A 56,002-nucleotide genomic window follows, 5' to 3' on the forward strand; every position below is an offset into this window, starting at 1 on the left:
CAAGGACGGCCCAGACCCGCAGCGACGAGCGGCGTGTCCTGGACATCGTGACCGAGGGATCGCCCGGCACGACGCTCGACCTCGGCCTCCTGGTCCAGACCCCGGTCTGGAAGCCCACCTGGCGCCTGCTCCTGGATGGTCCGGCCGCGCGCATCCAGGGCTGGGCCGTGGTCGACAACCGCACCGGCCATGATTGGCAGGGCGTGCAGCTCACCCTCGTGGACGGTGATGCCGACACCCTGCGCCAGGAGCTTGCCCGTACCTGGTTCGTGGAGCGCCCGACCGTGCCGGTGCTGCCAGACGGCGGTGTGGGGCCGATGGCACGTGAGTTCGGTGCGGAGCGCGGCGCAAAGGTCGCTGCGCTGGCAGCGCCGGAACTTATGAACGACGAGGGTCGGGCGCTGTCGTCCGAGGCGGCGCCCGTCATGGAAGCCACCGGCACCGAATCGGACCTCGCGACCACCTTCACCATCGACGGCAGGCTGGACGTGGCGGATGACGGCAGCCTGATGGTGCCGCTGCTCTACCGGCCGGTTCCGGCCGAGAGGATCGCCTTCGTGCCGGGGAGCGGTACCGGGGGTGCGCCGCAAAGCGCCATCCGCCTGACCAACGATACCGGCCAGACCTTGCCCAGCGGCATCGTGACGGTGATGGACACGACGGGCGGACCGGCCCCGACCCATGTCGGCGATGCGGTGCTGCCCACGATCCCGCAAGGGTCCCAGCGTCGGCTGGCGTTCGGGGCGGACCGCAAGATCAGCTACGCGATCGACCAGGACGATACCCGCGAGGTGCGCACGCTGGCGCTGGCAGACGGCGTCCTGACCCTTACCGTCGCGGAGCGGCAGGCCCGCCGCTGGGCCTTCAGGAGCGATGACGACCAGCCCCGCCAGCTGGAGGTGGAGGCCTGGGTGCCGGCCGGCGCACAACCGGTCGCACCCGCCGACCCGCGGCGCGACGGCAGCCTCTGGTACGTGACGGGCGAGCTTCCCGCGCGCGGCGAGACCTCGCTCGAGCTCGTGACCGAGCTGCCGATCGAGGAACGCTTCGTGCTGTCGCCCGACGAGACCCTCGACACGATCCTGGCAGCGCGCGGGCTCACCATTCCCGATTCCTGGAGAGCCAGGCTTGCCGAGATCGGTGCCCTGGCCGCACGCCGTGCCGATGCGGAACGCCGGCTCGCCCAGCTCGCGGAGGAGCGGGCGGGCATCGTGGCGGAGCAGGAGCGGGTCCGGGCCAATCTCGAATCGGTGAGCGAGGCCGGACCGTTGCGGGAACGCTGGCTGACCGAGCTCGGCAGCCAGGAGGATCGCCTGGCGGCGATCGAGCAGGAGCGGCGCCAGGTGGTGGTGCAGCGCGACGAGGCTGCCGCCGCCTTGCGCGCGGTGGTGACGGAGCTGCGTCGATGAGTACCTCTAGCAAGGCCGAGAAGCCCGACCGCATGGCGCTCGCGCGCGATGCGCTGGCCGACAGCGACGTGTTCGGCTCGCTGTACGACGAGGACATCGAGAAGCTGGTGCCGCTGGGCCGGCTGGTCCACGTGCCGGCCGGGCGCATGATCTTCCAGAAGGGCGACCGGGCCGACTGCCTGATGATCGTCGTGTCCGGCCGAATCCGGATCGGCACGGTCGGGCTGGACGGCCGCGAGGTCATGCTCAACCTGGTCGAGAACGGGGAAGTATTCGGCGAGATCGGCGTGCTCGACGGCAAGCACCGTTCGGCCGATGCCGCCGCCTTGAGCGACTGCGAGCTGTTCGTGCTGGACCGCGCCCGGGTGATGGAGTTCCTGGAGGGCCATCCGCACACGGCGATCCGACTGATCGGCATCCTGTGCGAGCGCCTGCGCCACTCGACCGAGCTGATCGAGGACACGATGCTGCTGGGCATGGAGCAGCGCGTGGCGAAGACCTTGCTCCGGATCGGCCGGCGCTACGGGATCGAACGCAACGGCGTCGTCCGCATCGAGAACGGCCTCAGCCAGCGCGACCTTGGCTCGTTCGCCGGCCTTGCCCGCGAAAACGTCAACCGCCAGATGCGCTCGTTCAAGGAGCGTGGCCTGATCGAGGTCGACCACGGCGTGATCATCCTCAAGAACGTGCGGGCCCTGCAGGCGATCGCCGCCCCCACGGGTGACCGGGTCGGCTGACCCGGCCGGTCGGAACCCGGTCCCTCATAGGCGGTTCCCGGTCCATGAGTGCGGCAAGGCACAGATATGCCCGGCCGCGATCTTCATGTGGATGGGAGTACAGACATGCGGGCGCTGCGATGGCATGCGCGGAACGACATCCGCTGCGATACCGTTCCCGATCCCAAGATCGAGCATCCCCGCGATGCTGTCATCAAGGTCACGACCTGCGCCATCTGCGGCTCTGACCTCCATCTGTTCGACGGCTTCATGCCCGGCATGGAATCCGGCGACATCATGGGCCACGAGTTCATGGGTGAGGTCATCGACGTCGGCTCGGAGGCCAAGAGCGCGCTGAAGGTCGGCGACCGGATCGTCGTGCCGTTCACGATCATCTGCGGCGAGTGCGACCAGTGCAAGCGCGGCAACTTCTCGGTCTGCGAGCGCTCCAACCGCAACAAGAACATCGCGGACAAGCTGTTCGGTCATACGACCGCCGGTCTGTTCGGCTACACGCACCTCACCGGCGGCTACCCGGGCGGTCAGGCCGAGTACGTCCGCGTGCCCTTTGCCGACAAGACGCACGTGAAGGTGCCGAGCAGCCTGACCGACGAACAGGTCCTGTTCCTGGGCGACATCTTCCCGACCGGCTGGCAGGCGGCGGTCGCGTGCGACATTGAGCCGACCGACACGGTGGCCATCTGGGGTGCCGGTCCAGTCGGCCAGTTCGCCATCCGCAGCGCCGTCCTTCTCGGCGCGAAACAAGTCGTAGCGATCGACAACGTGCCCGAGCGCCTGGACATGGCGAAGGCGGGTGGTGCGATCACCATCAACTTCGACAATGAGAGCGTGGTCGAGCGGCTGAACGAGCTGACCCAGGGCAAGGGCCCGGAGAAGTGCATCGACGCCGTCGGCATGGAGGCGCATGCCACCGCCACGATCGATTCGATGTACGACCGCGCCAAGCAGGCGGTGATGCTGGAAAGCGACCGACCGCACGTGTTGCGCGAGATGATGTATGTGTGCCGCCCGGCCGGCATCCTGTCGATCCCGGGCGTTTATGGCGGGCTGATCGACAAGGTCCCGTTCGGCATGGTCATGAACAAGGGCCTGACCATCCGCACCGGCCAGACGCACGTGAACCGCTGGACCGACGACCTCCTGCGCCGCATCGAGGAGGGTCAGATCGACCCGAGCTTCGTGATCACCCACACGGTCGGCCTCGAGCAGGGCCCTGAGATGTACAAGACGTTCCGCGAGAAGCAGGACGGCTGCATCAAGGTCGTGCTCAAGCCCTGAGGAGCATCGCCATGACCAACCACTATGTCTCGTCGTCATCGACGCATGCGCTGGCCCAGGGACTGGGATGGTTCAGCATCGGCCTGGGGCTGGCTCAACTATTGGCCCCGCGCCGGCTGGCCACGTCCCTTGGGATGGATGAGCATAGCGGCCTGATCCAGGCCTATGGCGCGCGCGAGATCGCGACCGGCATCGGGATCCTCACCCAGAGCGACCCGACGCCCTGGATCTGGGGCCGGGTCGGCGGCGACGTGCTCGACCTCGCCACCCTGGCCGCAGCCGTTCCGAACAATCCGAGGAAGGGCAACGCCCTGATGGCGATGATGGCGGTCGCCGGCGTCGCCGCCCTCGACGTCATCTGCGCCCAGGAACTTGCCGCCCATCGGCAGGACCAGCAGCGCCGCCGGACTTACCGGGACTACAGCAACCGGAGCGGGATGCCGCGGCCCATCGCCGAGATGCGCGGTGCCGCCCGCGACTTCGAGGTGCCCAAGGACATGCGGATCCCCGAGCTGCTGCGTCCCTGGACGAGCGGCAACCCGGTCCCGAACGACAACAGGGCCGCGTCATCGTCGGAGACGACGACCAGCACCGGCGTCACCGTGGGGCAGCCGTCACCGTCCGGCCTGAAGCCGCAGCTTTCCAGCGCCCAGACGGTGAAGACCGCCCATCAGACGGTGACGTAGGGCCGCCAGTAGTCGGCCGACTGCTTCAGCGCCTCGATCACCGTGCTGTCGGTCGGCTCGCGCTCGCGGAACGAGAACTCGAAGACCAGCTCGTTGTCCTTGCCGCCGCCACGCCGGATCGCTTCTAAGAGCGGCTCCGGCGTGATGCGGCCCTTGGCATTGTTCTCAGGGGTGAATGGCCGGTGGCCGCCCTTGTCCATCGAGCTCTGCTTGATGTGGATCACCGGGCTGTCGGCCGCCAGCGCCTCGGCGATGGCATAGGGCTCGTAGTCGCGCGGATCCTTCGACGTGATGTCGCCATGGTCGATGTCCGCGCAGATCTTGAAGGGCAGCGGCATGTCCTTCTCGACCAGGGCCTGGATGCGCCTGGTTTCCGGTAGAGTGTGACCGAACTCGCGCCGGATCGACATGTGCTCCCACATCAGGAACGAGAGCCCGCGGTCCTTGGCGACGTGGGCAAGGTCGCGCCAGTCGCCGATGACGCGCTCCAGAACCGCCGCACGCCGGCTCTCGTCGGCGTCGTCGGCATAGGTCATGATCGCAAGCAGCGTGCCGGTGCCTCGCGCGCCCAGGTCCGCTGAGATCTCGATCCACGTCTTCAGCCAGTTCTTCCACCATGCCCGCACATCCGGGTCGGGATGGCCGATATGGTTGACGCGGGTATAGGCCCCGGAGAAGGTGGTAGTGATCGTGGCGCCGTTCTTCTCGAGCGCCTGGACGTAGCGGCGGACGAAGCTCGCCTGCAGGGCGGCCGGCCAGGCCGGGTCCAGGAACTCGGGCGTGAGCTGGATGCGGCTCATGCCGATCTCCTGCGCGATCGTCCCGACCAGCGCTTCGGGCTCGACGATCCGGTTGATGGCGAAGTTCGTGTTCAGTCCCAGCGTGTAGCCCATCCTGCCTCTCCCGCCGCGACCGGACATGGCGTCCGGCGTCGATCTCGCCGCCTCGATGGACCAATGACGTTCGTGCGGCAAGCGCGGCTGGCTGTTGCCAAACGAGTCCCGCGATCCAAGCTTGACAGTACGCGTTTGCGAATACCTCATGTGCGAAAGCGAGCATTAGCTCGCCACATGAGAAAACGTTACAGGGTTGGGCTTTCGGCGAGATGGCCAGTAGTTTGACCGCAACCAGCCGCGCCTCCGGCAGGCGTTCCTGGCTGCCAAGATGGCTCACCGCCGAATCCGCATTCGGGTGGCTCATTCCTGTCGTGGCACTCCTGCTGGTGTTCGGCGTCTATCCGTTGCTCTACAGCGTCTGGCTGAGCTTGCAGGAGCGGTCGCGGGCAACCCGGCAGTTCGAGTTCGTCGGCTTGAAGCAATGGGCGCAGGCGCTGGCTGATTCGAGGACCTGGGATTCCTTCCAGGTCACCCTCACCTACACGCTGGGCTGCCTGGCCATTCAGGTCGTGCTCGGCATGGCGATCGCGCTGCTGCTCGACACCGACCGGCGCGGCTACGGCCTGCTGCGCTCCCTGATGACCCTGCCGCTCGTGGTGCCCCCGGCGGTCACGGGCTTGATGTTCCTCCTCATGGAGGACGCGCAGTTCGGGGTGCTGTCCTATTATCTGAAGCTGTTCGGCATCATCGACCCGAGCAACCCGCTGCTGGCCAACAGCAGCACGGCGTTACTCGGCGTCATGATCGCCGACATCTGGCAGTGGACGCCCTTCATGGTGCTGATCTTCATGGCTGGGCTGCGCGCCTTGCCGAAGGAGCCCTACGAGGCAGCGGCCATCGATGGCGCCTCGGCGATCCAGGCCTTCCGGATGATCACCTTGCCCCTTCTGGGCCGCGTGATCGCGGTGGCCGTCCTGATCCGCTCGATCGACCTGTTCCGCATCTACGACTACATCTACGTGATGACCAGCGGCGGCCCCGGCACGGACACCGAAACCCTTTCCTTCTATGCCGGCCGACTGTTTACCCTGGCGAACTTTCCTTATGCGGCGACGCTGGCCCTGCTGGTCCTCATCTCGCTGAACGTGATCGCCTCGATCTTCATCAAGATCTTCAAGGTGCGGTTCTGATGCGACCCAACCCTGCCCTCGGCATCCTGCGCGACGTGTGCGCCTGGGTGATCGTGCTGCTGTTCGTGTTCCCGATCTTCTGGTGGATCCTGGCCTCGTTCAAACCCTACACGGCCATCTTCAACACCACGCCGGTCTATTGGGGATTCGAGCCGACCCTGGACAACTATCGGGTGACGCTGGGCGGGGTGAACCGTCTGGCTCTGGTGACCGACGAGGGTGCGGCGGGAACGGTCGCCGGCGGTGGCAGCTCGTACTATTCGATCCCCTCCATCATCGACAGCGTGATCGTCGCGGTGGGCTCCACCGCGATCGCGATCGTGCTCGCGACCCTGTGCGCCTACGGCCTGTCCCGCTTCAAGTTTCGCGGCCAGCAGTCGTTCGTGTTCTGGATCCTGTCCCAGCGCATGATGCCGCCGATCGCGATCGCTATCCCGATCTTCTTCATGTTCCGCGACATGGGCCTGCGCGACACCCATGTCGGCCTGATCCTGGCGCACACCCTGATCAACCTGCCGATCGCGGTCCTGTTGATGAAGAGCTTCCTGGACGACGTGCCGGTCGATCTCGACCAGCAGGCCATGATCGACGGGGCCACACGCTGGCAGACCTTCTGGCTTGTCGTGATGCCGCTGGTCAAAGGCGGGCTCGCAGCCACCGCCGTGCTGTGCTTCATCTTCTCCTGGACCGAGTTCCTGCTGAGCCTGCAGCTCACCAACCAGATCCGCACGATCCCGGTGAAGATCTCGACCTTCGTCACATCGACCGGCACCGAATGGGGCTTCATCACCGCCCTTGGCAGCGCAGCCCTGGTGCCAAGTTTCATCTTCATCATCCTGGTGCAAAAGCACCTGGTGCGCGGGCTAACGCTCGGCTCGCTGAAGGACTGACGAGCGATTGCTGCATCGGGAAGCCATTCGACGAATTTCATGGGAGGCAGAAAGATGAGTTTCAGAGAGCACGACCGGAAGACGTTCATCGCCGACACGTGCGGCGACTTCGCCGCGCGGCGGATCAGCAAGCGCGATTTCATCCGCAAGCTGGGCATTGCCGGCGTCGGCCTGTCCGGCTTCGGCGCCGCGATGCTGGGCGGCGGCCGGCCCTTCCGTGGCCTCGACTTCGGCAACCCGGCCTTCGCGCAGGCGGGCCCCGACGAGGCGATGATGCAGTGGCTGTCCGAGGTCGGTAAGGCCTATTCGGGCACCACCATCCGCTACACGTCCGAGGCGACGCCGCCCACGATCGTGGCGAACCAGCTGGCCAAGGAAGAGTTCACCAAGGCCACCGGCATCAACGTCGAGATCGAGATCGTGCCGCTGGAGCAGGTGCTGCAGAAGGCGACCCTGGACATCCAGGGCCAGCTCGGCACCTACGACCTGTATTATCTCGACCAGTCCTGGATGGCGACGTTCTCCGAGGACATGGAAAACCCACGCGAATATTACGACGCGCATCCCGACGTCGCGATGCCGATGTTCGACTGGGACGACTTCAGCAAGCCGCTCCTCGACGGCATCTCGATGTTCGACGGCAAGCTGGTCTCGATCCCTTTCGACATCCCGATCTTCATCCTGATGTATCGTCGTGACCTCTACGAGAAGCACGGCCTGAAGGTCCCGACCGACCTCAACGAGTACATGGCCAACGTGAAGGCCATCCAGGCGGCCGAGCAGAGCAACGGCATCTACGGCACGACCGGCCAGCTCCGCTCCGGCCACTACAGCCTGGAATGCGACTGGACCGCGTGGCTCTGGGGCAATGGCGGCTCGATCTACGACAAGAACGGGATGTTCTCGGGCGGCGACGAGCAGGGCATCAAGGGCCTGGAGTACCTGGCGGAGATCGCCAAGAACTGCCCGCCGGGTGCCTTGACCTGGACCTGGGACGGCGAAGGCCAGTCGGTGGCGCAGGGTCTGGCCGGCCAGGTCATCACCTGGGGCGAGTACTTCCCGAGCTTCGACGGCGCCAACAGCAAGGTCGTCGGCCTGATGGAGGCGGCACCTCCGCCCAAGGCCATCTCGCTGCGCTCGCCCGCCGATGCGGGCTTCAACGAGATCCCGAACGTCGGCCACCAGGGCGGCTCCGGCCTCGGCCTGTCGAAGTACTCGCAGAACCAAGAAGCGGCCTTCATCTTCATGCAGTGGGCCTGTTCCAAGGACGTGGTCGGCCGTGGTGCGGTCCTGGGCGGCGGCGCCTCGCCGGTTCGCCTCTCGGCCTTCACCGACCCGCGCACCCTTGCCGCAGCGAAGGTGGGTCCGGGCACGACCCGGCACTTCCCGGCGGTCGAGACCACCATCAACACGATGATGGGCTCCGAGCCGGACTTCCCGGCCTGGGCGGAACTGTCGAACAACACGATCCCGGTCGAGCTCGGCAAGTTCCTGAACGGCCAGTTCAAGAGCCCGCAGGAATGCATGGCGGCGATCAAGCCGGTGGCCGACGAGATGGCGGCGCCGTTCCGCAAGACCTGATCTCCAGCATCAGGTCCGTTCCTCATGGTGGCGGGGCAGCGATGCCCCGCCGCTTCGTCTGAAGCAGGGGATCCCTTCGCGACCATGACCGACCCCCTCGTCCTCGGCATCGACAGCAGCACCACCGCGACCAAGGCGATCGCCTGGGACCAGCACGGACAGGTCGTGGTCGAGGGACGCGCGCGCGTGCCGATGTCCACGCCAAGGCCGGGCTATTTCGAGCAGGGCCCCCAGGACTGGTGGGCGTCCGCGGTGACGGCCATCTGCCAGGTGACGGCAGCGGTCGATCCCGATCGTATCCAGGCCCTCTCGATCGCCAACCAGCGCGAGACCTTCGCGGTCCTGGACGCCGACGGCAACGCCGTCCGCCCCGGCATCCTGTGGCTGGACGAACGCTCGGGCGACGATGTCCGCATCCTGGCCGAGCGGCACGGGATCGCGCGGATCCGGCAGATCACCGGCAAGACACCGGACCCCACGCCGGCGATCTACGGCCTGTCCTGGCTGCAGCGCAACGAGCCGGAAACGCTTCGTCGCACGGCGCATGTCGTCGAGGTTCATGGCTATCTCGTCTTCCGCCTGACCGGCCAGGCCGCCACTTCGCGGGCCAGCGCCGACCCGCTCGGCGTCTACGACATGGAGGCGGACCGCTACGCGGACGAGTTGCTGGCGCCGCTGGGCCTGGGACCGGACCGATTCTTCACCGCGAACCGTCCCGGGACCGTGATCGGCGAGGTCTCTGCCGAGACGGCCGAGGCCACGGGCCTGCGGGCGGGCACGAAGGTCGTGGCCGGCGGCGGCGACGGTCAGGCCGGCGGCCTTGGTTGCGGCGTCATCGAGACCGGGCGCGCCTACTGCAATCTCGGCACGGCCACCGTCTCCGGCGTGTGGGCCAGCCGCTACATGGTCGACCCCGGCTGGCGGACGATGAGCTCGGTCTCCGGCGAGGGCTTCATCAACGAGCTCTGCCTGCGCACCGGCACCTACCTCACCGACTGGTTCGTCAACAACCTGTTCGGTCTTGATGGTGTCGCCGACCCGCAGGCTTACGCCCGCCTGGAAGCCGAGGCTGCCGCCTTGCCGGTAGGCTCGGACGGGCTGCTGCTCACGCCATGGTGGCTCGGCAGCATGACGCCCTACTGGGACAACGACGCGCGCGGCACCATGATCGGCCTCTCCGCCGAGCATGGCCGCGGCCATTTCTACCGCGCCAAGATGGAAGGCATCGCGCTGGAGCAGGCACTCGGCATCGGAAAGATCGAGGCGGCCCTGGGCACGTCCGTCACCGAGATCGTGGCGATCGGCGGCGGCTCCCGTTCCGACCTCTGGTGCCAGATCCTGGCCGATTCGATCGGGCGGCCGGTGCTTCGCTCCTCGACCGTCGAGGCGTCCAGCCTGGGCGCCGGCATCTGCGCGGCCATGGGTGCCGGCTGGTTCGGCGACATGAAGTCGGCCGTGGGTTCGATGGCCGGCCGGATCGAGCGCAGGATCGAGCCCGACGCTGCGCGCCATGCGCGCTATGGCGAGTTGCTTGCGCTGTTCGAACGCCTGTATCCGCAACTGCGTGCGATCTACGCCGATCTGGCGGCCTTCAAGCAAAAAGGATCCCGACGTTGACCACCGGAGCCGATCCGCTCATCCAGGAGTTCGTGGCAGGCCGCTACGTCGACCGGACCACCGGCCGGCACATCCCGTGCAGCATCCAGAAGGTCGTGACGGTCGAGAGCACGGCCGGCATGGAGGCGGAGCTTCTCGCCGGCCTGAACCTTGGCGAGCGCCTGGGCATCGTCGCCGACGAGAACACCTGGGACGTGCTCGGCAAGCGGGTCCAGGCGGCGATCCCGAACGCCGAGCCGATCCTGCTGGAACATCCCAAGGCCGACGAGAAGAACGCGGCGATCCTGAAGGAGAAGTCCCGCCACGTGGACGGTCTGGTGGCGGTGGGCTCCGGCACCATCAACGACCTCTGCAAGTATGTGACCTTTGCCGATGGCCGCGGCTGCGCCGTGTTCGGCACGGCCCCGTCGATGAACGGCTACGTCACCTCGACCGCATCGATCACGCGCGAGGGCTACAAGCTCAGCCTCAAGAGCCATGCGCCGCGCGGCGTGTTCTATGACCTGTCGGTGCTGGCGGCCGCTCCTGTGCGAATGATCCGTGCTGGCTTCGGCGATGCGGTGTGCCGCAGTTCGGCCCAGGTCGACTGGCTCCTGTCCCACCGGCTGCTGGGCACGACCTACGAGCAGGGCCCGTTCGACATCCAGGCTCCCTACGAGCCGGTCCTGCTGGAGCGCGCCGAGGGCCTGGTGAAGGGCGACCTCGCGGCGATGCGGGCCCTTACCGACATGCTGACGCTGGGTGGCTTCGGGGTGCTGTTTACCCATACCAGCCATTCCGGCTCGATGGCCGAGCACTCGATCAGCCACTACATCGACATGTTCGCGAACCCTCACCCGCGCACGCTGCATGGCGAGCAGGTCGGCGTGGCCACGCTCACCGCCACCCGGATGCAGGCGAAGATCCTGGCGATGGAGACCCTGCCCCCGCTCCAGGTCCGCCGGATCGACGACGCGGCGATCCGGGAGCGGCATGGTGCCTCCGGCGACGAGATGGTGAAGGTGGCGCACGCCAAGGCGTTCGATGCCGAGCGGACCCGGGCCATGAACGAGCGGCTGGCCGCCGAGTGGCCGGCCCTGCGCGCGGAACTGCTGGGGATCATGGTGCCCCTGGACAAGCTGCTGATGGCCTATGTCGATTCGGGCACGCCCACCACGGCCGCGGGCCTGGGCATCGATCCTTGCTTCTACCGGCAGGCCGTGCTCAACGCCCGCGACGTCCGGGACCGCTGGTCGATCCTGGACCTGGCAGGCGATCTCGGCCTTCTTGCCGAGTTCGCCGAGAACGAGGGGTAGCATGGCGACGGTCCTGATCCTGGGTGCTGGCGTGATGGGCAGCGCGTTCAGCCTGCCCCTGGCGGATGCCGGTCACGACGTCCGCCTGGTCGGCACGCCACTCGATGCAGCGACCATCGATTCGCTGAAGCAGAGCGGGATCCACCCCCGCCTGAACGCACCGCTGCCGACAGGCGTGCGCGCCTTCCACCATCACGAACTGGCCAGCGCCCTTTCGGACGAGGTCGAGCTGGTCGTGATCGGGGTCAGCACGGCCGGCGTGCACTGGGCGATCGACCTCCTGAAGCCTGCCATGCCCGGCCCGCGTCCGATCATGATGCTGACCAAGGGTCTCGATGCCGACGGCCAGAACATCCGGCCGCTGACCGATCCGGTCGGCGAGGCCCTGAAGTCGCCCACCGGCGGCGTGGGCGGCCCCTGCATCGCGGGCGAGCTGGCCGTCCGGCGCGACACCTCGGTCGTGTTCGCCCATCCCGAGGAAGCCACCCTGCGCCGCCTCCTCGACCTCGTGAACGTGCCCTACTACCACGCCCGCGGCTCGCGCGACGTGGTCGGCACGGAAGTCTGCGCGGCGCTCAAGAACTTCTATGCGCTGGGCATCGGGGCGGCGACCGGCATGCTCGACCAGCACGGCCAGGCCGAGAACGGTGCCTTGATGCACAACATCGCGGCCGGCCTGTTCGCCCAGGCTCTCCTCGAGCTCAAGCAGATCAATGCCCTGGTAGGCGGCAGCGACGCCTCCGTGCACGGCCTGGCCGGCACCGGCGACCTCTATGTCACGGTCCAGGGCGGCCGGAACAGCCGGATGGGCCGCCTGCTCGGTGCCGGCTGGCTCTACAGCAAGGCCAAGGCCGAGAAGATGAAGGACGACACGGTGGAGGGTGCCGAGCTGGCGCTCTCGGCCGGGCCGACCCTGGAGCGCATGATGGACGATGGTGCGCTTGCGAAGCAGCAAATGCCCCTCACATCTGCTATCATCGACGCGATTCGCCGGGATCACGAGTTTGCCGTCGACTGGCAGCGATTCCATTACGGGCATTGAGGAGAGCATCATGAGCAAGGTCGTGATCGGCGCGGACAATCTGGGCCTGCCGCTGAAGGACGTCCTGGTCGAGCACCTGAAGTCCAAGGGCCATGAGGTCGTAGACATCGGCACCAACACCAGCGATCCGGTCGACTATCCCGGTGTCGGCCGCCGCTTGGCAGAAAAGGTCGCCGCCGGCGAGTTCGAGCGCGGCATCCTGGTCTGCGGCACCGGTGCGGGCATGGCGATCGTCGCCAACAAGGTGCCGGGCGTGCGCGCGGTCTGCGTGACCGATCCCTACACGGCCGAGCGGGCGATCGCGTCCAACAACGCCCAGGTCATCACCATGGGCGCCCAGATCACCGGCCCCTCGGTCGCGAAGATGCTGGCCGACATCTATCTCGCCAACGAGTTCCAGGCCGAGCGCTCGGGCAAGAAGGTCGCGCAGATCAACGAGATCGATGCGGAAATGCGCAAGGCCGGCTGATCCGGCACCGCACCCTATGTCGTGGACGGGCGCCTTCGGGCGCCCGTCTGCTTTTCCGGCAAGGAGTCATCTGCAGCACTGTGCGGGGGCTCGGCAGGCGCGATCAGTTTCGCATGGGCTGATCGAGCAGCGATCAGGCCGCCGCACGGATCCCATCCAGGCTCAACGTTCATCACTCGCCGATCTGCGCCCCGTCACCGTCTGCCCCGGATTCTGCGTTGTCCTCGGCGGCATCGACATCGTCCGCCGATATCCGCACAGATTCGAACATCCAGATCATCATTCGCACGTCATCCATGTGAGAATCGCGTGCGATTCCTGCAGGTCCCGGCACTTTCCGTCTCGCCGCTCCCCGCTTTTGCTGTCACGTTCGGCGGCGTCGACGCTGGCGAACGACATCGCCTGCCCTGCCGGTCCCATGATCGGCAGTGGCAACGTCGACCACGTGCTTGCAAGCCTGTCGGTGTGGGACCTCTGTCGGGTATGATGCGGTGGGTCCTGCACTGGTCTTCGGGTGATGGCTCGGGCTCGTGCGGATGAACCTCATGCGGAGGTGCGTGTGCCCTACAAGATCGATCCGGCGGTCGACCGCCAGTACATCGAGGAAATGCGGAAGAATCCGATCGGCGCGCACAGCCCCGGCCTGCAGCGGGTGCTGAACAGCCTGCGCACCGACAAGAGCGGCCGCCAGGTCATCCTGGTGGTGTTGAAGCCGTTCGAGAAATGGGTCCTGGGCGAGATGCCGCCCGACCGCCGCGACCCCATCAGGATCGAGGACGGCCCGGTCTTCACCAGCCGCGAGGAAGCGGAGTGGGAGATCTTCCGCCGGCGCTGGCACGAGCGCACCGGCGAGAACATCAACCTGCCCTTCCGGGACTAGGAGCAGCTCCGATCGCGTTTGCACGAACGAACCCGGGCAACGCGATTTTGCATGAACGAACCCAAGCCGCCTTCGGCCCATCAAGAGACAGCGCATGCTCAAGATCGTCGGGTATCCGGACCGCTACAGCGTCGCCCCTGGAGAGACCATCTCGTTCAAGATCTCGGTCGAGGAAGGCGACAGCTTCGACGCCAGGATCGTCCAGGTCATCAACGGCGACAGCAACCCCGACGGTCCCGGCCTGCAGCTGCCGCATGTGCCAACCCATGTCGACGGCACCTATCCCGGCCGGACCCAGCGTATCGACCCCGGCTCCTTCATGAGGGTCCCGGGCATGCCGGCTCTTGCCGGACGCGCCTTCACCTTCTTCGCCACGATCTGGCCGACGCTTACGAACCGTGGCGACCAGACGCTGGCGGCGCAGTGGGACGAAGACGGGCAGTCCGGCTTTCGGATCGAGCTGGTCGACGGCGGCAAGCTCGCCTTCATCGCTGGCGATGGCAGCGGGACGGCAATGGTCTCGACCGGCAAGCCGATGCTGGTCCGGCAGTGGTACCAGGTGGCGGCAAGCTTCGACCCGGCCAGCCGCAAGGTGACGCTCGTCCAAAAGCCGCTGCGCGCCTATCCGATGATCGACGATGCGGACCAGGTCGAGGCCACCATCGACGTGGCACCGACGGCGCTGGACGCACCCTTCCTGCTGGCCGCGTCGCCGGAGCCGGACGGCACCATCGGTCGCCACTATGACGGCAAGATCGACAGCCCCGCCCTGGTCGCGGGCGTCCACGGCCTGTCCCGCTACGAGCCCTTGCTGCGCTCGGGCGTGCCGTTCGTGAACGAGATCGACCTGATCGCGCGCTGGGACTTCTCCAAGGAGATCCACTCGGTCCGCACGGTCGATGTCGGCCCCTCGCGCCTGCACGGCGAGCTGGTCCACCTGCCGACCCGCGGCATGAAGGGCTGGAACTGGACCGGCGAGCAACATGACTGGACCCGCAAGCCCGAGCATTACGGCGCCATCCATTTCCACCGCGACGACATCTACGATGCCGGCTGGGAGACCTCGGTCGCCTTCACCCTGCCCGGCGATTTCAAGAGCGGCGCCTACGCCCTCCATGTCCGCTGCGGCGACAGCAACGAGGAGGCGACCCGCGAGGACTATCTGGCCTTCTTCGTGCGCCCGCCGCGCGGACCGAACCGGGGCGAGCGGCCGAAGGTGGCGTTCCTGGCACCGACCTGTGCCTATATCGCCTACGCCAACCACGGCGAGCACATCACCGCACGCGGTGCCGAAGCCCTGATGAACCGGCTCCTGCCGTTCGGCCACTCCGACATGTACATGTATTACCATCCGGAGCTGGGCGGCTCGCTCTACGACAGCCATGCCGATGGCTCGGGCGTCTGCTATTCGAGCCGCCACCGCCCGGTGCTGAACTTCACGAGCCGCTACCACTCCTGGCTGGGTGGCCACGGCTCGGCCCTCTACCAGTACAACGCCGACACCCACCTGTTCTGCTGGCTCCATCAGAAGGGCGTCGAGTACGACATCATCACCGACGAGGACCTGCACCACGACGGCTACGAGCTCATCAAGGACTACCGGGTCATCCTGACCGGGACCCATCCCGAGTACCATTCCACGCCGGCCTGGGACGCCATGAAGGCGTGGGTCGATCGCGGCGGCCGGCTCATGTACATGGGTGGCAATGGCTGGTACTGGCGCGTCGGCTTCCACGACGAGCTGGACGGCGCCATCGAGCTGCGCCGCGCCGAGGACGGCATCCGGCCATGGATCGCCGAGCCCGGCGAGTACTTCCAGTCCTTCAACGGCGAGTATGGCGGCCTGTGGCGCCGGATCGGCCGGGCACCCAACGTCATGGCCGGCATCGGCTTCGTGGCGCAGGGCTTCGACATCAGCTCCTACTATCGCCGCGCCCCCGACGCGGACAATCCGCGCGCGGCCTTCATCTTCAAGGACGTGCCGGACGAGATCATCGGCGATTTCGGCCTGATCGGCGGCGGGGCGGCGGGCATCGAGCTCGACTGCATCAACACCGACCTGGGCTCGCCGCCGAACATGCTGCGCCTGGCATCCTCGGAAGGCCACAGCTCGATGATGATGCTGGTCAACGAGGAGTTCGGCGTGGTGCCGCCGGCGCTGGGTGGCGACCAGAACGATCAGGTCCGTGCCGACATGGCGTTCGGCGAGACGGCCGCGGGCGGGGCGATCTTCGCCACCGGCTCGATCGCCTGGTGCGGCGCACTGTTGCCGAACAATTCCGACAACAACGTGTCGAGAATCACCTGGAACGTGCTGGAGCGCTTCATGGACCCGAAGCCCTTCACCGCCGGTTCCTGATCAGGCACCCAGGCAGGAGATCGACGATGGACGCGCTGTCCCGGTTCCGCTTCGACGGCAAGGCCGCGGCCGTCACGGGTGCCGCCCGTGGCATCGGCTTTGCCGTGGCCGAACTCCTGGCCGGTGCGGGCGCGGAGGTCGCCTTGATCGACCTGAACGCGGAGCTCGGGCCGGCATCGGCGCAGAAGATCGGCAGCAGCGGCCGCCGCGCCGAGTTCTACGCCGCCGACCTGCGCGATCCAGCGCTGTGCCAGGACGTGGTCGGCAGGATCGCCGGCGACTTCGGCCGGATCGACGTCCTGGTCAACTGCGTCGGCATCAACCCGAACACGGACGTGCTGGAGATCCCGCCGGAGGAATGGCGCGAGGTCCAGGACGTCAACGTCAACGCCATGTTCTTCACCAACCAGGCCTTCGCCCGGCACATGGTGAAGCATGGCGGCGGCAGCATCGTGGCCATCGGCTCGAACTCCGGCTTCACCGTCGACAAGCCGCAGCCCCAGGCCCACTACAACACGAGCAAGGCGGCAGTTCACCAGATGGTGAAGTCGCTGGCGATTGAACTGGCGCCGTTCAAGGTCCGCGTGAACGCCGTGGCACCCGGCTACACGCTCACCGAGATGACCAGGCTCGGCCTGAGCAAGCGCGAATGGGTCGAGGTCTGGGAGGAGATGACGCCCATGAAGCGGTTCGCCGAGCCGGACGAGATCGCGCATGCCGTCCTGTTCCTGGCAAGCGATGCCGCCAGCTACTGCACCGGCACGATCCTGCTGGTGGATGGCGGCTATACCTGCTGGTGAGGTGGCGGGCCTTCCCGCTCAGGCCGACGGCTTGCCGTGCGGCTCCAGCAGCTCGAACACCCGCAGGCTCTCGTTCCTGCCCTTGACCTGGACCTCGCCCAGCTCGCGGAAGTTCAGCCCGGCCTTGCAGCGTAGATAGACTGCCTCGCTCGCCAGGATGCTGGTCCCGAACTGCTTGTTGAGGCCTTCCAGGCGCGAGGCCACGTTCACCGTGTCGCCCATGCCCGTGTACTGCAGCCGCTCAGCCGAACCGACGCTGCCGACCACCGCATGGCCGGTATGCAGGCCTAGCCGGGTGATGAAGACAGGCTTGTCGGCCGCGACTTGGGCGGCATTGAACCGGTCGATCTTCGCCACGAGCGTCAAGGCGCAGGCACAAGCATGGTCGACATGGTCCGGGTCCGGCGTCGGGGCGTTCCAGGAGGCGTAGATGGAATCGCCGAGGAATTGGATGATGGCGCCGCCATGGGCGTAGACGCCTTCGCTCAACAGATCGAAATAGGCCGAGAGCATCTCGACGACCGCTTCCGGCTCCGTTCCCTCGCAGATCGTGGTGAAGTCGCGGATGTCGGTGAACAGCACCGTGATGTCCTGGCGTCGGGCCGACCGCGCATCGGCGCCGCCAGTCTTCACGATCGCCCGCACGATCTCCTTTGGCACATAGAGCGCGAAGGTGCGGATCGCAGCGCTCGCGGCGGTCAGCGCATGGGACAGCGCCGTGATCTCCGCCACGTTCGAGACCTGCACGGGCTCCGGCCGGAAATCCAGGTCCTCCAGCCGGCGTGCCGCTTCCGTGAGCCCGGCCAAGGAGCGGCCCAGCCGCCAGGCGACCAGCAACGCCACCAGGATGCCGCCGACGATCACGATCGCCGACAGCATCAGGCCACGCTGCGCCAGCCGCTCGCTGGGCCCGGTGAAATCCTGCAACGGCGCCGCCAGGCCGATCTTGTAGCCGGCCAGCACGCCATCCTCCGGCAGTGCCCTCGTCTGCATCAGCCAGTCGGCACCGTCGTCGTCCATGATGACCACGTCGTCGCGGTTCTGACTGGGTGCGAGGGCCTGCAGGCGGCTGAGCGCCCGATCCGCCGCGAGGGCTGTGCGGGCGGATGCATCGCCCTCCAGCGCCCGGATCAACAGGCGCATAGCGGCCGGATCGGAGTGCGCGAAGAGCTGTCCTTCCCTGTCGAACAGATAGGAGCGGCCGTTTACGGAGATCTTTTCGCTGGCGAGGAAGCCGCTGAACGTCTTGAGCAGGATGTCTACGGCGACCACTGTCGACAGATCGTCCACATGGCGCCGCGCGATGGTCACGCCATGCTCCCGGGTGACCGCCATCTGGTAGGGACGGGTCAGGATCGGACCGGGCACGGCAAGGGCGGCCTGGTACCAGGGACGGGTTCTGGGATCGTAGTCGGTGGGTTCCGGCGCACCCGTCCCGATCTTCTGCCCGGCCGCGTCCAGGAACGTCCAGCTGCGCATCCGCTGGGCCGTGGGGCCAACCTGCACCGAGCCGAAGGCATAGACGGCCTGCGAGGGCGCACCCGTCGCAGTGCGCCAGGGATCGTCGGGCGGCCCCAGCGGGACGGCTTGGAGGAACTGTCCGTTGCCGCGTCCCAGGTAGATCCCGTCGATCTCGGGGGACTGGTCGATCGCCTCCTTGGCAAAGGCGATACGATGGACGGTGGGGTCGTCCTGTGGTGCCGCGACGCTGGCCATGATCGTGAAGAGCGTGGGCGCGTCCATCACCTTGTCGAAGCGATCCACGATCCGCTCGCCCACCACCCGCAGGGAGTCGCGTGCCATGGCATGGGCCGCGGCGCGGCCCTGGAGATAGGTGAACAGGACCAGGGAAAGCGCCACGACCAGCAGGAGGCCCACCACCATCACGCCGAGATAGGTACTCAGCGAGTGGGAGCGGGTTCGATGCGGCCGCCGGCTCACGGAGGGTCCAGCGCCCCCGGCGCGGCGCCATCGCCCATCCTCAGACGCGCCGCTCGGTGAGGAACAGCTTGACCGCCAGTCCCACGAAGAACAGGCCCGACAAGGCATCCAGCGCCACGGTCGCCCAGCGTGCCCGTGCCAGGCGGTCGACCATCCAGCCGGTCAGGGCAGCGACACCCATCAGCCAGACGATGCCGATCAGGTTCAGGGTCATGCCCAGGGTGAAGGTCTGGACGGCGATGCTTCCCCGTTCCGGCGAGACGAACTGGGGCAGGAACGCCACGAAGAACATGATGACCTTCGGGTTGGCGAGGTTCGTCAGCATGGCGCGGCTGAACACGGTCCATGCCTGCGGCCGCGTCCTCCGCACCGGCCGTACCGCCTCGCCAGCGTCCTCATGCCATTGGCGCCATGCCGCCTTCAGCGCCTGCAGGCCGATCCAGGCGAGGTAGAGCGCTCCTGCCCAGCGCAGCACTTCGAAGGCAGCCGGCGACGTGGCGATCAGGGCGGACACGCCCACCGCCGCCAGCAGGCTGTGGCCGACATTCCCGACCAGGATCCCCAGGCAGGCGACCAGACCGCTGCGAAGGCCGCCGCTCAGGCTGTTGGCAGCCACGAACATGGTGTCCGGACCGGGCGTCACCGCGAGCAGGACCGCAGCGCCCAGGAAGATCAGGAAGAGCTGCGGCTCCGGCAACATCGCGACCTCAGATCGACTGGCAGGCGATCGCCTCGATCTCGCAGAACAGCTGGGGGCTGGCGAGGCCGTGAACGATCAGGAGTGTCGCGGCGCAGACATGACCATCCAGCCGCCGGTCGCGGACCTGGCGCCAGAGCTTGACGTCGCGCTGATCGATCAGGAACACCGTCGTCTTGACCAGGTCCCGGTGCGTCATGCCGCCATGAGCCAGTACGGCGAACAGATTGTCCCACATCTGCTCCATCTGCTCGCCAAGCGTTTCCGGCACGCTGCCGTCCGGGCGCACGCCGATCTGGCCGGAAATGTGGAGCCAGCGCGCCGGGCCGGTGACGATCGCGGCATGGCTGTAGGCCGAGGCGGGACGATGCACGTCCGGCGGGTCGAAGACCTCGATCATCCATGGACCTCCCTGATCGGTGGCTGGAAGGGGTGCCTGAGCTCCCCGCGCCAGCGTGTCGCCGCTGGTCCGCAGCGTAGCGCGCTCGAATGTGACTTAGGAAGCCGGCAGGCGACGGCCGGCCCGCGTTCCTGTCGGAAGGAGGTAGACGATGGCCCGGTACTTCGGATGCTCCTGCATGCCCGCGCGCACGCCGCCCAGGGACCGGGCGATCCGGTGGCTGGGGAGGTTCTGCTCCGCCACCAGATAATGGAAGCCCTCGGGCCGGCGGACATCGGCGACCCAGTCCCTGATCGCGGCCACGGCCTCCCGGCCATAGCCCTGCCGCTGCGCCGGCTCCTTGATCCAGATCCCCAGTTCAGGCAGCGGCGTGGCGATCCGATGCGCGCCGGCCATGCCGATGAACTCGCCGGTCTCGCGCCGCCGGAGCGCCATGTGCAGGTCGGTGCCGACGGTCATGGCCGGCAGCCAGGATGCGAGGGTGGCCTTGAGGGCCTCAAGCGAGCTTGCCGGCTCGAAGCTCAGATACCGCGTCAGCGCCGGCGTGACGGCCGCGAAGATCTCCTCCGCGTCGGAGAGCATGGCCGGGCGCAAGGTCAGCCGTTCGGACTGCAGTAGGGGCCCGGGGCCGCTCACACAGGTTGCGCCAGCAACTGGCGGAGGATGTCGGGTGGCACGGCGCCGCTCGTGACGGCAGCACCGATGCGCTTCAACAGCACGAAGGTGAGCCTGCCGTCCGCGACCTTCTTGTCGCGCGCCATCGCGGCCAGCATTGCGTCCGGCTCGAAGCCTTCGTTGGTCACTTCCGCCGGCGAGGTCTTCAGCCCCAGCGACCGGAGATGCGATCGCACGCGCTCGGTCGCTCCTTCCGCCAGATGGCCTGCGCGGGTCGAGAGCTCGGTCGCCTGCACCATGCCGATGGCGACGGCCTCGCCATGCAGCAGGCGGCTGCCATAGCCGGACAGGTTCTCGTAGGCATGGGCGAAGGTGTGGCCGAAATTGAGCAGGGCGCGCCCGCCCTTGGTCTCGAACTCGTCGTCGCCGACGATCTCGGCCTTGATCGCGCAGGAGCGCTCGATGGCATGGGTCCGCACATCCTGGTCGCCGTCGATCAGGCGCCGCCCGTTCTGTTCCAGCCAGTCGAAGAACGCCGCGTCATGGATGAGCCCGTACTTCGCCACCTCGGCGTAGCCAGCCTGCAGTTCGCGAAGCGGCAGGGTGTCGAGCGTCGTGGGATCGATCAGGACGATCCTCGGCTGATGAAAGGCGCCCACCAGGTTCTTGCCCGAGCGGGCATTGATGCCGGTCTTGCCGCCCACGCTGCTGTCGACCTGGGCCAGGAGCGTGGTCGGCACCTGGACGAAGGGCAGCCCGCGCAGGAGGATGGAGGCGGCAAAGCCGGCAAGGTCGCCGATCACGCCCCCGCCCAGCGCCACGATCGCCGTCTTGCGGTCGATCCCCTGCCCCAGCACCTGCTCGCAGACCCGCTCCAGGGTCGGCCATCCCTTGCTGCCTTCGCCGGACGGAACGGTCACCGTGCGGACCGCCAGATCCGCCTCGTCCAGTGCCCGCTCCAGCCGGTCCAGATGCGAGTTCGCCCTCATCGCGTCGTCGGCCACCACCACGACCCGGCGCGACGGCAGGAGCGGTGCCAGCTCCTGGCCGGCCCGGTCGAGCAGGCCAGCACCGATCTTCACCTCATAGGCGCGCGCACCCAACGGCACATGCACGGTTCGAATCGACGTCATACCAGGATCCCATGCTGCCTCAGCCGTTGCACCAGATCGTGCGCCAGGACGTCGAGCGGCTGGTCGCCCGTGTCCACCGTCAGGTCGGCCGTGGCGTAGACCGGATGCCGCCGCTCCATGAGGTCCGCGAGGATGGCCCTCGGATCGCCGGCGTCGAGGAGCGGGCGCGAGCCCTTCTTGCGGCTGGTCCGCGCCACCAGCGTGTCGAGATCCGCGCGCAGCCAGACTGAGAAGCCGCGCGCGGCCACCCGCTCGCGCGTGGCCGGATCCATGAAGGCCCCGCCGCCAAGGGCCAGGAAATGCGGCTGGCCGATCAGCAGCCGGGCGATGACCCTTCGTTCGACGGCGCGGAACTCCGGCTCGCCGTGGCTGGCGAAGATGTCGGGGATCGACATGCCGGCAGCTTCGACGATGGCGTCGTCGGCATCCGTGAACGGGGCACCCACGAGCGTGGCCAGGCGGCGGCCGACCGCCGACTTCCCGGCACCCATCAGGCCGACCAGCACCACGTGCCGGGTCAACGCGAGCTTCTCCCGTGCCTCGGGTGGAGGATTCTGCACGGCTCTCCGGCTCGCTTCGTCGGTCGGCATTTCGGGTCGGCGTTGAACGGACATGGCGTCGTCGATATAAGCCAGCTGGCGTCATGTCCGGCAAGCCCGGCTCGGCGGGACATGGCGGATCGGCAGCAGAGAGGCAATGGCGGCAGTGGGACGGGTGCTGGTTGTGATCCTCCTGGCGGCGCTGGTAGGTGGTGCAGCCTACCTGATGCTGTGGGACATTCCGGCACCGCGCAAACCGGTGGAAGTGACCGTTCCGGACGATCGGCTGCCTAAGTGACGGCAACGCGGGCGACCTTGCTGGCAGGGATTGGCGTCCTGCTCCTCGTGCCATCGGCGTTCGGGCAGCCGAAGCCGCTCTTTCCCGAACAGGCTCCTGCCTCACCGCAGCCCTCCATCTCGCCCGGCTTCCAACCGGAGATCACGGTCAGGCAGCTGGATGCGCCCGGAGCGGTCGGCACCGGTCGGAGCCAAGACCAGGCCGAAAGCGATGACTGGGGCTCGACACCCGCCACTGTGATCGAGCAGTTGCTGGCTGCCCTGCCCGACGATCCGGCCGACCCGAACGTCCGGCGCCTGCAGGTCGAACTGCTCCGGACACCCACGCCAGCCGGACAGGAATCGGAGCGTCTGCTGGCGATCCGTCTGCGTCGGCTGGTCGACCTGGGCGAGGCGGAGGCGGCGCAGGCCCTGCTTGCCGAGGCCGGACCCTATGCCGCGCGGTCGCCTGGCCTGGCGCCGGAAGTGGCCAGGCTCGACCTGGCCTCGGGCCAGGACGTGGACGGCTGTGCGGCGGCCAGCGCCTCGCCTTCGGCGGGCCTGGACGAGATCAACCTGTTCTGTGCGATCATGGCAGGTGACGAGGATGCGGCCCTCGTGCTGCAGAACGCGCTGCGTGCAACCGATTCGCTGCGCGACCAGCCGTTCGGCGCGCTGGTGGGCGCGGCGCTGCGCTATGGCGATGCCGATGCGATCGACTGGAGTGCGGAGGTCCAGCCGGTCGACCTGGCCCTGGCCGATCATTTATCTATCAAGGTTCCCGCGGATGCCGTCGCCACGGCAAGCCTGCCGGCGGTGGCGCGCCTGAGCGTGGACCCGGACGTGGCGCCGGCGGTGCGCGCTGCCGCCCGCGTGCGGCTCGACGACGCGCGGGGACGGTTCACGACGGTGGGGCCGGAGGCGACCCGGCTTCGTGCAATCGCGGCCCCTGAGGAGCGAGCGCGTGCCCTGGTCCAGCTTTGGCGCGATCTGCCTGATGCAGGCAAGCGGCTGGCCGACCTTCCCCAGCTCGGCCCGATCGCTGCCACCATCACGCCGCGTGCGGCCTTGTCCGAAGAGGCAGCGGTTCTGGCGGCGATCCTGCTTGCCATGGGCGAAGAGGGCGCGGCGCTTCTCTGGTTCGACATGCTCGAGGTGCAGCGGCGCGACGACCGCCGCCAGGCGGACCGGCTCGCGGTCCTGATGATCCTGGCCGGCCTGATCGACCCGACGCGGATGCCGCCCGCACCGGACGGCCTGTTCGCCGCTGACGACGCGGTTTGGCTGACGGCCGGCCTGGCGGGCCAGAACCTGCCGCTGTCGGCTCCATGGCGCACCGTTCTGCGTCCCTTCCCGCCGCCGGAACCGGCAGCGCCAGCCGCGATGCTGGCGCGGGCACTGGTCGGACTGAGCAGCGGCGACCCGCCCAGCTTTGCTCGCGGGCTTGCGGGACTGCTCGCCATCGACCGAGCCATCGAGGCCCGCGCGGTTGCCCGCAGCAGCGTGATCGCCCGCCTCCATGGCTGAGCCGCGCTCCTCGATGGCTCCTTTCCTGGAGATGATGGCGGTCGAGCGTGCCGCCTCGCGCCATACGCTGGCTGCGTATCGCAACGACCTGTCCGCCTGGTTCGCCTTTCTCAAGCAGCAAGGCACGTCGGAGTTGTCAGCGACGGAACAGGACGTGCGTGCCTTCGTGCAGGCGACGGCAGACGCCGGGCTGAAGGCGACCACGCAGGCGCGGCGGCTGGCGGCGATCCGCCAATTCCACCGGTTTCTCCACCTGGAAGGCCACCGCCCGGATGATCCGACCCTCTCGGTGGAGGGACCGCGTCGGGAGCGGGCGCTGCCGCGGGTGCTGACGGAAGAGGAGATGGAGGGGCTGCTGGCGGCGGCGCGGGCCAAGGAGGGGGCGGACGGCCTGCGGCTCACCTGCCTGCTCGAACTGGCCTATGCGTCGGGCCTGCGGGTGTCGGAACTGGTTGGTCTCACCTTGAGCGCATTCACGCCGGATCGCTCCGCCCTGCTGGTCCGCGGCAAGGGCAGCAAGGAGCGGATGGTGCCGGTCGGCCGTTTCGCCAGGGAAGCAGTGATGCGCTGGCTCGAGGTGCGGCCGGCGGATCGCAAGAACCGGCTGTTTCCATCGAACGGCGCCAGCGGCCATCTCACGCGGCAGCACGTGCTCTATCTGCTCAAGCGGCTGGCGCCTGAGGCGGGTCTCGATCCCGAGCGGATCTCACCCCATGTGCTAAGGCACGCTTTCGCCACGCACCTGCTCGCCCACGGGGCCGACCTGCGCGCGGTGCAGACCATGCTGGGGCACGCCGACATTGCGACGACGCAGATCTATACGCATGTTCGCCCCGAGCGTCTGGCCACGGTGGTGGCCGAACACCATCCTCTGGCCAGGATGACGACGAAAATGGCGGAAACGAGACCGGATGGCCCTGGGGCCGCGGTCGCCGCCGAGGAGGATCAGGCATGAGTTTCACGATCGTCGAGCAGTGCACGCCAAGGCTCAACCGTTCCGAGTTGGCTGTCCCCGGCAGTTCGCCGCAAATGTTCGAGAAGGCGGCAGCATCGGCGGTCGACGTGGTGTTCCTGGATCTGGAGGACGCTGTCGCGCCCGACCAGAAGGAGCAGGCGCGCAAGAACGTCATCCAGGCGATCAACGAGATCGACTGGGGCACCAAGACGCTGTCGGTCCGGATCAACGGGCTGGACACGCATTTCATGTACCGCGACGTCGTCGATGTGCTGGAGCAGACCGGCGAGCGGCTCGACCTGATCATGATCCCGAAGGTCGGTACGGCCGCGGACATCTATGCGGTCGACATGCTGGTCACCCAGGTCGAGGCCGCAAAGAAGCGCCAGAAGAAGATCGGCTTCGAGCTGATCGTGGAAACCGCGCTGGGCATGGCCAACGTCAACGAGATCGCCAGGGCATCGAAGCGCAACGAGAGCCTGCATTTCGGCGTGGCGGATTATGCCGCCTCGACCAGGGCGCGGACCACGGTGATCGGCGGGCCCAACCCCGACTACGGCGTGCTGACCGATCCGGACGTCGACAACTCGCGCTCCTATCACTGGGGCGACATGTGGCACTACGCCATCGCCCGCATGGTGGTGGCGGCACGTGCGAACGGCCTGCGGCCGGTCGACGGTCCGTTCGGCAACTTCCAGGACCCGGAAGGCTACCAGGCCCAGGCGCGCCGCGCGGCGGTGCTCGGTTGCGAAGGCAAGTGGGCAATCCATCCTTCGCAGGTGGCCCTGGCCAACGACGTGTTCACGCCGCCTGCAAAGGAAGTCGAGCGTGCGCGCCGGATCCTCGTCGCCATGGAAGAGGCCTCGAAGGCCGGCAAGGGTGCCGTCAGCCTCGACGGCCGCCTGATCGACATCGCCTCGATCCGCCAGGCCGAAGCCCTGGTCACGAGCGCCGATCGGATCGCAGCGGCGGGCTGACCTGCGGCCCGCTCATGGTCGACACGGAATGACCCGGCGAGAGCCGGGTCATTTGCTTTTGGGACCGCCCTTACACGGCTGCCATTCCTGCCGGCGGCCTCCCGTCGTGCCTGCTGCCGACTCCATTCAGACGACCCGATCAGCCGCGTGGCTACTCCGAATCCAGCCGGTTGCCAGGATATCGACATCATCCCCACGGGCCGGCCCGGCGACCCCATGGGCCGGGCTGCGCAGGTCGCGACGCCGCGGCCGGCGCCGCCGATTGCGGGTTCAGCGCGAGCAGCCGCCGGATCCGTTCCTCCGTCGGCGGATGGGTACGGAACATGCCGGCCAGCGCGCCGCCATGCAGCGGGTTCATGATGAAGAGATGTGCCGTCGCCGGATTGCGCTCGGCCGTGCCGACATAGGTACCGGTCGCGATCTGCTCGATCCGGTGCAGCGCTGAGGCCAAAGCCCGCGGATTGCCCGCGATCGCGGCCCCTTCCCGGTCGGCCTCGAACTCGCGCGCCCGGCTGATCGCCATCTGCACCAGCATGGCGGCCAGCGGCGCCACGATCAGGGCGAGCAGCAGGCCGATCCCGCCCAGCGGGTTGTCGCGGTCCCGGTGGCCGCCGAAGAACATGCCGAACTGGGCCAGGAAGCCGATCGCACCCGCGATGGTCGCGGCAACGGCCATGGTCAGCGTATCGCGATGCTTGATGTGGGCCAGTTCGTGCGCGATCACGCCAGCCAGCTCGTCGTGGGACATCGACCGGATCAGGCCCCGCGTCACGGCGACGGCCGCGTGCTGCGGGTCGCGACCGGTTGCGAACGCGTTCGGCTGGTCGCTCTCGATCAGGTAGATGCTCGGCACCGGCAGGTCCGCCCGCCGCGCCAGATCCGCGACCAGCCGGTACAGGTCCGGGGCCGCCGCCGGCGTCACGGGCCTTGCCTGGTGCATGCGCAGCACCATGTCGGCCGAACCCCACCAGGCGAACAGGTTGGTGCCGGCCGCGATGACCAGGGCGATGACGGCGCCGCTGCCGCCGCCGATAGCGTAGCCCACCAACAGGAACAGGGCGGTCATGACAGCCAGCAGCAAGGCGGTCCGGAAGGTCGCCATTCCACACTCCTCGACGTCCCCCCCAGGAGGTAGGCGCGGTCCGAACCGGCGCAAGGGAGCAGATCCATCCGGGATCGGGCCTTGCTTTGGCATGCTGTGCGGCACACGCCCTTGTCGGCACGGCCTGACGCATGGCAACTCGGAGTTTCGGGGATGGCCGCCAAAGCCGCCAGGCGTGCCCGGTCCCGACCAAGAATGGCTGCAGGGAAACGGCGATGGACGAACGCAAGAGCGACTGGGGACCCGCTCCCCCGACCGAGGGCGGCATGAGCGTGACGGCCGAAGAGGCGCTGGACCTGCATGCGCGTGGCCGCCCCGGCAAGATCGAGATCACCCCGACCAAACCGCTCACGACCGCGCGGGACCTGAGTCTGGCCTATTCACCGGGCGTCGCGGTCCCTTGCCTCGCGATCCAGAAGGACCCGGCAGAGGCCTACCGCTACACGGCGAAGGGCAACCTCGTGGCGGTCGTATCGAATGGTACGGCCGTGCTGGGCCTGGGCGACCTGGGTGCGCTCGCCGGCAAGCCCGTGATGGAAGGCAAGGCGGTCCTGTTCAAGCGCTTTGCGGACATCGACAGCATCGACCTGGAAGTGGACACGCGGGACGTCGACGAGTTCGTCAACTGCGTCCGCCTCCTGGTGCCGACCTTCGGCGGGGTGAACCTGGAGGACATCCGGGCACCTGAATGCTTCATCATCGAGGAGCGGCTGCGCGAGCTCTGCGACATCCCGGTCTTCCACGACGACCAGCACGGCACCGCGATCATCGCCGCGGCGGGGCTGATCAACGCCCTGGACATCACCGGCCGCCAGATCGCCGACATCAAGCTGGTGGTCAACGGTGCGGGGTCGGCAGGCATCGCCTGCGTCGACCTCCTGCGATCGATGGGGCTGCCGGCGGCCAACGTCACCCTGTGCGACACCAAGGGTGTCATCTATCGCGGCCGCACCGAGGGCATGAACCAGTGGAAATCGGCCCATGCGGTCGATACCGAGGCTCGCTCGCTGGCCGACGCCATGCGGGGCGCCGACGTGGTGTTCGGCCTGTCCGCCAAGGGGGCGTTCACCGCGGACATGATCCGCTCGATGGCCAAGGACCCGATCATCTTCGCCATGGCCAATCCCGACCCGGAGATCACGCCCGAGGACGCGCGCTCGGTGCGCGGCGACGTCATCGTGGCGACCGGCCGCTCCGACTATCCGAACCAGGTCAACAACGTGCTGGGCTTCCCCTACATCTTCCGGGGTGCCCTGGATGTCCGCGCGTCGACCATCAACGAGGCCATGAAGATCGCGGCGGCCCATGCGATCGCCGCCCTGGCGCGCGAGGACGTGCCGGACGAGGTGCATGCCGCCTATCGCGGCCGCAAGCTGCGCTACGGCCGGGAGTACCTGATCCCCACGCCGTTCGATCCGCGCCTGATCCACACCGTCCCGCCTGCGGTCGCGAAGGCGGCGATCGAGAGCGGCGTGGCACGCAAGCCCGTGGTCGACATGCCGCGCTACCGCCAGGAACTGCGCTCGCGGCTCGATCCGACCGCGTCGCGGCTGCAGCTGGTGTTCGACAGGGTCCAGGCCCAGCCAAAGCGGATGGTGTTCGCGGAAGGCGAGGAAACCAAGACCATCCGTGCCGCCATGGCTTGGCGCGACACCGGCCTCGGCACACCGATCCTGATCGGCCGCGAGGACCGGGTACGCGCCACCATGGCGCAGATCGGCCTGTCCAACCTGGACGGCATCGAGATCCACAATGCCCGCTTGTCGGACAGCAACCGCAAGTACACGGACTTCCTGTACGGGCGGAACCAGCGGGGCGGCCTGCTCTACCGCGACTGCGCGCGGCTGGTGAACCAGGACCGCAACGTGTTCGGCGCCTGCATGGTGGCGAGCGGCGACGCGGACGCGATGGTGACCGGCCTCACCCGCAACTACAACGACGTGCTGGCCGACGTCATGCGGGTGATCGACCCCAAGCCGTCGCAGCGCGTCTTCGGCATGACCATGATGGTGGCCCGCGGGCGGACCGTGTTCATCGCCGATACCACGGTGCACGAACTCCCCGACACCCGTGTGCTGACCGACATCACCATCCAGACCGCGCGGGTCGTCCGTCAGCTCGGGTTCACGCCGCGCGTGGCGCTTCTCTCCTTCTCCAACTTCGGCAATCCGCCCGTCTCCAAGGCGCAGCGGGTGCGCGACACCGTGGTCGAGCTGGACCGGCGCCAGGTCGACTTCGAGTATGACGGCGAGATGGCGGCGGACGTGGCGCTCGATCCCGAGTTGATGGCGATCTACCCATTCTGCCGGCTGACCGGGCCTGCGAACGTCCTGATCATGCCGGCCCTCCACTCCGCCAACATCGCGTCCAAGCTCCTCCAGCAGCTGGGTGGCGGCACGGTGATCGGGCCCCTCCTGCAGGGCCTGAGGAAGCCGATCCAGATCCTGCCAATGAACGCGACGGTGTCGGACATGCTGAACATGGCGGCCCTGGCCGCGCATGATGCGATCACCGCGGAGGAACCGGAGGCGTCGGTGGTGGCTGCCTGACCGGGCCCGCCCCGCCCAGGCGAACGTTGGCTGCGGTGTTAGGAGAACGTTAGGCAATTGCTGGCATGGTCGCTCCCATGAGGAATGGGAGCGGCCGATGACGTCTTGGATGCAGTGGAAGGGGCGGTGGTGCCCGTGGCTGCTGCCCCTGCTCCTTGCAGCCTGCGCCGGGCCTGCCCTTTTGGACCCGCCGCAGGCCGGCAACGCGTCCGACCCGGATGCAGGCAGGCAATTCGGGGCCATCTTCCAGCGCCATCCCGGCACGGCGACCGGCGGAGGCTCGCTGCCGACCGCCGAGGCCGCCGTCCTTCGAGTCATGGCGATCCCGTCGCACGGACGGGAAGCCTGGATCGACCCCTCGACCGCCGCGATCATGCAAGCACTCCTGGTCCAGCCCGATGCGACGCCTGGCCGGCCGGTGGCCGACGTGCGCCGCGCGCTCGATCTGACGGAGCGGATCTTGGACCAGTCCTTCGGCTTGGTCGGCCGCGACAGGTCCTGGTACGGCAGCGTTGGCCTCATCATGGCCAGCCTGCGGCGCGAGCTGGTAGGGATCGACCGCCGCTTAAGCTCGCTGCAGGACCGGAACCTGCCGGCAGAACAGCGGGCAACGCTGTCCAGGGAACTGCATGTGGTCGTTGCCGGTCTCTTGCTGGGGCGCGACCTGGACGGCGACGGGCGGGTCGATCCACGCCGGGACGTCGCCGGTTTGCTGCAGTTGCGCGACACGCTAGGCTACGCGACGGTGACTGACGGCGAGGATTGGAACTGCCGGGCCCTGCCGCCGTCTCTGGAGAGTGTCCTGGCCGATTATCGCCAGGAGATGCTGTGGTGTGATACACCGGCAACGGCGGAGGCGACGCCGCAGTCGTGACCGTAGGTCCGTCCGCAGCTCGATCCTGGTGAACCGTTGCCGGAAGCTTGGAGAACGACGATCCGCCTGGTGATTGGCAGTCGCAACTCGTCCCCTTGGTCGCTCGCGACCTGGCTGGCGATGCGGGTGTTCGACGTGCCGTTCGAAGACGTGCTGGTACCGCTGGACCGCCCGGAGACGGAAGGTCTGCTGCAGCGCTTCTCGCCTTCCGGGCGGCTGCCCGTGCTGGTCGACGGGAAGGTCACGATCTGGGAATCGCTGGCGATCCTGGAATATCTGGCGGAGCACCATCCGCAGATGTGGCCGGACGATCCCGCGGCGCGGGCACTGGCGCGTTCGGTCGCCACCGAGATCCATGGCGGGTTCACGGCGCTGGGCACCTTCTTGCCGATGGACATGATCGCGCGGTTCGCGCCGCCTGGCCGGCTGCTGCGCGCCGTCGCCATGGACGTAAAGCGGATCCGGCGCATCTGGACCGAGTTGCGCGGCACCTACGGGAAAACGGGCGGCGGGCCGTTCCTGTTCGGCAGGTTCACGATCGCGGACGCCATGTGTGCCCCGCTCGTCAGCCGCTTTGTGACCTATGCGCTGCCCCAGGATCCGCTCGTCGCGGCCTATGTCGAGGCGGTGATGGGACTGCCCGCCATGCGCGAATGGGTGGCAGAGGCCGGCTCAGAAGTCGCCGCCTTCGCCCGCGTGCCGACTCCCCCGTTCCACCGCACGGCGGCCGAGGCGCCGGTCCTGATCGAGGAGGATGCGCCGCCAGCACCCCGCGCCGCCGGTCTCCTGGGCCTGGACCGTCCTCAGCTCGAGGAAGTGCCGCAGCTTGCACCGGGCCCTGCTCCCGTCGCGGCCGCGAAGACCATGCCGGCACCTGCAACGGCCCTGGAAGCGAGCCCGGCCGGGAAGGCCGAAGCGCCCCAGGCCGCCGCCGCGACGGCGGCACCCCCGGCCATTCCGCCCGCGGCCCGGCCACAGCTCGACAAGGTCGACCGGCCTGCCATCGCTTATCTCGACGAGCCTCCCCGGCCGGCTGCGCGCGAGAACGCGACGGTCGAACGCACGGGACCAGCCTTGCCGCCTTCCGCCGCGGCCAGGGTTCCATCCGTCACCAGCGTGCCGCCGATCGGCTATCTGGACGAGCCGGCCACGCCACGTCGGGCACCGTCGCCAGGTGCGGTGCCGACTGGGCAGGACGAGGAGCGGCCTCAGCCGGAGCGAGCGGCACCTGCGCCCATCCCTGCCGTGACCGGCGCGCGCCCCGCCAGAACGTCCTCGCCCGAGCCGGGCCGGTCTCTTCCCGCGCCGGCGACCGGGCATCCACTGACCGTCCCGCCACGCGAGCCGCGTTTGTCCGCCCCGGCCCAGGTCCCGCCACCGCGCGCCGTGCCACCGGTCCGGCCTCCGGCGCAGCGCCCGTCGGTCGGGTCGCCACCTGCCACGCCGCCGCCGGCAACGACGCCGGCGCGACCCATGGCCAGCTCCGACCTGCCCCCGATGGTCAGACTCCGCCGGCCGGGGACCGCCGGGATGGACGATCCGGGCCTGCTGTCGAACCGGTTCGCGCGCGCCATCGCTGGCAACCGGCCGAGCGAATCCGGCGTGCCGGAAAGCCCGCCGGTCCGCCGTCCGAGCGCCGGAACCAGGCCGCCTGCGGCACAGAAGGACCCAGCAACGCCCGCCGACCCCGCTGCAGATCCAGGGTCCGTCGGGCCGGCCAGGCCTGCTCCCGTCCCGGAACCGCCAGCCGGACCGAGGACGATCCGTCCCTCCTCGATCAAGCCGATCGGGTTTTCGGGTCAGCGCCGGCGCTGACCGCAGCTCGCTGCCGGTCCGCAGGACCAGCCAGGCGCCGCGGCAGGAAAGCGTCCCGTCCTTCAGAAACCCCTCGCGCCCGGCCTTCGGGACCGGTCGACTTGCCAAGCCAGGCAGCGACCTCGCAGCGGGTGCCCCTAGGCCGACGATGGCGGTGGAGCCACGGGAGCGGCCTTGATCGACCCTGTCGGTGCACAGGCAGACAACTGATCCTGCCCTCCGGGCCAGAACATGCTCCCGTCCTCAACGTCCACCTGATCGGGGTCATGGTGGCTTGCACAGGCCCGTGCCGGCAAACGGGGCCTACGTCACGCCGCCACGCAAGCGCCAAGACGCTTGCTGGCCAAGCCAGGCCCGCAGCTGGCTGCGGGCGTCCGGCGGATGCCATTTGTGGCCGAACCCGCGCTCGTCTCGCTGCCCCTTCCGTTCCCTGACCCGCCGGTCCCGGCCAGGGATCCGTGCGGTACCGCCCTCGAACGACCACCGTCATTCGTTCGCGGACAGCACCCTGCAACAGGAAGCAGGCCTAGCGATCATGGCAGGAAGCGACCCAGGCGCTTTCGGCAGACGGCACTCCCGGAGCCGCGAGCGCCGCGCTCCTGGTCCAGCGGCTTCTCTCGCCCGCGTAGCGCGGGCGGTGGGAGCGGACAAGGGCGGGGGTTCGAGCCATGCCGTTCCCGACATGGGTGAAAGAGCGGCCAATCCATGTTCGCCACCAGGTGCCCGCGATACAAGGCGGATGGCTTCCCCTTGGCCTGCGCCGCCGCGCCACGCCGCCGCGGCCGCGCCGGGGCGACGTCTCCTGCCCCTCGCGGGCTTGATCGGTCCGGCGCCGATACCGACATCAGCCGGGTTCGTCCGTCCGTTGCTGGCCGGCCAGCCGGAGCAGGCTCTTCCCCGGCATGGCTCGTGGCACTAGGTTGCGCCCGGTCACGAGCCCGACGTCCGTTCCTTTCCATGGAAGCCGCATGTCCCCGACCCTGCCCGAAGAGGCGACTTCGACCAGCAGCGACGAGCCGGTCCGCACCGACATGATCGTCATCGGTGCGGGCCCGACCGGCCTGTTCACCGTGTTCGAGGCCGGCCTTTTAGGCCTGCGCTGCCATCTGGTCGACAACCTGGACAAGCCGGGCGGGCAGTGCGCGGAGCTCTACCCGGACAAGCCGATCTACGACATTCCGGCCCTGCCCCGCTGCACCGGCCAGGAGCTGACCGACAATCTGTTGGAGCAGGCGCGTCCCTTTGCGCCGGAGTTCCATCTGAACCAGCAGGCCGAGCGCCTGACGCGGCTGGACGACGGCCACTGGCAGCTGGTCACCTCGATCGGCACCGTGCTGGAAGCGCCGGTCATCGTGGTGGCGGCGGGTGCCGGCAGCTTCGTGCCGCGCCGCCTGCCGCTGCCGGAGGCCGAGGGCTTCGAGGGCACCAGCCTCCATTACGCCGTCCGCAAGATGGAGCATTTCCGCGACCGCCGCCTGCTGGTGGCCGGCGGCGGCGACTCCGCGCTGGACTGGCTCTTGAACCTCCAGCCGATCGCCCGCTCGGCAGCACTCGTGCATCGCCGTGACGAATTCCGCGCCGCCCCCGATTCGGTCGAGAAGATGCGGGCGCTGGTTGCGGCCGGGCAGGTCGGCCTGCATTTCGGGCAGATCGCCAAGCTGCACGGCAGCGACGGGCGCCTGGAAGCCGTGACGCTCGGCAAGACGGGCGGCGGCGAGGAAACCGTCGAGTGCGACACGGTGCTGGCCTTCTTCGGGCTGAAGATGGAGTTGGGGCCGCTGGCCAGCTGGGGACTCAACCTCGAGCGCAACCTGATCAAGGTCGACACCGAGGCGTTCGAGACCTCGCAGCCCGGCATCTTCGCGATCGGCGACATCTGCACCTATCCCGGCAAGCTGAAGCTGATCCTGTCGGGCTTCCATGAGGCGGCCCTGATGTGCCAGAAGGCGCACAAGTACTGCCGGCCGGAGCAGAAGCTCGTGTTCCGCTACACGACATCTTCGACGGAACTGCACAAACGCCTGGGCGTGGCCGACTGACGTCGCCGTTTGTCGCCCATCGACCACCACCGAACATGGATCGCCGCGCATGGCCGAATTGATCGTCATCGACCGCGAAGGAGTCGAGCACAGCATCACCGCGACCACCGGCTGGTCGGTGATGGAGATCGTGCGCGAAGCCGACCTCCCGATCGAAGCGGCCTGCGGCGGCTGCTGCGCCTGTGCCACCTGCCATGTCTACGTGTCCGGCGACTGGCTTTCCCGCCTGCCCGAAGTCGGCAAGGACGAGAGCAACATGCTGGACGAGGCGTTCCAGGTCCAGGACAACTCCCGGCTGTCCTGCCAGATCAAGTTCACCGAGGAACTGGACGGCCTGACCGTCACCCTCGCCCCGGAATTCTGAGCTAGACCGCGTTCGGGGCCGGCCCGCACAGCCAGTCGGCCACGACCTCGATCTGGTCCCGCTCGCCCAAGGATGGGGCGTGCCCGCAGTCGAGCAGGGTGACCAGCTCGGCCCGCGGTCCGCGATGGGTCATCTCCTGGGCGACTGACGTGGGCAGGAGCGCGCTTTCCGCACCGCGCAGCAGGAGGGTCGGGCAGGCGATCGCGTCGTAGCGCGGCCACAGGTCGATATCGGCCGCTTCCGTCTGCGTGAACGGCAGCTTGATTGCCGGGTCGTAATGCATCCGCCAGTCATGGCCGACCTTGCGTGCCGACCAGCGGGCAAGGTCCCGCCACCAGCCATCGTCCAGATGCCGCCCGAACCCGGCATGGATCGTGCGCAGATGCCGCTCGACCGCCTCCAGGTCGGGAAAGCGCAGGTCCAGCCCCAGATAGGCGCCGATCGGCGCCAACGCCTCCTTCGGCACGAACGCGCCGATGTCGTTCAGCACCAGCCGGCGGATCGGGCCGTCGACGCTGCCGGCGATCTCCATCCCGATCAGCCCGCCCATCGAGGTGCCGAGCCAGTCCACCGAGGACAGGCCCAGCATGCCGAGCCAAGTACGCAGGCAGTCCGCATAGACCGGCACCACGTAGTGCGCCGGATTGGAGAGCCAGGAGCTGCCGCCACGGCCAGGTACGTCGACTGCCAGCACCCTTGCACCGCGCAGGGCCAGTTCCGTCGCGATCCGGTCGAAGTCGTGGGCGTTGCGGGTGAGGCCATGGACACAGACGATCACCTGACCGGCGGCATGGTCGCTATGCTCCAGCCAGTGCAGCTCGATCGTGCCGTCGTCCGGCGTCTGCAAGGTGCATCGTTCGCTTCGCATGAAGCGCAGCATCGGGCGGCCGCCCGTGCCGGTCAACGGATCACGGAGCCGCCGCCTGTTCCAGTGAATCGGTTGCATGCGGCGGTTGATGATCTGGCCGTGATCGGCCACTTGAAGTGGACGTGCTGCTGGAGATCCGCTTGTCCATCGACCTGCCGCCCAGTCCGCGCCATGCGCTGCGCCAATTCTACACCACCGGTCCCGCCCCCTGCCCCTATCTGGAAGGCCGGACGGAGCGGCGGATCTACACGCTCCTGCGCCGCCACCCGCAGGAACAGGAGATCTTCGACCGGCTCAGCGAAAGCGGGTTCCGGCGCAGCCAGAACCTGATGTACCGGCCGGCCTGCCCCGGCTGCAACGCCTGCGTCCCCGTCCGCATCCCCGTCGACCGGTTCGTGCCGACCCGCAACGAGCGCAAGGTCCTCAAGCACAACGCCGACCTCACGATGCAGCCGGCTGCCGCGGTTGCGACCACCGAGCACTGGGAGCTGTTCCGCCGCTATCTCGGCGCGCGGCACGGCGATGGCGGCATGGCGGCCATGACCCGTGCCGATTTCGAGGCTATGGTGAGCGACTGGACGGTGGCCTCCCTGCTGATGGAGGGCCGCGACCCGTCGGGTCGCCTGCTGGCCGTCAGCCTCACCGATCGCCTCGCCTCGGGCTATTCCGGCGTCTACAAGTTCTTCGAGCCGACCGAGACCAGGCGCAGTCTCGGCACCTGGACGATCCTCCAGCTTGTGGAACAGGCGCGCCTGGATGGTCTGGCTTATGTCTATCTCGGCTACTGGATCGCCGGCAGCGAGAAGATGGACTACAAGGTCAGGTTCCGGCCGATCGAGCAGCTGACGGCCGAAGGCTGGGCGGACCTGCCCGAGCCATCGGCCGGCGGCACCGGACCGACCGACTGACCATGACAGGGAGCGCAGCATGACGGACCGGTTCAAGGCGATCGTCCTGGACCAGGCGGACGGCAAGACGACGGCACGCCTGGCCGAACTTGCCGAGAGCGACCTCATGCCGGGCAACGTCACCGTGGATGTCGCCTGGTCGACCCTGAACTACAAGGACGCGCTGGCGACCACCGGCAGCGCGCCGATCGTGCGCAGCTTTCCGTTCGTGCCGGGCATCGACTTTGCCGGCACCGTCCGCTCCTCCGGGGATGAGCGCTACCGGCCAGGCGACGAGGTCGTGCTGACCGGCTGGGGCGTCGGCGAACGCCATTTCGGCGGGCTTGCCCAGCGCGCACGCGTGTCGGCGGACTGGCTGGTGCCGATGCCGGATGGACTGACGTCGCGGACGGCCATGACGATCGGCACCGCAGGCTTCACGGCAGCGCTCTGCGTGCTGGAACTGGAGCGGCAGGGGGTGACGCCACATTCCGGCGAGGTGGTGGTCACCGGTGCCGCTGGGGGCGTCGGCAGCGTCGCCGTGGCGATGCTGGCCGCGGCCGGGTTCCGCGTCGTGGCCTCAACGGGCAAGACGACCGAGGCCGACTGGCTGCACGGCCTGGGCGCTGCCGACGTGATCGACCGGCGCCTGTTCCTCACGCCTGGCAAGGGACCGCTCGACAAGGCGCGCTTTGCCGGTGCCGTCGATACGGTAGGTGGCGCTACCCTGGCGGGGCTGTTGCGGACGATGTCGGCCGGAAGCACGGTGACGGCGGTCGGCAATGCCGGCGGGGCCGAGCTGTCGACCACGGTGTTCCCGTTCATCCTCCGGGGCGTGCGGCTGTGCGGGGTGGACTCGGTGCAGGTGCCGTTCGAGCCGCGCCAACAGGCTTGGCGGCGCCTGGCCAGGGACCTCGGCCCCGACAGCCTGGCCGCGATCACCAGCACGATCGGGCTGGCCGACGTCCCGGCCGCGGCGGCGGGCTTCCTGCAGGGCGCCGTGAAAGGCCGGATCGTGGTGGACACGCAGGGCTAGCGGACCGGCCCGCCAGCCCGCCCCGGCCATTCCACATGCACGAGCGGGCTTCCGCAGACCGGCCGCCCGTGCTACGTGCCGCCGCCGCGGACCAACGTCTTGACGGTGGCCCATGCCGCTTTGGCGGACAGCCGTCCGAGCCGTGGCCTTCAACGATCAATAACCGCGATCGATCCCGACCTTGCCGAACATCATGGTCCTGAACGGGCCGAACCTGAACATGCTGGGCTTGCGCCAGCCGGACATCTATGGCCGGACGACGCTCGCCGACGTTCATGCGATGGTGGAGAACGAGGCGCTGGCCCTGGGCTGCAGCGTGGACTTCCGGCAGAGCAACCATGAAGGCGTGCTCATCGACTGGATCCATGAGGCGCGCACGCGGGCCGATGCGATCGTGATCAATCCCGGTGGGCTGACCCACACCTCGGTGGCACTCATGGATGCGCTGTCGGCGGCGGAAAAGCCGGTCGTGGAGATCCACCTCTCCAACGTCCACCGCCGTGAGCCGTTTCGGCACCACTCCTACGTGTCGCTCGTTGCTACCGGCGTGATCTGCGGTTTCGGTGCCCATGGCTATGTCCTGGCGCTGCGTGCGGCTCACGACCTTTTGTCCCGTTCCCCTGCCGTTGCTCGAGATCAATGATGGCCAAGCTCGACGTCGAAACGAACTTCATCGAGAAGCTGGCGGAACTCCTCCAGCGTACCGGCCTGACCGAGATCGAGATCAACCAGGGCACCACGCGGATCCGCGTGGCCCGGCAGATCCAGATGGCGCCCATGGACGTCACGGCGCCCGTCTACCTGCAGGCACCCCAGGTCCCGCCGGCGGGACCCGCCGCCGCGGAGCCGGCGCCCGGGCCGGATGCCTCCCATCCCGGCATCGTCAAGTCGCCGATGGTCGGCACCGTCTATCTGGCGCCGGAGCCAGGCATGCCGCCCTATGCGGGAGTCGGCTCGGAGGTGAAGGAAGGGCAGACGCTGCTGATCATCGAGGCGATGAAGGTCATGAACGCGATCCGGGCGCCCAAGGCCGGGCGGGTCTTGCGGGTGTTCGTCGAGAACGCGGCACCCGTGGAATTCGGTGAACCACTCCTCGTCCTGGAGTGACCGGATTGTTCAAGAAGATCCTGATCGCCAACCGAGGCGAGATCGCCGTCCGGGTGCTCCGCGCCTGCCGCGAGATGGGCATCCAGACCGTGGCGGTGCATTCCACCGCCGATGCCTCGGCCATGCATGTGCGCTTTGCCGACGAGAGCGTGTGCATCGGGCCGCCCCAGGTCGCCGACAGCTACTTGAACAAGCTGTCCATCCTGGCCGCGGCCGAGATCACCGGGGCCGAGGCGATCCATCCCGGCTACGGCTTCCTCTCCGAGAACGCCGATTTCTGCCAGATGGTGGAGGAGCACGGCTTCGCCTTCATCGGTCCCACGCCCGAGCATATCCGGCTGATGGGCGACAAGATCGTCGCGAAGGACACGGCCAGGCGCCTGGGAATCCCCTGCGTGCCCGGCACCGATGGCCCGGTCGGCTCGGAAGAAGAGGCCTTCGCGGCGGCCGAAGAGATCGGCTGGCCCGTACTGATCAAGGCGGTGTCCGGCGGCGGCGGGCGCGGCATGACCGTCGTGCGCGACCGCGATCAGCTCCTGGACGCGCTCAGCATGGCGCGCGGCGAGGCCAAGGCCGGCTTCGGCGACGACCGGGTCTATATCGAGAAGTACCTGGCGGCCCCCCGCCATATCGAGGTGCAGGTTCTCTGCGACACCCACGGCCAGGTGCTCCATCTGGGCGAGCGCGACTGCTCCTTGCAGCGGCGCCACCAGAAGGTAGTGGAGGAAGCGCCCTCGCCGGTGCTGGATGCGGCGGACCGCGAGAAGCTCGGTGCGCTGGTCGCCAAGGCCATGGCAAAATTCGGCTATCGCGGTGCCGGGACGCTGGAATTCCTTTACGAGGACGGCCAGTTCTATTTCATCGAGATGAACACCCGCCTGCAGGTGGAGCATCCGGTGACGGAAGCCGTGACCCGCATCGACCTTGTGCGCGAGCAGATCCGGGTGGCGGCCGGCGAGAAGCTGGCCTTCTCTCAGGAGGACGTGGTCCTGTCCGGCCATGCGATCGAGTGCCGGATCACGGCGGAGAACCCGAAGACGCTGGCGCCGTCGCCAGGTCGGGTGACCGGCTACCATGCACCGGGCGGCCCGGGCGTGCGCATGGATTCGGCCCTCTACGCCGGCTACACGATCCCCCCCTACTACGACAGCCTGATCGCCAAGCTGATCGTCCACGACGTGGACCGGCCCACCTGCCTGCGCCGCCTCGAGCGCGCGCTCGCGGAATGCGTGATCGAGGGCGTGGACACCAACCTTCCGCTCCTGCGTGCCGTTCTCGGTACCAGTGCCTTCAAGGCCGGCCAGTACGATACCGGATGGCTCGGCAAGTTCATCGCCGACTGGGAGCCCCCGGTCGTCTGATGCGCAAGCCGGTGGCGATCGAAGACGACGACGAACGGACGATCACCCCGGAAATGCTGCTGACCGCCTACCGGTTCGGGGTGTTCCCGATGGCGGAAGCGGGCGACGACGAGACGATCTACTGGATCGACCCGAAGCATCGCGGGATCATCCCGCTTGACCGGTTCCACGTGCCCAAGCGCCTGGCCCGGACGCTCCGGGCCGGCCGCTTCCAGATGACGGCCGACCGGGCATTCGCTCAGGTCATCCGTGCCTGCGCCGACCAGACGCCGACCCGTCCCAGCACATGGCTGAACGAGCAGCTGATCGGCCTCTACGTGGAGTTGCACCGGCGCGGCCACGCCCACAGCGTGGAAACTTGGCTGGACGGCGAACTGGTGGGCGGGCTGTACGGCGTGTCGCTGGGGGCGGCCTTTTTCGGCGAGAGCATGTTCAGCCGGGCGACCGACGCCTCCAAGGCCGCCCTGGTCGATCTGGTGGCCCGCCTGCACAAGGGCGGCTACGTGCTGCTCGACACCCAGTTCGTGACGAGCCACCTCAGCCGGTTCGGCGCGATCGAGATCGAGCAGGAAGAATACCGGCGGCGCCTGCAATATGCGCTGACCCTGCCTTCCCTCTTCCCGGTCGAGGAAGTTCAGCCCGGATCCGGCAGTACGTCCGGCGTCACTTCGTCCGGCCCCGCGAGCGGATCGGCGCAGCCGGTCAGCCAGACATCGTAGACCGGGTGCTCCAGCGCGTGCAGTGATGGGCTGGACGCATACACCCAGCCCGAGAAGATGCGATCCCGACGGTCCTGGTCGAGGTCGTCGATCTCGATGAAGGCGGCAGCCTCCGGAGTCTCCGTCGGCGGCGAGGTGAAGCAGGCCTTCAGCGTGATCAGCAGCGTGTTGAAGCGGACCGGCTGGTCCAGCGTCACCTCGATCCGCGCGACCCGGGCCGTGACCTTGTCCAGCCCCTGCATCTCCGCCTTGTTGTTCGGCACGGTAGGCCCGTCGGCCAGCGCCGGCAGGACTGCAAGGCAGCCGCCCAGGGCCAGGACCGTCAGGCAGGCAGGCCGCCTCAATGTCGACATCATGGAGTGGAGAAGATGTCGTCGGCCGGCTTCTGCTCGCCGCCGGCGGCACCGGACGCAGCACCGCCACCCGATCCGCCCTGTGCGCTGCCACCCTGGCTGAAGATGTAGCGGCCGATCAGGTCCTCGATGCTGATCGAGGACTGCGTCAGCGTGATTACGCCGCCCGGCCCGAGCTCCTTCTCGTCGCCCCCCGGCACGATCGACAGATACTTGCCGCCGATCAGGCTGGCGCTGGCCACGGAGGCGGAACTGTCGGAGGGCAGCTTGATGTCGTTCTGCACGGAGAAACGGACCTCGGCGCGGAAGGTCTGCGGGTCCAGCGTCTTGGCCGTGACCGTACCGATCTTGACGCCGCTGATCCGGGCGTCCGCGCCCACCTCGATGCCATCCGCGCGGTCGAACCGGGCGATCAACTCATAGCCGTTCGGGCTGCCCAGGTTGCTGCGCCCATAGGCCCAGACCAGGAAGCCACAGGCGACCAGGAGCACCAGGGCGCCGAGCACGGTCTCGACGATAGAGCGGGCCATGCAGTTCGTTCTCCGGCATCTCTTCGAACAATCAATGCGGTCAGGTAGCGCCTTGGGGCCGAACCCTCAACCTCGGCGGCTCAACTGGCCGCCGGCTTCTCGTCCAGTCCCAGCACGGCGCGCGCGAACGATTCCGCCTCGAAAGGCTTCAGATCCTCGATCGCCTCGCCCACGCCCAGCGCATGGATCGGCAGGTGGAACCGTTCCGCGAGCGACACGACCACCCCGCCCTTGGCCGTTCCGTCCAGCTTGGTCACGACCAGGCCGCTCACGTCCACGATCTCCTTGAACACCTCGACCTGCCGGTGCGCGTTCTGCCCGGTCGTGCCGTCCAGCACCAGCACGGTGTCGTGCGGGGCGGACGGGTCGACCTTCTTGATCACCCGGATGATCTTCTTCAACTCGTCCATGAGCGCCGCCTTGTTGTGCAGCCGCCCGGCCGTGTCGATCATCAGAATGTCGGCGCCCTGCGCCTTCGCCTTCTCCAGGGCGGAATAGGCCAGCGCCGCCGGGTCGGAGCCTTGCGTTGCCGCCAGCACCGGCACGCCGTTGCGCTCGCCCCAGACCTGCAGCTGCTCCACGGCCGCGGCCCGGAACGTGTCGCAGGCGGCCAGCACCACCTTCAGCCCGGCATCGGTCGCCATCTTGGCGAGCTTGCCGATGGTCGTGGTCTTGCCGGTCCCGTTCACGCCGCACACCAGGATGACCTGCGGGATGACGTCGCGGGACGGGATTGGCCTGGCATAGGGCTTGAGGATTCGCCCGACCTCGGCCGCCAGCACCTGGCGGACCTCCTGGTCGGTCACGTCCCGGCCCCAGCGCTCCTTCTTCAGGTGCGCGACGAGGCGCGCGGAGGTGTCGACGCCCATGTCGGCCACGATGAGCGCTTCCTCCAGCTCGTCCAGCATCTCCTGGTCGAGCTTCTTCTTCACGAAGATGGCGGAAATCGATCCGGTGAGCTGGCCCGAGGTCTTGGATAGACCGGACTTCAGGCGCTGCCACCAGCTGGTGGGTTCGGTGGTCATTCTACGAGCGCCTGAACGATGGCGAGCACTTCGTCCATGATGGAATCGGGTACCTTTTCGTGAAACCGGCCACTGCGTGCCTTCATGTCGATGGTCCGGAGCTCGTGGCACAGGATCATGCCGGCCGTGGCCGTCCCGGCCCCCATCAACGTGACCGTCCAACCGCCAGCGCGGGCAAAGCTGGCGCCCGTCGTGCTGATAGGGCAGACAAGCGGCTTTCCCATCAAGTTGAAAGCTCTGGGAGAAACGATGAGGGCATAGTGAGCGCCACGAAGCTCGCGGCCGGCGGCAGGGCTGAAATCGAGGTGCCAGATATCGCCTCGATCCACTACCAGTATTCCTTGCCTGCCGGCGGCATCTCCGACCAGGCCTTCTCCTCGTCGGTAAACGGAGCATTCAGGTCGCACTTGGCCATGAGCTCTTCGACCGTATATCGCCGCTTCCGTGTCGCCGGCCGTACCTCCAGGACGCCGTCATTGACGTGAAGGCTGACCGGGGCGTTCACATCCAGGCCGAGGCTCTTGAGGATCGGCCTGGGGATGGCGAGCATCACGGAACCGCCAACGGCACGCAGGTGTGTCTCGAGCATGGGCAGCCTCCATCATGTTTTACATATATAAAACATGGATGGGCAATCTTCAATGGTCCGTGGCGCTGCCCTAGGCCGCCCGCTCGCCCACCAGCACGCCACCCTCCACGCCGGCGATCCGGACGTCCACGAGCGTGCCGGGCTGGGGATCGTCGTTCGCCGCGAGCTTGACCGGCGCGAAGTGCCTAGTGTGCCCGGCCCCGCCGCGTTCCACCAGCAGCTCCCGCACCCGCCCCTGCTCGCTCGCGAAGAAGCGCGCCACCGCCGCGGCACCCTCGGCCCGCAGGATGGCCGCCCGCTCCTTGCGCAGCATCGGGTCGACCTGGGGCATCCGCGCGGCCGGCGTGTTCTGGCGCGGGCTGTAGGGAAACACGTGCAGCCAGGTGAGCCCGGCCTCCTCGACGATCCGCCGCGTGTTCTCGAACATGCCGTCGGTCTCGGTGGGGAAGCCCGCGATGATGTCGGCGCCGAACACCAGGTCCGGGCGCAGGCTGCGCAGCCGGTGGGTGAGCGCCAGCACGTCCTCGCGGGAATGGCGCCGCTTCATCCGTTTCAGCGTCAGCGTGTCGCCCGCCTGGAGCGACAGGTGCAGATGCGGCATCAGCCGCGGCTCGCCCGCGATCAGCTCCAGCAGGTCGTCGTCCATCTCCGCCGGGTCGATCGAGGACAGGCGCAGCCGCGGCAGCTCCGGCACCGCCCGCAGCACGGCCTTCATCAGTCCGCCCAGCGTCGGCGCGTCCTCCAGGTCCTTGCCATAGGAGGTGATGTCCACCCCGGTCACCACGACCTCGCGATAGCCCTGCCCGGCCAGCAGCCGGGTCTGCGCCACCACGTCCGCCACCGGCACCGAGCGCGAGGGGCCGCGGCCGAAGGGAATGATGCAGAAGGTGCAGCGATGGTCGCAGCCGTTTTGGACCTGCAGGAAGGCGCGCGACCGGCCGTCGAAGCCCGGCACGAGGTGCCCGGCCATCGCCTTGACCGCCATGATGTCGCCGACCTTCGCCCGCTCCGGTCCGTCGCCGGCCAAGTTCGTCCATGTGAGCGGCTTCAGCTTTTCCTCGTTGCCGATCACATGGTCGACCTCTTCCATCGCCGTCCATCTGGCAGGATCGACCTGGACCGCGCAGCCGGTCACCACGATCTTCCTGCCGGGATGGGTCCGCCTGGCCTTGCGCACCGCCTGGCGGACCTGCCGCTCGGCTTCGGCCGTCACGGTGCAGGAATGGACGATCACCAGCTCGTCCAGGCCGGCGTCCTCGGCGTGACGGCGCATCACCTCGGACTCGAAGCTGTTCAGCCGGCAGCCGAAGGTCAGGACATCGATCTCGCTCATGATGCGGAGGGTGCCATCTCGCTGCTGATCACGCCGCGATAGGCAAGCGAGGCAGGCCCGGTCATCACGACGCCGTTCATCCCGTCCCACTCAAGCTGGAGTTCGCCGCCGTCGAGCTGGAATCTGACCCGGCCGTCCACCAGCCCCTTCTTCACCAGCGCCACCATGGCGGCGCAGGCACCGCTGCCGCAGGCCAGGGTCAGGCCGACGCCCCGCTCGAACACGCGCAGGCGGGCCGATGAGCGGTCGAGCACCTGGACGAAGCCGATATTGGCCCGCTCGGGGAACATCGCGTGCCGCTCGAGCGTCGGGCCCATGCCGGCGACATCGATGCTCTCCAGGTGGTCCACCACGAACACCGCATGGGGATTGCCCATGTTGACCGCGAACGGCCGGGGCAGGCCCGCGATGTCCAGGGGCACGTCCTCGGCCGCGCAATCATGCGCCAGGGGGATCTGGTCCCAGGCCAGTTTCGGCGCGCCCATGTCCACCGACCAGCCCATGCCGTCCCGCACGGCACGCAGGATGCCGCGCGCGGTGCGCAGGCCGATCTCGTTCTTGCCGGTTTCCTCGTGGATCATCCGGGCCACGCAGCGCGTGGCATTGCCGCAGGCCCCGGACTCGCTGCCGTCGGCATTGAAGAAGCGCACATGCGCGTCGAGTTCCGGGTCCTCGTCGACCACGACGAGCTGGTCGAAGCCGATGCCGCGATGGCGGTCGGCGATCTGGCTGATCCAGGCAGGATCGATGGGACCCGGCATCTGACGCTCGTCCAGCAGGACGAAGTCGTTGCCGAGCCCATGCATCTTCGTGAAGGGCACCGTAGTCATGGTCGGGCCTGATCGCAGACTAATGTTGGCTTCGCAATCACGGAACCGCCGTTTCCTTGACAATTGGATGGCGCGGTGCTCAAGAGAGCCGCGCTTCGCGGGTCCATCTCGCGGAGGCGGTTTTCTATACGCTGACGCGTTCCTTGAATCTACCCGTGGCGACAACCCACCTGTGGATCGGGACGCTCGGAACGACCGGGACCATGTTCGAGAACCTTACCACCCGCCTCGGTGGCGTGTTCGACCGGCTGCGCCGGCGAGGAGCGCTGTCCGAGGCCGATGTCGGCGAAGCGCTGCGCGAGATCCGCGTGGCGTTGCTGGAGGCCGACGTCGCGCTGCCGGTGGTGAAGGACTTCGTCGCCGGCATCAAGGAACGCGCGATCGGCCAGGAGGTGATCCGCTCGATCACGCCCGGCCAGCAGATCGTCAAGATCGTCCATGACCGGCTGATCGAGCTGTTGGGCGGCTCGGAGCAGGTCGGGCTCGATCTTGGCTCGCCACCCTCGGTCATCCTGATGTGCGGCCTGCAGGGCTCGGGCAAGACGACCACGTCCGGCAAGCTGGCGCTGCGGCTCAAGAACCGCGAGCGCAAGAAGGTGCTCCTGGCCTCGCTCGACGTGCAGCGCCCGGCTGCGCAAAAGCAGCTGGAAGTGCTGGCGCAGCAGACCGGCGTCGGCAGCCTGCCGATCGTGGCCGGCCAGAAGCCCGTCGAGATCACCGAGCGCGCCATGGCTACGGCCAGGCGCGAGGGCTACGACGTCCTCATCCTGGACACGGCCGGTCGTCTGCAGATCGACGACCAGCTCATGGACGAGCTGGCCGAGGTGAAACTCCTGGCCGAGCCGCAGGAAACCCTGCTGGTGGCCGATGGGCTGACCGGCCAGACCGCGGTCGACGTCGCCAAGACCTTCGCCGACGAGATCGGCATCGACGGCATCGTCCTCACCCGCATGGACGGCGATGCCCGCGGCGGTGCGGCGCTTTCGATGCGGCACATCACCGGCAAGCCCATCAAGTTCGTGGGCGTCGGCGAGAAGCTGGACGCGCTCGAAGCCTTCATCGCCGAGCGGGTCGCCGGCCGCATCCTCGACATGGGCGACGTGGTCAGCCTGGTCGAGAAGGCGGTCGAGAACATCGACCGCGACGAGGCCGAGAAGCTCGCCAAGAAGGTCCAGAAGGGCAGGTTCGACCTGTCCGACTACCGCTCGCAGCTCGTGCAGATGAAGAAGATGGGCGGCATGCAGGGCATGCTCGCTTCGCTGCCTGGCGTGCAGAAGATCAAGAAGCAGCTGGAAGACAAGAACGTCGACGAGCGCGTCTTCGTTCGCCACACCGCGATCATCGACAGTATGACGCCGCTCGAGCGCCGGGACCCGGACAAGCTCAACGCGTCGCGCAAGCGTCGCATCGCGAAAGGCTCCGGCACCACGGTGCAGGACATCAACCAGCTCCTGAAGCAGCATCGCCAGATGCAGGACATGATGAAACAGATGAAGAAGATGGGGGGCCTGCAGAACCTGCTGGGCAAGCTCCCCAAGGGCATGATCCCGCAGGGAATGCTGCCCAGGATGTGAGTTCTTCTTCGCTCTGTTTCGTTTCCCGCTCGTTCGAACCTAGGAAGACATTGATGTCGGTGAAGATCCGCCTTGCCCGCGCCGGCGCCAAGAAGCGCCCCTACTACAAGATCGTGGCCGCCAGCAGCCGCTCGCCGCGCGACGGCCGCTTTTTGGAGCGCCTGGGCTCCTATGATCCGATCCGTCCATCCGAGGACCCGAACCGCCTCGTGCTGAACGAGGAGCGGATCAAGCATTGGCTGTCCGTGGGCGCCCTGCCGACCGACCGCGTCGCCCGCTTCCTGGACAAGGCCGGCATCGTGCCGGGTGCCACCGTCCAGCGCGGTACCGGCAAGCGCGCCGAAGAGATCGCCGCGAAGAAGGCCACGGACGCCGAAGCGACCGCCTGAGCCAGTCCGGTTCACAAGCGGTCTGGCTGGCCTGGACAGGGGCCGGAGGTCGATCGCCTCCGGCTTCAAGCGGACCGAAGGCCGACAGGCCCCATGGAGAGTGAGGATCGATGGCCGAGGGTGCCGCCGAGCGCATGGTGTGCGTTGCCGCAGTGGCGACGGCCCATGGCGTGCGCGGTCATCTCAAGCTCAAGACCTTCACCGAGATCCCCGAGAACGCCGCCACCTATGGCCCGGTCTATGACGGGAAGGGCAACCGCCTCTTCCGCATGGACGTGGTGAGCGTGCTCGACAACGGCCTGATCGTGAAGGCCGAAGGGATCACCGACCGCAACGCTGCCGAGCGCCTGCGCGGGACCGCCCTCTTCGTGCCGCGCAGCGTGCTGCCGGCGACCGAGGAGGACGAGTTCTACCATGAGGACCTGATCGGCCTGCGCGCGGAGGACACCGCCGGGCAGCTGATTGGCGAGGTGGTGGGCATCCAGGACTTCGGCGCCGGCGACATCCTGGAGGTGCGGGCACCGGACGGGACGTCCCACGACTTCCCCTTCACCAAGGCGGTGGTCCCGCTCGTCGACCTTGCCGGGCGCAGGGTCGTGATCGACCCGCCGGTGGAGGTGGAGTGATGCCATTCGCCGCCTCGGTCGTCACGATCTTCCCGGAGATGTTCCCGGGCCCGCTCGGCCAGTCCCTGACCGGCAGGGCCCTGGAGCGGGGCGACTGGTCGCTCCAGGCCATCAACCCGCGCAGCTTCACGGCCGATCGCCACCAGTCGGTGGACGACACCCCGTTCGGCGGCGGTGCCGGCATGGTGATGCGTCCGGACGTCATCGCCGCTGCTTTGGATGCGGCAGCGCCTGATGGCGACGAGCGGCCGAGGATCTACCTGACGCCGCGCGGCCGGCGCTTTGTCCAGGCCGATGCCCGCCGTCTGGCCGATGGCCCGGGCGTGGTCCTGCTCTGCGGGCGCTACGAGGGCGTCGACCAGCGCGTGATCGAGAGCCGTGGCCTGGACGAGGTCTCGATCGGCGACTTCGTGCTCTCCGGCGGCGAGCTTGCCGCCTTCCTCGTCCTCGATTCGGTCGTGCGCCTGCTGCCGGGTGTGCTCGGCTCCGCCTCATCATTGGCTGAGGAAAGCTTTGAGGACGGGCTGCTCGAATATCCCCATTATACGCGTCCGGCGGTCTGGGAAGGCCGCTCGGTGCCTGAGATTCTCCTATCCGGCCATCATGGGCGGATAAGGGATTGGCGGCGGGAGCAGGCGAAAGCCGTCACGCTCGCCCGACGCCCCGACCTGATCGGGGCCAAGAACGTCGAACTCCACCTTGAAGGACAGTGATCCATGGACATCATCGCACAGCTCAACAAAGAGCAGATGGACGAAGCTCTCGAAGGCCGCGACCAGCAGGTTCCGGACTTCGGCGCGGGCGACACGCTGCGCGTCAACGTCAAGGTCATCGAGGGCACCCGCGAGCGTGTCCAGGCCTTCGAGGGGGTCTGCATCGCCCGTCGCAATCGCGGCGTGAACAGCGCCTTCACCGTGCGCAAGATCTCCTACGGCGAAGGCGTGGAGCGCGTCTTCCCGCTCTACAGCCCCCGGATCGCGTCGATCGAGGTGGTGCGCCGTGGTAAGGTGCGCCGGGCGAAGCTGTACTACCTGCGTGGTCGTACGGGTAAGGCGGCTCGTATCACCGAGCGCCGCATGGATACGCCGAAGGCCTGATCGGGATCGGGCCGGTACGGGCCGACGGCCGGCAGGCATCAAGTGGCATGGGAGCGTCCGGCGAACCGGACGTCCCGGATCGGGAACGGAAAGATGAGCGGGCCTAAGACCCTCTTCGAGAAGATTTGGGAAAGCCACCTGGTCGACGTCGCGGAGGACGGCACCAGCCTCCTCTACATCGACCGGCACCTCGTCCACGAGGTGACCAGCCCCCAGGCATTCGAGGGTCTCCGCGTCTCCGGCCGTAAGGTGCTTCGGCCGGAAGCGACCCTTGCCGTTCCCGACCACAACGTGCCCACCACGGATCGATCCCAGCCGATCGAGGACACCACCTCGCGCATCCAGGTCGAGACCCTGGAGGAGAACTGCCGCGAGTTCGGCGTGCAGCTCTTCGGCATGCGCGACAAGCGCCAGGGCATCGTCCACGTGATCGGGCCGGAACAGGGCTTCACCCTGCCCGGCACGACCATCGTCTGCGGTGACAGCCACACCTCCACCCATGGTGCCTTCGGCGCCCTGGCGTTCGGCATCGGTACGTCCGAGGTCGAGCATGTGCTGGCGACCCAGACCCTCATCCAGAAGCGTCCGAAGACGATGCGGATTTCGGTGGAGGGCGACCTGCCCTTCGGCGTGACCGCGAAGGACGTGATCCTCGCCATCATCGGCAAGATCGGCACGGCCGGCGGCACCGGCTATGTGGTCGAGTATGCCGGCTCGGTGATCCGCGGCCTGTCGATGGAAGGCCGGATGACCGTGTGCAACATGTCGATCGAGGGCGGTGCCCGCGCCGGCCTGATCGCCCCCGACGAGAAGACCTGGACCTACCTGAAGGGCCGCCCGATGGCGCCCAAGGGAGAGGACTGGGAGAAGGCGGTCGCCTGGTGGCGCACCCTGCCGTCCGACGAGGGTGCCACCTACGACGCCGAGGTCCTGCTCAAGGCCGAGGACATCGAGCCGCAGGTCACCTGGGGCACCTCGCCCCAGGACGTTGTCCCGATCTCCGGCCGGGTGCCGGACCCGAGGAACGCCAAGGACGAAGGCCAGCGCCGCGCCATGGAGCGGGCCCTGGAATATATGGGCCTCTCCGCCGGCATGCCGGTGGAAGAGATCGTCCTGGACAAGATCTTCCTGGGCTCCTGCACCAACGGCCGGATCGAGGACCTGCGCGCCGCCGCCAAGGTCATCGCCGGCAAGAAGATCGCCGCCAACGTCCAGGCCATGGTCGTCCCGGGCTCGGGCCTGGTCCGCTACCAGGCGGAGCAGGAAGGCCTGGACAAGATCTTCAAGGACGCGGGCTTCGAGTGGCGTGAGGCCGGCTGCTCCATGTGCCTCGGAATGAACCCCGACCAGCTCTCCCCCAAGGAGCGCTGTGCGTCGACCAGCAACCGCAACTTCGAGGGCCGCCAGGGCCGGCTCGGCCGCACCCACCTGCTCTCGCCCGAGATGGCTGCCGCTGCCGCCATCACCGGCAAGCTGACCGACGTCCGCAAGCTGGTCGCCTGAGGAAGAACGCCATGGTCCCCTTCACCAAGCTGACCGGCATCGCCGCCCCGCTGCCGATGATCAATGTCGACACCGACATGATCATCCCCAAGCAGTTCCTGAAGACCATCAAGCGGACGGGTCTCGGCAAGAACCTGTTCGACGAGATGCGCTACACCCAGGACGGGCAGGAAGTGCCGGACTTCGTGCTCAACCAGCCGAAGTACCGCCAGGCGCAGATCCTGATCGCCGGCGAGAACTTCGGCTGCGGCTCCTCGCGCGAGCACGCGCCCTGGGCGCTGGCCGATTTCGGCATCCGCTGCGTGATCGCACCGAGCTTCGCCGACATCTTCCACAACAACTGCTTCAAGAACGGCATCCTGCCGATCCGCCTGCCGGCAGAGACGGTGGACGCGCTGCTGGCCGAGGCCCAGAACGCGCAGGATCCGACCTTCACGGTCGACCTGGAGCAGAACCTGATCCTGCGGCCGACCGGCAACGAGCCGATCTCCTTCAAGATCGACCCGCACAACCGCGAATGCCTGCTCGAGGGCTTGGACGATATCGGCCTGACCATGCAGAAGGCCGACAAGATCAAGGCGTTCGTGGCCAGGCAGCAGTCCCAGGCGCCCTGGCTCTACTCCGCCGGTGCGGGCGCCTGAAGCGTCCCGCCTGTCGTCCCCCGGCTTGACCGGGGGATCCACGGTATGAGACCTTGTGCCGTTGGTCCCTCTGCTCGCCGGGAAAGGGTGGCAAGCCTGTGCGCGATTGCACGAACGAACCCAAGAGCGGCAAAACCTCGCGAGACTTCAGGCAGTTAGGTCATCCCCGAACCCAAGCTTGACCGCCTGTTTCGTGGAACGAACCCAAGCCTCTCTTCCCTTCGCAGCACGAACGAACCCGAGAAAGCGACGATGACCACCGGCTCGATCCTCTTCCTTCCTGGCGACGGCATCGGGCCGGAGGTGATGGGCGTCGTCCGGCAGGTCATCGACCACCTGGGCAAGAAGGGCCCGTCCTTCGAGCTGCACGAGGACCTGGTCGGTGGCGCCTCGCTGGACGCCCATGGCGAGCCGATCACCGAGGCGGTGCTGGCCAAGGCGAAGTCGGTCGATGCGATCATGTTCGGGGCGGTCGGCGCCCAGAAATATGACAGCAACCCGTTCCATCTGAAGCCAGAGCAGGCGATCCTGAAGCTGCGAAAGCAGCTTGAGCTGTTTGCGAACCTGCGTCCGGCGATCGTCTTCAACGCCTTGGTGGAAGCTTCCACGCTGAAGCCCGAGCTGGTGCGCGGCCTGGACATCCTGATCCTGCGCGAGCTGACCGGCGGCGTGTATTTTGGTGAACCGCGCGGCATCGAGGACCTCGGCAACGGCCAAAAGCGCGGCGTCGACACCCAGGTCTACACCACGGCCGAGATCGAGCGGATCGCCCGGGTCGGCTTCGAGCTGGCCCGCAAGCGCCAGAACAACGTGACCTCGGTCGAGAAGGCCAACGTCATGCATACGGGCGTCCTGTGGCGCCAGGTGGTGACCGAGCTGCACGCTCGCGAGTACGCTGACGTCCAGCTCTCGCACATGTACGCCGACAACTGCGCCATGCAGCTGATCCGCCGGCCCAAGCAGTTCGACGTGATCGTCACCGACAATCTGTTCGGCGACATCCTGTCGGATGCGGCCGCCATGGCGACGGGCTCGCTCGGCATGCTTCCCTCGGCGGCCCTGGGAGCGCCCGATGCCGCCACCGGCAAGCGCAAGGCCATGTACGAGCCGATCCACGGCTCGGCCCCGGACATCGCCGGGAAGAACATGGCAAATCCGATCGCGGCCTTGATGAGCTTCGCCATGCTCCTCAAGTACAGCTTCGATCGCGATGCCGAGGCCAAGCTGTTGGAAGATTCCATCGCCGACGTGCTGAACGAGGGCTACCGGACGGCGGACATCGCGCAGGACGGCATGACCACGCTCGGCACCACCGAGATGGGCGCGAAGATCCTCACCGCGCTGACCAAGCGCTCGACCTGAATCCGATTTTCATGGGCGTCCCGGGTGCCCTGGCGGGCCGCCCGGATCCTCTGAAAGGAAACGCTCATGGGCTTTAGAATAGCGGTCGCCGGCGCCACGGGTGCCGTGGGCCATGAAATCCTGAACATCCTGGCCGAGCGCGAGTTTCCGGCTGACGAAGTGATTGCGCTGGCCTCGCGCAACTCGGTCGGCAAGGAAGTCAGCTACGGCGACGACGACGTCCTCAAGGTCAAGGCCCTGGACGACTTCGACTTTACCGGGATCGACTTGGCCCTTTTCTCCCCAGGCGGCGCCGTCTCGGCCGTCCATGCCCCGCGCGCCGCGGCGGCGGGCTGCCTGGTCATCGACAACACCAGCCACTTCCGCATGGACGAGGACGTCCCCCTGGTCGTCCCGGAGGTGAACCGCGAGGCGCTGCAGTACGCCCGCAACCGCAACATCATCGCCAACCCCAACTGCTCGACCATCCAGATGGTCATGGCGCTGAAGCCGCTGCACGACCTGGCCACGATCAAGCGGGTCGTGGTCTCGACCTACCAGTCGGTCTCCGGTGCCGGCCAGAAGGGCATGGACGAGCTCTTCGAGCACACCAAGGCCGTCTACATGAACGACCTCGGCAAGAAGCCCACGGTCTTCCAGAAGCCGATCGCCTTCAACGTCATCCCCCAGATCGACAAGTTCATGGAGGATGGTTCCACTAAGGAAGAGTGGAAGATGAAGGTCGAGACCAAGAAGATCCTCGATCCGTCGATCGAGGTGGTCGCGACTTGCGTGCGCGTGCCGGTCTTCATCGGCCATTCCGAGGCCATCAACGTCGAGTTCGAGAGCCCGCTCGACCTGGAAGAGGCGCGCGACGCGCTGATGAACTTCGAGGGCCTGATCGTCCTCGATGAGCCCGACGACTTCCAGTACGCCACGCCCAAGGACGTGGTCGGCGAGTATGCGACCTACGTGTCCCGCCTGCGGGTGGACGACACGGTCCCCTACGGCCTGAACATGTGGGTTGTGTCGGACAATCTCCGCAAGGGTGCAGCACTGAACGCCGTCCAGATCGCGGAAGCGCTGGTCGAAGACGGCTTCATCTGAAACACATGGCTGGCGGGGGCATGTCCTCCGCCAGCCTCCGTTTCCCTCGTTTAGCGCATCGCATGGCTGACGCGGTCGCTCCAGGCTGGTAGCAAGCAGCCATCCATGCCTACGAACCTCACCGAATACACCGTCTCCGAGATCAGCGGCGCCCTCAAGCGGACCGTTGAGGACACGTTCGGCCTGATCAAGGTCAGGGGCGAAATCTCCGGCTTCAAGCGCGCTGCCTCCGGCCACGCCTATTTCAGCCTGAAGGACGCCCAGTCCCGCCTGGATGCGGTGGGCTGGCGCGGCTCGGTCCAGCGCTGGCGCTTCCCACCTGAGGACGGCCTGGAGGTCATCGCCACCGGCCGCCTGACCACCTATCCGGGCCGCTCGACCTACCAGATGGTCGTCGAGCAGATGGAGCCGGCCGGTGCTGGCGCACTGATGGCGATGCTGGAAGAGCGCAGGAAGCGCCTGACAGCCGAAGGACTGTTCGATGCGGCGCGCAAGCGCCCGCTGCCCTTCCTGCCGCAGGTCATCGGCGTCGTCACCTCGCCGACGGGTGCGGTGATCCGCGACATCCTTCACCGCCTGGCCGACCGGTTTCCCCGGCGCGTCCTGCTGTGGCCGGTGCTGGTCCAGGGCGAGCAGGCAGCGGAGCAGATCGCTGCCGCGATCCACGGCTTCGGTGCCATGCCCGAGTCTGGACCTGTCAGGCGACCTGACCTCCTGATCGTTGCCAGGGGCGGCGGGTCGATCGAGGACCTGATGGCCTTCAACGAGGAGAGCGTGGTCCGCGCCATCGCCGCCTCGCCGATCCCGGTCATCTCCGCCGTCGGCCATGAGACCGATAGCGCACTCTCGGACTTCGTGGCCGACGTGCGCGCGCCCACCCCCACCGCCGCTGCCGAGATGGCCGTACCGGTGCGGATGGAGCTGATCGATCGGCTGGCGATCCTGGATGGCCGGTTACGGTCAGCGTCGGTGGCGCAGCTGACAAGGCGGCGCACCGAACTGGAGCGGTCGGCCCGGGGCCTGCCGGACCCCCGTATGCTCCTGAACCTTGCCACGCAGCGCCTGGACGACCTGTCCGAGCGCCTGCGTCTCCGGCAGCCACAGGACGTGCTGCGCGGCAAGAGCGAACGGCTGGAGATGCTCAATCGTCGGCTGCGCGAGCTGGTCGGCAGCTTCCTGAAGGTGGAGCAGCGGCATCTCGACCGGACGTCGGCGCGCCTGGTGCCATCCCACATCCTGGCACTGCTCGCCCGCGCGACGCCGGTAGTGGCGGACCGCGAGCGCCGGCTGCAGCGGGCGATGGTCCGGCGGCTGGACGACGGCCACCGTCGGCTGGAGACGCTGGCCAAGCTGCTGGAGAGCCTGGGCTACCGGCAGGTGCTTGAGCGTGGCTACGCGCTCGTCCGTGCCCCGGCGACCGGTGAACTCGTCACGGATGCCGAGGCCGCCCGCAAGGAAGCCAAGCTCAACCTGATCTTCCATGATGGTGAGGTCACCGTGACCACCGGTAGCCGCACCAAGCGGGCAGCCTCCGACGAGCCGGTCCAGGAATCCCTTTTATGAGCGTGCCAGTTCCCGACGACGAGCGGCCGATCGACCGGCTGCTGGCGGTGATGCGGATCCTACGCGACCCCGTCGTCGGCTGCCCCTGGGATCAGAAGCAGACATTCGAAACCATCGCGCCCTACACGATCGAGGAAGCCTACGAGGTCCGTGACGCTCTGGAGCGCGGCGACCTCGACGATTTCCGCAACGAACTTGGCGACCTTCTCCTCCAGGTCGTCTATCAGGCGCGGATCAGCGAGGAACAGGGGCTGTTCGATTTTGAGCGGATCGCCCAGGGCATCGTCGACAAGATGGTCAGGCGCCATCCGCACGTGTTCCAGGGCGAGGCACTCCCGGAAGGCGGCGAGCGGCGCCTATGGGAAGACCTCAAGGCAGCCGAGCGCGCCGCCAAGGGAAAGCCGGAGCGTCCGGCCAGCGTGCTGGACGACGTGCCGGTCGGCTTTCCGGCCCTGGTGCGGGCGGAAAAGCTGCAGAAGCGAGCAGCGCGGGTCGGCTTCGACTGGAGCGAGATCGGGCCGGTGGTCGGCAAGATCCGGGAAGAGCTGGCTGAAGTCGAAGAGGCCCGTGGACCAGCCGATCAGGCCGACGAGGTCGGCGACCTGCTGTTCGCGGTGGTCAACCTGGCCCGCCACCTGAAGATCGACCCGG

Annotated in this window: 56 protein-coding genes (1 of these 56 cut by a window edge); 40 read left to right on the forward strand and 16 right to left on the reverse strand. The window is 67.8% G+C overall.

The genetic code is table 11. The features are described 5' to 3' along the window. The 4 genes from VHL31_RS15825 to VHL31_RS15840 form a co-directional block, all read left to right on the forward strand. Positions 1-1,409: DUF4139 domain-containing protein (locus tag VHL31_RS15825; protein ID WP_329662195.1), on the forward strand; the 1,409-nt coding region annotated here is incomplete at its 5' end. After that, entirely contained in the window at positions 1,406-2,146 is a 741-nt protein-coding gene (locus VHL31_RS15830; protein WP_329662196.1) for a Crp/Fnr family transcriptional regulator, read from the forward strand. The genes VHL31_RS15825 and VHL31_RS15830, both read left to right, overlap by 4 nt. Before the next feature lie 105 nt (positions 2,147-2,251). Continuing rightward, on the forward strand, positions 2,252-3,424 hold the full coding sequence (locus tag VHL31_RS15835; RefSeq protein WP_329662197.1) for a zinc-dependent alcohol dehydrogenase: 1,173 nt from the start codon (positions 2,252-2,254) through the stop codon (positions 3,422-3,424). Positions 3,425-3,435: 11 nt separating this feature from the next. Beyond that, a complete protein-coding gene (locus VHL31_RS15840; RefSeq protein ID WP_329662198.1) occupies positions 3,436-4,110 on the forward strand; it encodes a DUF4267 domain-containing protein in 675 nt (224 codons plus the stop codon). Here the strand turns inward: VHL31_RS15840 and VHL31_RS15845 are convergent. Next, on the reverse strand, positions 4,095-5,003 hold the full coding sequence (locus VHL31_RS15845) for a sugar phosphate isomerase/epimerase family protein (protein ID WP_329662199.1): 909 nt from the start codon (positions 5,001-5,003) through the stop codon (positions 4,095-4,097). The genes VHL31_RS15840 and VHL31_RS15845 overlap by 16 nt on opposite strands. Before the next feature lie 314 nt (positions 5,004-5,317). On the opposite strand from VHL31_RS15845, the gene VHL31_RS15850 reads away from it, so the two are divergent. From VHL31_RS15850 to VHL31_RS15895, 10 genes are all read left to right on the forward strand, one after another. Next, positions 5,318-6,136, forward strand: coding sequence for a sugar ABC transporter permease (locus VHL31_RS15850; RefSeq protein WP_329662200.1), 819 nt, complete (start codon positions 5,318-5,320; stop codon positions 6,134-6,136). After that, positions 6,136-7,026: a carbohydrate ABC transporter permease gene (locus VHL31_RS15855; protein WP_329662201.1), complete on the forward strand. Its 891-nt coding sequence runs from the start codon at positions 6,136-6,138 to the stop codon at positions 7,024-7,026. Before VHL31_RS15850 ends, VHL31_RS15855 begins: the two co-directional genes overlap by 1 nt. A gap of 54 nt (positions 7,027-7,080) precedes the next feature. Next, a complete protein-coding gene (locus VHL31_RS15860; protein WP_329662202.1) occupies positions 7,081-8,607 on the forward strand; it encodes an ABC transporter substrate-binding protein in 1,527 nt (508 codons plus the stop codon). 84 nt (positions 8,608-8,691) lie between these two features. Beyond that, the gene (locus VHL31_RS15865) at positions 8,692-10,224 is read left to right on the forward strand and encodes an FGGY-family carbohydrate kinase (protein ID WP_329662203.1); all 1,533 of its coding nucleotides are present in this window, start codon (positions 8,692-8,694) and stop codon (positions 10,222-10,224) included. Next, positions 10,221-11,519 carry an iron-containing alcohol dehydrogenase gene (locus VHL31_RS15870; RefSeq protein ID WP_329662204.1) on the forward strand — a complete coding sequence of 433 codons (1,299 nt, stop codon included), beginning with the start codon at positions 10,221-10,223 and terminating at the stop codon, positions 11,517-11,519. The genes VHL31_RS15865 and VHL31_RS15870 overlap by 4 nt, the downstream gene beginning before the upstream one ends. A 1-nt stretch (position 11,520) precedes the next feature. Beyond that, complete coding sequence (locus VHL31_RS15875; protein WP_329662205.1) at positions 11,521-12,561, forward strand: 2-dehydropantoate 2-reductase N-terminal domain-containing protein; 1,041 nt, start codon at positions 11,521-11,523, stop codon at positions 12,559-12,561. A 10-nt stretch (positions 12,562-12,571) separates the two neighbouring features. Next, a complete protein-coding gene (locus tag VHL31_RS15880; RefSeq protein WP_329662206.1) occupies positions 12,572-13,030 on the forward strand; it encodes an RpiB/LacA/LacB family sugar-phosphate isomerase in 459 nt (152 codons plus the stop codon). Between the two features lie 559 nt (positions 13,031-13,589). Next, on the forward strand, positions 13,590-13,910 hold the full coding sequence (locus VHL31_RS15885) for a hypothetical protein (protein WP_329662207.1): 321 nt from the start codon (positions 13,590-13,592) through the stop codon (positions 13,908-13,910). 94 nt (positions 13,911-14,004) lie between these two features. After that, positions 14,005-16,269 carry a N,N-dimethylformamidase beta subunit family domain-containing protein gene (locus tag VHL31_RS15890; RefSeq protein ID WP_329662208.1) on the forward strand — a complete coding sequence of 755 codons (2,265 nt, stop codon included), beginning with the start codon at positions 14,005-14,007 and terminating at the stop codon, positions 16,267-16,269. Between the two features lie 26 nt (positions 16,270-16,295). After that, positions 16,296-17,069 (forward strand): glucose 1-dehydrogenase, encoded by a 774-nt coding sequence (locus VHL31_RS15895; protein ID WP_329662209.1) that lies wholly within the window; start codon positions 16,296-16,298, stop codon positions 17,067-17,069. A gap of 18 nt (positions 17,070-17,087) precedes the next feature. Here VHL31_RS15895 and VHL31_RS15900 read toward each other — a convergent pair whose 3' ends face one another. The 6 genes from VHL31_RS15900 to VHL31_RS15925 form a co-directional block, all read right to left on the reverse strand. Then, entirely contained in the window at positions 17,088-19,010 is a 1,923-nt protein-coding gene (locus VHL31_RS15900; protein ID WP_329662210.1) for an adenylate/guanylate cyclase domain-containing protein, read from the reverse strand. 40 nt (positions 19,011-19,050) lie between these two features. After that, a complete protein-coding gene (locus tag VHL31_RS15905) occupies positions 19,051-19,710 on the reverse strand; it encodes a LysE family translocator (RefSeq protein ID WP_329662211.1) in 660 nt (219 codons plus the stop codon). 7 nt (positions 19,711-19,717) lie between these two features. Further along, positions 19,718-20,107: a RidA family protein gene (locus tag VHL31_RS15910; protein ID WP_329662212.1), complete on the reverse strand. Its 390-nt coding sequence runs from the start codon at positions 20,105-20,107 to the stop codon at positions 19,718-19,720. Positions 20,108-20,203: 96 nt separating this feature from the next. Next, complete coding sequence (locus VHL31_RS15915; RefSeq protein ID WP_329662213.1) at positions 20,204-20,743, reverse strand: GNAT family N-acetyltransferase; 540 nt, start codon at positions 20,741-20,743, stop codon at positions 20,204-20,206. Beyond that, the gene (gene aroB / locus VHL31_RS15920) at positions 20,740-21,855 is read right to left on the reverse strand and encodes a 3-dehydroquinate synthase (RefSeq protein ID WP_329662214.1); all 1,116 of its coding nucleotides are present in this window, start codon (positions 21,853-21,855) and stop codon (positions 20,740-20,742) included. The genes VHL31_RS15915 and aroB overlap by 4 nt, the downstream gene beginning before the upstream one ends. After that, a complete protein-coding gene (locus VHL31_RS15925; RefSeq protein ID WP_329662215.1) occupies positions 21,852-22,415 on the reverse strand; it encodes a shikimate kinase in 564 nt (187 codons plus the stop codon). The genes aroB and VHL31_RS15925 overlap by 4 nt, the downstream gene beginning before the upstream one ends. Before the next feature lie 136 nt (positions 22,416-22,551). On the opposite strand from VHL31_RS15925, the gene VHL31_RS15930 reads away from it, so the two are divergent. Genes VHL31_RS15930 through VHL31_RS15945 form a run of 4 tightly spaced genes read left to right on the forward strand, consistent with a single transcriptional unit; the run spans position 22,552 to position 26,129 of the window. After that, positions 22,552-22,692: a hypothetical protein gene (locus VHL31_RS15930; RefSeq protein WP_329662216.1), complete on the forward strand. Its 141-nt coding sequence runs from the start codon at positions 22,552-22,554 to the stop codon at positions 22,690-22,692. Continuing rightward, complete coding sequence (locus tag VHL31_RS15935; RefSeq protein WP_329662217.1) at positions 22,689-24,197, forward strand: hypothetical protein; 1,509 nt, start codon at positions 22,689-22,691, stop codon at positions 24,195-24,197. Before VHL31_RS15930 ends, VHL31_RS15935 begins: the two co-directional genes overlap by 4 nt. Beyond that, entirely contained in the window at positions 24,190-25,152 is a 963-nt protein-coding gene (locus VHL31_RS15940; protein WP_329662218.1) for a site-specific tyrosine recombinase XerD, read from the forward strand. The genes VHL31_RS15935 and VHL31_RS15940 overlap by 8 nt, the downstream gene beginning before the upstream one ends. After that, positions 25,149-26,129: a CoA ester lyase gene (locus tag VHL31_RS15945; protein WP_329662219.1), complete on the forward strand. Its 981-nt coding sequence runs from the start codon at positions 25,149-25,151 to the stop codon at positions 26,127-26,129. Before VHL31_RS15940 ends, VHL31_RS15945 begins: the two co-directional genes overlap by 4 nt. Positions 26,130-26,316: 187 nt before the next feature. Here the strand turns inward: VHL31_RS15945 and htpX are convergent, their stop codons facing one another. After that, positions 26,317-27,231 carry a zinc metalloprotease HtpX gene (gene htpX / locus VHL31_RS15950; RefSeq protein ID WP_329662220.1) on the reverse strand — a complete coding sequence of 305 codons (915 nt, stop codon included), beginning with the start codon at positions 27,229-27,231 and terminating at the stop codon, positions 26,317-26,319. Positions 27,232-27,446: 215 nt separating this feature from the next. Here htpX and VHL31_RS15955 point away from each other — a divergent pair, with 215 nt between their 5' ends. The 5 genes from VHL31_RS15955 to VHL31_RS15975 all read left to right on the forward strand — a co-directional run bounded on the left by VHL31_RS15955 (position 27,447) and on the right by VHL31_RS15975 (position 34,872). Continuing rightward, the gene (locus VHL31_RS15955) at positions 27,447-29,780 is read left to right on the forward strand and encodes an NADP-dependent malic enzyme (RefSeq protein WP_329662221.1); all 2,334 of its coding nucleotides are present in this window, start codon (positions 27,447-27,449) and stop codon (positions 29,778-29,780) included. Between the two features lie 97 nt (positions 29,781-29,877). Then, positions 29,878-30,654: a hypothetical protein gene (locus VHL31_RS15960; protein WP_329662222.1), complete on the forward strand. Its 777-nt coding sequence runs from the start codon at positions 29,878-29,880 to the stop codon at positions 30,652-30,654. 69 nt (positions 30,655-30,723) lie between these two features. Then, positions 30,724-32,469 carry a glutathione S-transferase family protein gene (locus tag VHL31_RS15965; RefSeq protein ID WP_329662223.1) on the forward strand — a complete coding sequence of 582 codons (1,746 nt, stop codon included), beginning with the start codon at positions 30,724-30,726 and terminating at the stop codon, positions 32,467-32,469. 968 nt (positions 32,470-33,437) lie between these two features. After that, positions 33,438-34,508: an NAD(P)/FAD-dependent oxidoreductase gene (locus VHL31_RS15970; RefSeq protein ID WP_329662224.1), complete on the forward strand. Its 1,071-nt coding sequence runs from the start codon at positions 33,438-33,440 to the stop codon at positions 34,506-34,508. Between the two features lie 49 nt (positions 34,509-34,557). After that, the gene (locus VHL31_RS15975) at positions 34,558-34,872 is read left to right on the forward strand and encodes a 2Fe-2S iron-sulfur cluster-binding protein (RefSeq protein ID WP_329662225.1); all 315 of its coding nucleotides are present in this window, start codon (positions 34,558-34,560) and stop codon (positions 34,870-34,872) included. Between the two features lies 1 nt (position 34,873). On the opposite strand, the gene VHL31_RS15980 is transcribed toward VHL31_RS15975, so the two are convergent. Beyond that, positions 34,874-35,818 carry an alpha/beta hydrolase gene (locus VHL31_RS15980; protein ID WP_329662226.1) on the reverse strand — a complete coding sequence of 315 codons (945 nt, stop codon included), beginning with the start codon at positions 35,816-35,818 and terminating at the stop codon, positions 34,874-34,876. A gap of 62 nt (positions 35,819-35,880) precedes the next feature. Between VHL31_RS15980 and VHL31_RS15985 the strand changes: the two genes are divergently transcribed. From VHL31_RS15985 to aat, 6 genes are all read left to right on the forward strand, one after another. Then, positions 35,881-36,648: an arginyltransferase gene (locus VHL31_RS15985; protein WP_329662227.1), complete on the forward strand. Its 768-nt coding sequence runs from the start codon at positions 35,881-35,883 to the stop codon at positions 36,646-36,648. Between the two features lie 19 nt (positions 36,649-36,667). After that, positions 36,668-37,663: an MDR family oxidoreductase gene (locus VHL31_RS15990; RefSeq protein WP_329662228.1), complete on the forward strand. Its 996-nt coding sequence runs from the start codon at positions 36,668-36,670 to the stop codon at positions 37,661-37,663. 181 nt (positions 37,664-37,844) lie between these two features. Further along, positions 37,845-38,306, forward strand: a complete 462-nt coding sequence (gene aroQ / locus VHL31_RS15995; protein WP_329662229.1) for a type II 3-dehydroquinate dehydratase — start codon at positions 37,845-37,847, stop codon at positions 38,304-38,306. Next, complete coding sequence (gene accB / locus VHL31_RS16000; RefSeq protein ID WP_329662230.1) at positions 38,306-38,770, forward strand: acetyl-CoA carboxylase biotin carboxyl carrier protein; 465 nt, start codon at positions 38,306-38,308, stop codon at positions 38,768-38,770. Before aroQ ends, accB begins: the two co-directional genes overlap by 1 nt. A gap of 5 nt (positions 38,771-38,775) precedes the next feature. Next, on the forward strand, positions 38,776-40,131 hold the full coding sequence (gene accC, locus VHL31_RS16005) for an acetyl-CoA carboxylase biotin carboxylase subunit (RefSeq protein ID WP_329662231.1): 1,356 nt from the start codon (positions 38,776-38,778) through the stop codon (positions 40,129-40,131). Further along, positions 40,131-40,850, forward strand: a complete 720-nt coding sequence (gene aat, locus VHL31_RS16010) for a leucyl/phenylalanyl-tRNA--protein transferase (protein ID WP_329662232.1) — start codon at positions 40,131-40,133, stop codon at positions 40,848-40,850. Before accC ends, aat begins: the two co-directional genes overlap by 1 nt. On the opposite strand, the gene VHL31_RS16015 is transcribed toward aat, so the two are convergent. From VHL31_RS16015 to dapF, 7 genes are all read right to left on the reverse strand, one after another. Continuing rightward, positions 40,766-41,194 (reverse strand): DUF2155 domain-containing protein, encoded by a 429-nt coding sequence (locus VHL31_RS16015; RefSeq protein WP_329662233.1) that lies wholly within the window; start codon positions 41,192-41,194, stop codon positions 40,766-40,768. The genes aat and VHL31_RS16015 overlap by 85 nt on opposite strands. 8 nt (positions 41,195-41,202) lie before the next feature. Further along, positions 41,203-41,733 carry an outer membrane lipid asymmetry maintenance protein MlaD gene (mlaD, locus tag VHL31_RS16020; protein WP_329662234.1) on the reverse strand — a complete coding sequence of 177 codons (531 nt, stop codon included), beginning with the start codon at positions 41,731-41,733 and terminating at the stop codon, positions 41,203-41,205. An 80-nt stretch (positions 41,734-41,813) separates the two neighbouring features. After that, entirely contained in the window at positions 41,814-42,758 is a 945-nt protein-coding gene (gene ftsY / locus VHL31_RS16025) for a signal recognition particle-docking protein FtsY (protein ID WP_329662235.1), read from the reverse strand. Then, positions 42,755-43,087: a type II toxin-antitoxin system PemK/MazF family toxin gene (locus VHL31_RS16030; RefSeq protein WP_329662236.1), complete on the reverse strand. Its 333-nt coding sequence runs from the start codon at positions 43,085-43,087 to the stop codon at positions 42,755-42,757. Before VHL31_RS16030 ends, ftsY begins: the two co-directional genes overlap by 4 nt. Next, a complete protein-coding gene (locus tag VHL31_RS16035) occupies positions 43,087-43,347 on the reverse strand; it encodes an antitoxin (RefSeq protein ID WP_329662237.1) in 261 nt (86 codons plus the stop codon). The genes VHL31_RS16030 and VHL31_RS16035 overlap by 1 nt, the downstream gene beginning before the upstream one ends. Positions 43,348-43,417: 70 nt before the next feature. After that, a complete protein-coding gene (gene mtaB / locus VHL31_RS16040) occupies positions 43,418-44,680 on the reverse strand; it encodes a tRNA (N(6)-L-threonylcarbamoyladenosine(37)-C(2))-methylthiotransferase MtaB (RefSeq protein WP_329662238.1) in 1,263 nt (420 codons plus the stop codon). Further along, positions 44,677-45,510 (reverse strand): diaminopimelate epimerase, encoded by an 834-nt coding sequence (gene dapF / locus VHL31_RS16045; RefSeq protein WP_329662239.1) that lies wholly within the window; start codon positions 45,508-45,510, stop codon positions 44,677-44,679. Before dapF ends, mtaB begins: the two co-directional genes overlap by 4 nt. A 203-nt stretch (positions 45,511-45,713) precedes the next feature. Between dapF and ffh the strand changes: the two genes are divergently transcribed. From ffh to mazG, 11 genes are all read left to right on the forward strand, one after another. Next, complete coding sequence (ffh, locus tag VHL31_RS16050; RefSeq protein ID WP_349262461.1) at positions 45,714-47,084, forward strand: signal recognition particle protein; 1,371 nt, start codon at positions 45,714-45,716, stop codon at positions 47,082-47,084. A 53-nt stretch (positions 47,085-47,137) separates the two neighbouring features. After that, the gene (gene rpsP, locus VHL31_RS16055) at positions 47,138-47,473 is read left to right on the forward strand and encodes a 30S ribosomal protein S16 (protein WP_349262458.1); all 336 of its coding nucleotides are present in this window, start codon (positions 47,138-47,140) and stop codon (positions 47,471-47,473) included. A gap of 110 nt (positions 47,474-47,583) precedes the next feature. Next, entirely contained in the window at positions 47,584-48,099 is a 516-nt protein-coding gene (gene rimM / locus VHL31_RS16060; protein ID WP_329662241.1) for a ribosome maturation factor RimM, read from the forward strand. Continuing rightward, positions 48,099-48,812, forward strand: a complete 714-nt coding sequence (trmD, locus tag VHL31_RS16065; RefSeq protein ID WP_329662242.1) for a tRNA (guanosine(37)-N1)-methyltransferase TrmD — start codon at positions 48,099-48,101, stop codon at positions 48,810-48,812. The genes rimM and trmD overlap by 1 nt, the downstream gene beginning before the upstream one ends. Positions 48,813-48,815: 3 nt before the next feature. Continuing rightward, on the forward strand, positions 48,816-49,196 hold the full coding sequence (gene rplS, locus VHL31_RS16070) for a 50S ribosomal protein L19 (protein ID WP_329662243.1): 381 nt from the start codon (positions 48,816-48,818) through the stop codon (positions 49,194-49,196). Between the two features lie 93 nt (positions 49,197-49,289). Beyond that, on the forward strand, positions 49,290-50,699 hold the full coding sequence (gene leuC / locus VHL31_RS16075; protein WP_329662244.1) for a 3-isopropylmalate dehydratase large subunit: 1,410 nt from the start codon (positions 49,290-49,292) through the stop codon (positions 50,697-50,699). Positions 50,700-50,710: 11 nt separating this feature from the next. Further along, positions 50,711-51,340, forward strand: coding sequence for a 3-isopropylmalate dehydratase small subunit (leuD, locus tag VHL31_RS16080; RefSeq protein ID WP_329662245.1), 630 nt, complete (start codon positions 50,711-50,713; stop codon positions 51,338-51,340). 252 nt (positions 51,341-51,592) lie between these two features. Then, positions 51,593-52,702, forward strand: coding sequence for a 3-isopropylmalate dehydrogenase (gene leuB / locus VHL31_RS16085; RefSeq protein WP_329662246.1), 1,110 nt, complete (start codon positions 51,593-51,595; stop codon positions 52,700-52,702). A gap of 66 nt (positions 52,703-52,768) precedes the next feature. Further along, positions 52,769-53,788: an aspartate-semialdehyde dehydrogenase gene (locus VHL31_RS16090; RefSeq protein ID WP_329662247.1), complete on the forward strand. Its 1,020-nt coding sequence runs from the start codon at positions 52,769-52,771 to the stop codon at positions 53,786-53,788. Between the two features lie 105 nt (positions 53,789-53,893). Further along, a complete protein-coding gene (xseA, locus tag VHL31_RS16095) occupies positions 53,894-55,351 on the forward strand; it encodes an exodeoxyribonuclease VII large subunit (RefSeq protein ID WP_329662248.1) in 1,458 nt (485 codons plus the stop codon). Further along, positions 55,348-56,002 carry the 5' portion of a nucleoside triphosphate pyrophosphohydrolase gene (gene mazG / locus VHL31_RS16100; RefSeq protein WP_329662249.1) on the forward strand. Its footprint extends 167 nt past the window's final position, so 655 of the gene's 822 nt are visible here — the first part of the coding sequence; it begins with the start codon at positions 55,348-55,350; its stop codon lies beyond the right edge, outside the window. The genes xseA and mazG overlap by 4 nt, the downstream gene beginning before the upstream one ends.

Source organism: Geminicoccus sp. (assembly GCF_036263595.1).
In the GTDB taxonomy this organism is placed as follows: Bacteria; Pseudomonadota; Alphaproteobacteria; order Geminicoccales; family Geminicoccaceae; genus Geminicoccus.

Excerpts from the sequence above, each read along its gene's own strand:
- VHL31_RS15830 (WP_329662196.1), top strand. The coding sequence starts at position 1,406 with ATGAGTACCTCTAGCAAGGCCGAGAAGCCCGACCGCATGGCGCTCGCG.
- VHL31_RS15835 (WP_329662197.1), top strand. The coding sequence starts at position 2,252 with ATGCGGGCGCTGCGATGGCATGCGCGGAACGACATCCGCTGCGATACC.
- VHL31_RS15840 (WP_329662198.1), top strand. The coding sequence starts at position 3,436 with ATGACCAACCACTATGTCTCGTCGTCATCGACGCATGCGCTGGCCCAG.
- VHL31_RS15845 (WP_329662199.1), bottom strand. The coding sequence starts at position 5,003 with ATGGGCTACACGCTGGGACTGAACACGAACTTCGCCATCAACCGGATC.
- VHL31_RS15855 (WP_329662201.1), top strand. The coding sequence starts at position 6,136 with ATGCGACCCAACCCTGCCCTCGGCATCCTGCGCGACGTGTGCGCCTGG.
- VHL31_RS15860 (WP_329662202.1), top strand. The coding sequence starts at position 7,081 with ATGAGTTTCAGAGAGCACGACCGGAAGACGTTCATCGCCGACACGTGC.
- VHL31_RS15865 (WP_329662203.1), top strand. The coding sequence starts at position 8,692 with ATGACCGACCCCCTCGTCCTCGGCATCGACAGCAGCACCACCGCGACC.
- VHL31_RS15875 (WP_329662205.1), top strand. The coding sequence starts at position 11,521 with ATGGCGACGGTCCTGATCCTGGGTGCTGGCGTGATGGGCAGCGCGTTC.
- VHL31_RS15880 (WP_329662206.1), top strand. The coding sequence starts at position 12,572 with ATGAGCAAGGTCGTGATCGGCGCGGACAATCTGGGCCTGCCGCTGAAG.
- VHL31_RS15890 (WP_329662208.1), top strand. The coding sequence starts at position 14,005 with ATGCTCAAGATCGTCGGGTATCCGGACCGCTACAGCGTCGCCCCTGGA.
- VHL31_RS15895 (WP_329662209.1), top strand. The coding sequence starts at position 16,296 with ATGGACGCGCTGTCCCGGTTCCGCTTCGACGGCAAGGCCGCGGCCGTC.
- VHL31_RS15905 (WP_329662211.1), bottom strand. The coding sequence starts at position 19,710 with ATGTTGCCGGAGCCGCAGCTCTTCCTGATCTTCCTGGGCGCTGCGGTC.
- VHL31_RS15910 (WP_329662212.1), bottom strand. The coding sequence starts at position 20,107 with ATGATCGAGGTCTTCGACCCGCCGGACGTGCATCGTCCCGCCTCGGCC.
- aroB (WP_329662214.1), bottom strand. The coding sequence starts at position 21,855 with ATGACGTCGATTCGAACCGTGCATGTGCCGTTGGGTGCGCGCGCCTAT.
- VHL31_RS15930 (WP_329662216.1), top strand. The coding sequence starts at position 22,552 with ATGGCGGCAGTGGGACGGGTGCTGGTTGTGATCCTCCTGGCGGCGCTG.
- VHL31_RS15940 (WP_329662218.1), top strand. The coding sequence starts at position 24,190 with ATGGCTGAGCCGCGCTCCTCGATGGCTCCTTTCCTGGAGATGATGGCG.
- VHL31_RS15945 (WP_329662219.1), top strand. The coding sequence starts at position 25,149 with ATGAGTTTCACGATCGTCGAGCAGTGCACGCCAAGGCTCAACCGTTCC.
- htpX (WP_329662220.1), bottom strand. The coding sequence starts at position 27,231 with ATGGCGACCTTCCGGACCGCCTTGCTGCTGGCTGTCATGACCGCCCTG.
- VHL31_RS15955 (WP_329662221.1), top strand. The coding sequence starts at position 27,447 with ATGGACGAACGCAAGAGCGACTGGGGACCCGCTCCCCCGACCGAGGGC.
- VHL31_RS15960 (WP_329662222.1), top strand. The coding sequence starts at position 29,878 with ATGACGTCTTGGATGCAGTGGAAGGGGCGGTGGTGCCCGTGGCTGCTG.
- VHL31_RS15970 (WP_329662224.1), top strand. The coding sequence starts at position 33,438 with ATGTCCCCGACCCTGCCCGAAGAGGCGACTTCGACCAGCAGCGACGAG.
- VHL31_RS15975 (WP_329662225.1), top strand. The coding sequence starts at position 34,558 with ATGGCCGAATTGATCGTCATCGACCGCGAAGGAGTCGAGCACAGCATC.
- VHL31_RS15980 (WP_329662226.1), bottom strand. The coding sequence starts at position 35,818 with ATGCAACCGATTCACTGGAACAGGCGGCGGCTCCGTGATCCGTTGACC.
- VHL31_RS15990 (WP_329662228.1), top strand. The coding sequence starts at position 36,668 with ATGACGGACCGGTTCAAGGCGATCGTCCTGGACCAGGCGGACGGCAAG.
- accB (WP_329662230.1), top strand. The coding sequence starts at position 38,306 with ATGGCCAAGCTCGACGTCGAAACGAACTTCATCGAGAAGCTGGCGGAA.
- aat (WP_329662232.1), top strand. The coding sequence starts at position 40,131 with ATGCGCAAGCCGGTGGCGATCGAAGACGACGACGAACGGACGATCACC.
- mlaD (WP_329662234.1), bottom strand. The coding sequence starts at position 41,733 with ATGGCCCGCTCTATCGTCGAGACCGTGCTCGGCGCCCTGGTGCTCCTG.
- ftsY (WP_329662235.1), bottom strand. The coding sequence starts at position 42,758 with ATGACCACCGAACCCACCAGCTGGTGGCAGCGCCTGAAGTCCGGTCTA.
- VHL31_RS16035 (WP_329662237.1), bottom strand. The coding sequence starts at position 43,347 with ATGCTCGAGACACACCTGCGTGCCGTTGGCGGTTCCGTGATGCTCGCC.
- mtaB (WP_329662238.1), bottom strand. The coding sequence starts at position 44,680 with ATGAGCGAGATCGATGTCCTGACCTTCGGCTGCCGGCTGAACAGCTTC.
- dapF (WP_329662239.1), bottom strand. The coding sequence starts at position 45,510 with ATGACTACGGTGCCCTTCACGAAGATGCATGGGCTCGGCAACGACTTC.
- ffh (WP_349262461.1), top strand. The coding sequence starts at position 45,714 with ATGTTCGAGAACCTTACCACCCGCCTCGGTGGCGTGTTCGACCGGCTG.
- rpsP (WP_349262458.1), top strand. The coding sequence starts at position 47,138 with ATGTCGGTGAAGATCCGCCTTGCCCGCGCCGGCGCCAAGAAGCGCCCC.
- rimM (WP_329662241.1), top strand. The coding sequence starts at position 47,584 with ATGGCCGAGGGTGCCGCCGAGCGCATGGTGTGCGTTGCCGCAGTGGCG.
- trmD (WP_329662242.1), top strand. The coding sequence starts at position 48,099 with ATGCCATTCGCCGCCTCGGTCGTCACGATCTTCCCGGAGATGTTCCCG.
- rplS (WP_329662243.1), top strand. The coding sequence starts at position 48,816 with ATGGACATCATCGCACAGCTCAACAAAGAGCAGATGGACGAAGCTCTC.
- leuC (WP_329662244.1), top strand. The coding sequence starts at position 49,290 with ATGAGCGGGCCTAAGACCCTCTTCGAGAAGATTTGGGAAAGCCACCTG.
- leuD (WP_329662245.1), top strand. The coding sequence starts at position 50,711 with ATGGTCCCCTTCACCAAGCTGACCGGCATCGCCGCCCCGCTGCCGATG.
- leuB (WP_329662246.1), top strand. The coding sequence starts at position 51,593 with ATGACCACCGGCTCGATCCTCTTCCTTCCTGGCGACGGCATCGGGCCG.
- VHL31_RS16090 (WP_329662247.1), top strand. The coding sequence starts at position 52,769 with ATGGGCTTTAGAATAGCGGTCGCCGGCGCCACGGGTGCCGTGGGCCAT.
- xseA (WP_329662248.1), top strand. The coding sequence starts at position 53,894 with ATGCCTACGAACCTCACCGAATACACCGTCTCCGAGATCAGCGGCGCC.